This is a genomic window from Cohnella soli, from assembly GCF_042655525.1.
Lineage (GTDB): Bacteria > Bacillota > Bacilli > Paenibacillales > Paenibacillaceae > Cohnella > Cohnella soli.
In genome coordinates this window covers 624,994-665,969 of record NZ_JBHSMI010000025.1, presented here as the reverse complement: position 1 = coordinate 665,969, position 40,976 = coordinate 624,994, and the positions used below count along the sequence as shown (strand labels likewise).

Sequence of the window (40,976 nt, the reverse complement as noted above, 5' to 3'; positions counted from 1 at the left end):
GGAACCACTCGATTCTTGGATAAGAACCGCAACGTTATTGGACAAAATTAGCAATTCCCCAGTAGAAATATGGACTCAATTGGGGGGGGGGGGGGGGTAAACGAGGACATTTATATAAACGCCTCGATGAAACATACTACATATATTGGGCCGACTTAACTTAGGCACGTTCGGTTTAATATGCAATAAAAGTATTTTATTATTTTAGAGGTGGAAAATGATTGAACTAAAAAATATAGTTAGAAAAAGTATTGCAGATAAAATTGGTGATTCCGATATCATTGATCTACCTATTATTGCATCTGGGATGCTAAATAGAATTTATGGGATAAAACTTTCTACGGGACAAATTCCTTTTGTTTTGCGAGAGCGTATCTTTGAGGATGACGAGTACGGTCAAGAATTCGCTGCAGAACGTTTAGCCTACAAGCTATTCGATAAAGCTAATGTCAAAGCACCGAAGTTAATATCTTACGAGCCGGATGTTTATAGAAATAAATTTGCCGTATTTGAATATATAAAAGGACAAACTTTTGATGTATATCTAAAGCAGAAAATTACTGTTGAATCTACAGTGATTGAATGTATAAAGAATCTTGCTGAGCAGGTTGCAAATATACATAAATATCACTCAAAGGGATTTGGTACTCTAGATAGAATTACGCACTCTAGCTACGATGCATCTGCATTTTGGGAATCAATATTTGAAAAAGAAGTCATAGCGATCAATAAGTATTTTCCTGAGTCAAGTATAAACCTTAGGAAGAGTATTAAATCTTGGATCAGTATAATAAATAATTCTCCGAAAGAGCTTACTAGATCATGTCTTGTACATGGAGATTTACACTTTAAAAATATCGTAATTCGTGATGAAATTCCGTATTTAATTGACTGGGAATGCTCAAGGTTTCGCAGCTCTTCATATGACCTAGCTCAAATTGTGCAAAACAATCTAGGTAGAAACCCAGTACTTTTGAAACATTTTCTTGAATTCTACATTAAATCAAGAAATTTAGAAGATAGTTATATGCCATATTTGAAGCGTCTTACATCCTTATATGGATATTATTGGAATATAAGGATGGCTAATTTTATATTGAGTTCAAATCTTCCGGTATATGACTACTTTGGAAGTAGACAGTATTATATTAATTTTATAAAAAATTCAGAATTTATGGCGAGTTTAAGCCAGAGCAATACTACCTAAACTTTAACAATATTAAAGTTATAAAGTGTACTATAATTTTGAATTTCAAAGACAAAACGGTACGTTTTATGTTTTACTACTGGATATTAATTACTTATTCCCAGTGCGTCGTTAAAACTCCATAAAAATTAATTTGAAGGGGACAGGTATGATAAACGATTTCTTATATGATAACCCAGAGTTTTATGAATTAGTATTTCCACCTAGAGGAAAAAGTGAGCTTTGTATTAGTATTTTTGAGAAATACTTAGTAGAGACACCATCTTCCATTTTGGATATCGGTTGTGGTACGGGAAGAGACTTGGCTGACTTCTCTAAACGTTATCCGGATTGTGTAGGGTTTGACGCTACTCAGAGCATGGTGGCATACGCAAAGAGAAAAAATCCCAAGTTGAATGTATTTACTGGTGATATGCGGACATTCCGTCTTTCCCGTACTTTTGATGTTATCTGTGCTTTGGGTGGTTGCATGAATTTTGCGCTATCAAATGAAGACCTTGATGCAACATTTAAGACATATCAAAGTCATGCTCACAAAGGCTCGCTACTATTATTACAGCCATTAAATCCGTCAGATTATTTTGGTGAATTTAAAGTTCCAGATAAATTTTTTATGCCTTACAAAGATTCAACGGCAGTTGGAGAAATGAGCTACAACCTTTTAAAGTTACAACAAGTTGTAGAAAGAACACGAACCTGGACAGTGGAAGGTCAAAATGAAACATTTTGCGATTCTATGAGTTATCGAATTATATTTCCAGCAGAAATATCCTATTTTCTTAATCAAAATGGATTTGATGTTTTGGATATCTTTGAGGCTGATGGAAGTGCATCCTATGCCAATAAATCTATGTATGTTGTTGCGAGGTATAAAGGATGCTAACATCGGAGTCTGTAATAACATTTAGGAATGAGCCTTATTGGGAGAAAGCATGTCGTTTCTTCTCACTATCTGGCTTCACGAATTCAAAGGGAAGCTACTTTATTCACAACAAAAATAAAAAGCAAGTGCATATCGGTATTAAATCTCAAAATACCTTAATAGTAGACGAAAAAATTGGAATATATTGTAAAGAATTAAGACAAAATGATCCTGAGAATATTAATAAAAATTCAATATTTAAATACGTAGAGGAAAATACGGATACGACTGCACCTTGCTTTTATTTATTAAGTCCCGATCTTGAGCGAAAACATAACGACCCAAGAATCCCTAATATTATTTTGGTACAGCCTGAAATCGAATTTATTTTTTCCCCTGAACACGTTGGTGGTAATCTTAGCTATGCTAAAAACAATATTTCAAAAAATAAAGGTGAGGAGATGTTGAACACCTTCCATGAAAAGAAATCACATGACTGTAACAACGTTGTACCCGGTCAAATTGAATCATTTGAAGACATAAGTTCTAAGTGGTTAAGCAATGATGATGATGAAACGTTCTTAGGTCGCATTGAATGGGCCGTAAAATTACTTTCAAGTTTTTCTGATAGTAAAATGTGCCTTACACGATCTTATCAATATAAATTAACTCAAAAACGTAATGCTTTTGAGTTATACGAACACTATGTGAGATTTCTTGGTGATTATGCGGGTAGTCATTTTATTTGTATTCAGCCGAACTTTTTCTCATTGGGCTGTACACCAGAAAATGTATTTGAAATAAATGATGGAATTCTTTCGGCAGATATTGTGGCTGGTACTTGTAAGGCTAGCCTAGATAATGAATTTATCGAAAAGGAGTTGGTAAAAAACGCAAAACAGATAAAAGAGCATAGTACATCTCTGAATAGACGTCCTGGACGGTATAAACAGTATTGCGTTGATGGTTCTCTTAGTATAGCCAGCCAGTTCAATATTAAAAGGCTTCGTAATGTATTCCATTTTCATTCAGTAATTCTCGGAAAGTTAAGACCGAAAATCACCATTTTTAAAATTTTTGAAGATATTTTCCCTTTATTATCATGTAATCCAAAAGAGCTATTGTCGTTCTATGATGAAATGGAGAGAGAGCCCCACAGATTTTATGGTGGTATCGTGGGGCGCTCGATGAGCGATTCAAGTGGGTGCTTTTTGAATTTACGAAATGCACTAATATTAGATGATGTTATTTACACGAAAGTTGGTGTCGGTGTTCTTCCAGAATCCCATGCGCAGAGTGAATTATTAGAAACGAGAAATAAAATATCCGCATTAATGGAATCAGTATTTATATGGGATCAATAGCTGCAATCGAATCCATTCTCAGATTGACGATAAAGTCTGGCAAGCGGGCATTTGTGGAATTGAGAATACATTTCATTGAACTTTAAGGAAGAGTATGGTTCACCATATTATGAACATTGTTAGAAAATTAATAGTGAAATATATTAAAACAAATAAGGAGCGATAATAAATATGATAAAAGTAAAGATCTGTGGAATAACAAGTCAAGAAGATGCTTTAAATGCGGTTAAGGCTGGCGCTGATGCTATAGGCCTGCAGTTTGTGGAAGATTCCGCGCGAGCAGTGAGTGTTGAAACAGCCATACACATAAGAAAAGTGATTCCGCCGTTTGTTTCAGTAGTTGGTGTATTTAAAAATGAACATGAAGTTAACATTTTGAATGTAGTTGAACGAGTTGGGTTGGACTATGTTCAACTACATGGTTCTGAATCACCAGAATTTGTGAATAACCTTCCTGTGAAAACGATTAAAACAATTGGGGTTAATAGGAAAGCAGATCTAGAAGGGTTAGACAAATATGCATCGAGTGCTATACTGCTTGATTCAAAGATTGGTGATCAATGTGGTGGTACGGGTAAAACGTTCAATTGGTTTTTGCTCAATGAATTTGAGAAAACTATTCCAATCATACTTGCAGGCGGGTTGTGCGAAACGAATATTGTTGAAGCTATTAAAACCGTTAAACCCGATGTTGTCGATCTATGCACGGGTGTAGAAATAACTCCTGGGATAAAAAGCTATAAAAAAATGCTAGACTTTGTTCGCATAGTTCGTTGCACCGATTGGAATACTTAACTTTGAAAAGCGATGGAGGCGGTTTATGAAAGTATCCCTAAAAAAACATAATTACCCGGGTTTTTTAATTGTTGCATGTGGTGTAGATGGTGCCGGAAAGTCGTCCGCGCTGGATAAGTTTGTAGATAGTATTATTTCGGAAGGTCATAAAGAAACAAATATTGTTCGCCTAAGGCAGCCTTCAGACTGGTGGCGCACAGATAGACATGTTAGAAGCACTTTTCTTAAAAAAGGTGATGGAGAAAAATTCGATGAATTTGCGTTAGGTGTTTTCGGGGCAGCAGATAGGTTAAATCAACAAGCGTTGCTTATTGAGCCAGCTCTCCGAGTCGGTAAAACAGTGGTTATTGATCGATACGTTTTTTGCTTATTTGCTCATTATATGGCAAAGAGTGAAGGGAATATTCCTTACTTAACTAGGTTATGCGAGTTATTGTTTTGGCCAGATATTACGTTTATCTTAGATTGTCCCCCCGAAATTGCAATAAATCGTGTATCAAAGCGGGATGGATCTAATGAAGCGATGGCTGACCAGCAAATTGGACCGACCACAAAGTTCAGGAACGCTTATATCGCGCTTGCCCACAAAAATAACTTTAAAATAATTTCTTCGATTGAAAATCCAGAGAAGGTATCGCAGGAAATGATGAGGATATATAGAAGCGAAATGTTTCAATCAAAATTAAAAATATAATATTTTAATTATGTTCTAATTTTCCACCGATTCTTTAAGTAACGATCTCAGAAAATTGAGGAAGGGAACAATGGTGTGAATTGGCATTTACTTATTATTCTTAAAATGGTTGTTAGTAATAGGGGTGAATTAATTGGGGATTAGTGGGTATCGACCAATCTATCTTGATTATCAAGCAACAACGCCCGTTGATAACCGTATCGGAAAACAAATTCAGCATTATTTGAGTGAATCCTTTGGTAACCCAAGCAGTATAGAGCATATTTATGGAACTGAAGCACAATTAGCAGTTTCTGAAGCTAAGATTTTAATTTCACAATTAGTTCACTGCTCCGTAAACGAAATTATATTCACTTCGGGTGCGACCGAAAGCATTAATTTAGCAATTCAAGGAATAATCTATGGTGTTAATCGGCGGGCTTGTGCTAAAAGAAGTGTAATCGCAGTATCACCGACAGAACATAAGGCTGTTTTAGAAACGTGCTATTATTTGCAAGGACAAGGTTTAACCAATGTCACAATGCTAAATGTAGACTCATACGGTCGTATTGATTTTGAGCATCTTAGTAGAGTTTGTTCCACCCAGCCAGATCTTCTCTGTGTAATGGCGGCCAATAACGAAATTGGGACAATAAATGATATAAAATTGATAAGTTCCATTGCCAAAAAATATGGTGTCCCTTTCCTTTGTGATGCTAGTCAAGCCGTCGGTAGAATTCATATTGACTTTGAGGAATTTGGAATTACTTTTTTAGCATTTACTTCACATAAAATATATGGACCGAAAGGTATAGGAGCATTAGTAATAAGGAATGGTACGGAAGTGGAACCACTTTTTTTTGGTGGAGGGCAACAAAGAAACATTCGTCCAGGGACACTTAATGTGCCTGGCATAGTTGGTCTGGGTGAAGCTTGTAGACTAAGAAGTCTAGAAATGATTGAAGACGAATATCAAATTATGCTTAGAAGAGATAAGTTACAAAGCCTATTGCTCTCTTTAATACCGGAATTGCAAATTAATGGTGATGTACAAAATCGTCTGTCTGGTAATCTACATATATCGATTCCAGGCATTAGTAATGCAGACATCATAACGCTCTTGAGGTCTAGGATCGCAATTTCTAGTGGATCGGCATGTTCTTCGAGCTCGTCATTGCCATCGCACGTTCTTAAGGCGATAGGATTACCAGATGAGCAAATTAGATCATCATTACGAATAGGGTTAGGGAAATTTTCAACAAACGACGAAGTGGAACAGGCTGCCAATATCATAGCCGAATCAGTAAAAAAACTTCGTGGATCAACGGACAGAGTGACTTATTCAACTTAATCATATGAAATGAGGTGAATAGATTGTTGACCAAGGAACAATGTGGAAGATTCAACAGGCAAGTAATTATACCTCAAATTGGTGTTGAAGGACAAAAAAGATTACTCGATTCACGAGTGTTAGTAATTGGTGCTGGTGGACTCGGGGCACCTGTGCTAGCCTATTTGGCATCTGCGGGTGTAGGTACCATAGGCATCGTCGATGGGGATGCTGTGGAAATGAGTAATTTGCAAAGGCAGATTATTCATACTGAGTACAGTGTTGGGAAATTGAAAACAAGTTCTGCAGTAGGTTTTTTAGCGCAATTAAATTCGGAGATTTGTATTAATGAGTACCCGTTTTTTTTATCCTCGAAGAATGCGGAAATCATTATCAGTGAATATGATCTTGTAATTAATGGAACGGATAACTTTCCAACAAGATATTTAGTTAATGATTGCTGCGTACTTTTAAAAAAACCATTTATAGATGCTTCTGTTTCAAAATTCGATGGACAAGCTACTGTCTTTTTACCGGGAGAAGGCTGTTATCGTTGTCTCTATCCATCCATTCCATATAGAACAATAATAAAAAATTGTTCTGAAATTGGTGTGATTGGACCGTTAGTGGGAATGATGGGTTCTTTGCAGGCAGTTGAAGCGCTTAAGGTGTTATTAAAAATCGGCACTCCATTAACAGGGAAGTTAATCATGTTTGATTCGTTTAATGGGAGATTTAGCTCGATTAAATGGAAAAGAAACCATAAATGCCCGGTATGTGGGGACGATCCATCGATTACCGACTTGAGTTATGATTACGGAATAAGCTGTGAGATTAAACAAATTGATTACTCAGATGAGTGGGATTTAGATTGGGAGAAGTTAAATAACATGAGACCTTTCCCTAACATCATCGATCTGCGCGATAATGTTGATGGTCATGGCATATTACCTTTACATAACTCTAAGACCATATCGTTTGAAGAGGTATTGATACAATTTGAATCATGGGACCGAGAAAGGTTGATCGTATTTATTTGCGATATTGGCATTCGGAGCAGTGCATTAACTGAGATGTTGCGATTAAAAGGATTTAAATCAGTGTATCATTTAAGAGGCGGAATTTCCCATTGGCTATGAGATATTCACACTTAAATGCGATGCAGGTATATGACAGTAACGAGATGAATTGTAACGTCGGATTTCATTATTTTTATACATGGGAGAGAGTAATAATGAAAATAAACACATATTATTATGCAACATTTCAGGAAAAAACGAAAAAAACGGATGAGGTAATAGAGACTAGTGCTAATAACATCCGTGAATTATATGAGGAACTAACTGAAAAGTATAAGTTTGAATTAACTTTAGATGAAATAATAGTTTCAGTAAATGATGAGAATCAGTACAATTTGGATTATGTTGTTAAAGACAATGACACTATAGTATTTTTACACCCAATGTCTGGAGGATAATATCTTCATTTTTTAATACTAAAGGAGTAAGTTCAAGGCAGGGGGGGAGAAAGATGTGTAAGCTGATTTTTAAGAATAGAGATCATGCTGGATTACTACTGTTAGAAACTATGAAGAATATTGTTCATGAAAATATGCTGTTTGCAGCGATACCAAACGGGGGAATTGCTGTAGCCAAATCAATTACTAATACTATCAAAGTACCACTCCATGTTGTATTATCAAAAAAAATTCCATTACATGGGATCCCATACGTTGGATTGGGTTCCGTATCAGAACATTATGAATTGTTTAATGAAGAGAGGATTAGTAATTTAAAATTGTCTCCCCGAATGATTGAACAATTCAAGAAAATACCTTTAGAAAATTTAAATAAAAAGCGAAAGTCATTCTCACGATATATTCCAAATCCCTCTGAGTATACGGACAAGACGGTAGTTATTATAGACGATGGCATCGCTTCAGGTTTTACTATGATGTCGGCAATAAAAGAAATAGAACAATCGAATCCGAGAAGTTTAATTGTCGCTACACCGGTGATCTTTTCTCATACGAAAAAAGTTCTAGAAGATACTGGTGCAAGTGTACACTACTATTATATGTCCGAAAAAACTAGATTTGTAGTAGATGAGTTCTATGAAAGTTTCGAAGAAATAACTGACTTTCAAGCGCTAAGTCTATTAGATTAATATTAGATATTATCAAGAAAAAGCATCTAAATAAGTTAGTCTTTACGTTCTCAGTAGAGCTATAGTGGAGATGCCTAGCGAATCACGGGCATTCGCAAGTTTATCGAGTTCAGTCATCATACGAACGCCGCCTCACGTTGACGAAAGTGGGCTAGCACTTCTTAGCTCGGCTCAACGCTCTCGATGTGCAAGAGATCGACCGTCTGCTCTGAGGCGCGGGGCATTCTTAGACGAATTGCCTCCGTTGCGCTTGATTTGCTGGCTCTCCTCGGCAATGACCGTTCGCACGGTTGAAGCCTTCCACGATGGTGACTTATCAAAGGTTTCTGCAGATGCTGTGCTTCCTTGTGGCTGCAGCCAAGGGATCAGTCAACAACATCGCTACCAGTTGCGCTGGCTCACGAGATACCGATGCCAAAGTTGTTCAACGTGCAGCGGAACACGAATAACCTGTCCGCTTGAAAACGAAATTGTTTTAGCTGAGTTATTATATCCGAAAGTTGATGGTGTTTGTTGTCCAAGATTTGACGACAAATCTATCCAAAGTAGAAAACAGTCAAGGCCGCGAAGCGTTTATATAGCCTTGGCTGTTTTCCGCCATCCTCCGAAGCTATTGACCTGCCCAGCAATCCCTTGCTGGGCTTGCCAAACGGCGAGCGATGGGGTGCAGGGGACGAGTTCCCTGCGTTTCACCCGATGGGGGACGGAAGGGGGATGGTGTCACTTGAATTGGATCATTTTCCCTGTTAAAGACGGTCGTCAATGTCCGACGGCACAGCGAATCGGACAATCTAGGTCCGTCAATGCATTGAATAAGCGGAGGAATCGTTTTATCGGACATTCTGAACCCGTCAATGTTGTCGTATACTTTCGCATCAATACAGCATTTGGACATAGTTTTCGTCAAATTGAGGACGATTTACACCTTCAATCTATGGACTGGATAGCTTAGCAGTAACACGAAATGACAGACGGAGAACTGCAAAATAAATCTTTGCTGATGTAGTGACCACTGCTCCGTCCAGCAGATATCCCGACTGCGAGTCCTGCCGGTTTAGTCATGAGATTTCTCTTATGTCTCATCTTCCGCGGATGGACCGAAAAAATTGGAAACCAACCAAAACGGTTTGCTGAAAGGACGACCCGCTCAATACGGCCGCTCCAATTTGTCCATTTCTTTAAAGTTTAAACATGGAATCGCCAGTACATACTGACTGTCTCCGCCTCTTACGAGTTCGAAACCGATTCAGTGTAGATGCCGATACGATCCCCTCGGGCGGCATTCCGGAATTAATCCATATTCTTATTCCCAGCGCATAGAATGATGCCTGAATGAGGGTAACAGATGGCTCAGCTGCGGTTTAGAAAGTTGCGGTTTCAATGCAAAAATGAACTTGACGATCGGCAAGTAGAGGGATATTATGAGTGTGGCATCTCCTTTTATTGGAAATTGTGGTGCCGTAACCGACAATTTCTCCATTCAAGGGCAATGTCCTTTCTATGCTTACCCATTCGATCAAGCTTCTTCTTTACCGAACTTATCCGGTTCTATTCGACGGCGTTATTTTCGCAACATTCAAGAAAATCAAAAGTGGCTCGACAAGTAATTAAGCTGGCTAACCGCATAAAGCAAGCAAACTCTAAACCTTCATTGTGCACTTTGCTAGAGGCTACACGTCGCTATCGATAAAAATTATTTCTTTCCAAAAGAACAAAGAGACTTTTGTTCCTTCGAAGCCAGCTTCTAGAATCTTTCAATGAAGATTCGATCTAATTTTTTGATAGATGTGTTAGATTTCACCTGAAAGGTGCACATTTTTTTAGATGATGTTCTTGCGATACACAGTATTCTCCTAAATTTTCAGGTAGCCTTTTTGCTTTTTCAGAACTCTGTACTTTCGAAATCTAAAATTATCATTGAGGAGTTTAGCAATGAGGAAAATTATTCTACCCATTAACAATCCTCCAATACTTGCCTACCAATATCTTGCATTTCCACTTTCAATTCTATCAACCCAAGAACAATACCTACCATGGTTCTACAGTAATTATATACAGTTAATTTGCAAAAAGAATATTACCTTATCCAACACTGTTTTTTTAGATTTTTATTCCCATGTATTTGAAGAAAATTTCAATGAGACTGTTTTTTTTACATGTCACCCTTTTCTTGAAATCAAGAACTTAGTTTTACCTTCTAATGTATTATCTGCTGATCTCTTTTTTTCGATGTTAATCGAAAAATATTACGTTTATCTTAAACTTAATGAATTCTTTTTACCAAATAGAAGTGCATTTCAAAGGGATCACTATTTCCATGATAACTTGTTGCATGGGGTTGATGAAAAAAACAAAGAAGCATTCTTTTTCGGTTTTAATAAGAATAAAAACTATTCAAGCGATTCGCTAAGTTTCGAAAAATTTGAATTAGCATTAGAAAGCACAGTAAAGAACTTTCGTATTGAAAAAGAAACATCATTATTCTCATGTACATTATTTAGAGCTAGATTAAATGGACAATATAGTTTTGATTTGAAACTAGTACTTGAAAGTCTTCAAGACTATATCATTCCCAGAAATTCTTCCATTAATTTTGCCAATATCAAAAACATACAAAATACAGATGCCTACGCTTTTGGGATAGAAATTTATAGCACTTTAAACGAATACCTGGGATTATTATCTGAAAAAAAAGTTAACTTCGATATTCGCCCCTTTCAACTTCTTTGGGAACACAAAAAATGCATGGTCAGTAGAGTGAGCTTCATCAAAACATTGTATAAAGATTTTGATCCAAATGCAGAACTATCGCGTATGTTTAAGGAAATTGAGCAGCAGTCACTTCTTTTGCGTAATCTTATGCTCCTTGCTCTTAATAAATCGGATCCAGCAGCATCGGAAAAAATGCAAGTTAGACTGACCAATATATTAAAATTAGAACGCATCAGCATCGTGTTATTAATAGAACAATTGATAAAAATTATGGAGAACTATGACTTGAGTTAAATTACCGACCGAGTTCAAATTGGTAAGATTAATCTACGAGATGCGTCATGACCATACGCCCGCGTCAATGCCTTTTTTAAAACCAGAAACGAAAACTAAGGCGGGCGCCCCTCGCACCATGCTGACGCAACGGACTACAAATTTGAAGCCGCTGCTCACTCTTCTTTTTCTTACGGATAACATACTCAAACGAGCCATAGAGAAGCATCACATATGTGAACGTCACGACCGACGTGGCGAATGCAAAAATACTGGAGACGAAATCCTGACTTTTCGGAAACCGAAATCGCTCTCCTACCTCGTCCTGCTACTTGTAAAGCTGCAACACTTGTATGTCAGGCATCACTGATCATTTCGAAACAGTCATCAGCACGAACTCCGCCTCCCAGTGACGAAAGTGGACCAGAGCTTCTTTGCTCGGCTCAACGCTCTCGATGTGCAAACGATCGACCGTCTGCTCCGAGACGCCGGGACTTCCTTTGATGGACTGCCTCAGGCGCTTGCTCTCATCGGCAATGACCATTGCATCCTATGAAGCCCCCTCGAAGGTTTCCGCAGTGTGCAGTTCATCCTTGTGCTGGACATGGATAGCGCGGCTCGGTCGCTCAAGAAGGTCATTTTCATGACCCCAGCCAAATTTTGAGGCTGCAGCCAAGGGATCAGTTAGCGCAACATCACTACCAACTGGTACGAGTCCTGCCGGTTTAGTCATGAGATTTCTCTTATGTACTGTATTTTATCAAGCTTAATTACCCCAAAAAACCATGTCAGGTTACCCATAAAAATCGTCTCTAGCTTGAAATGACGAAACGGTTGACATGGAGCCTCTACGGGCATGATTCACTGCGAAAGGGCGAAGCCATGGGTTTTGCAGAGGCAAGCTAGCATATCATGTCCGCCCCTCCATGTAAACCATGTCTACTGTGCTGGAAATTTTCCACGTCAAAACAACGCGATTATTGTGGGGTAATTTCAAATGATTAAACACATTTATGCTCGCAGTATGGCCAGATTGTTTTAGGGAAAACAACATAATTCTTCAAGTTGGATTCTATTCACAACTGATCAACACCTACATGTTCATCAATGAACATCTTAATCATGTTATGCACTTTCTCCTCGTCAGAGCCATAGAACAGAACGAATAGCCGATAACGTGTTTTCGACTGCTCTGGCAAGGTGCCGCGCACAAAAGTATATACCATGAAGCCGTTCCGCGTATCTGGTGACAGTCGTTTGTGAAGTTTTTCATATAAATTTGAGAAAGCCTGTGGACTACGTGTTTCAAACCGAATATAGCGAGAGAAGATAAAGGAATATGTGTTGATTAGCTTAGCAACGACAGGCAATAGGTATGTCACTTGGGTGAATCGAGCATTTATTTCAATTATCGGGTATAAAATGCCGTTTGTATCTACGATGGAGTCAACACCACAAACACCGAAATATCCTTTTTGTTGCAGAATTGAGCCAAGACGTAATACTTCGGTTCGATACTGTTCCATTAGTGAAGTGCTAAACTTAGGTGTGAAATGGGTCCCTTTGTAAACCCCGTTCTGATCAATCATTTGCTCAGTAACAGCTAACAGTTTCACTGATGTGGGATCGATCCACAACTGGGCATTAATGCATTGTTGCGTTGGGTGCCACCCTTCGAGCAATAAGTCGAATTGATGGCTTCGACGAGTAATGAACTTACAGACAGTTAAAAACTCTTGTTCATTTGTAATGATTTTTAATCCCTTCCCGGATGCTCCATAAGGAATCTTAAGAACGCATTTCTCGAATCCTGCGTTACGTAAAGATGTATATGCTTCCCGTAATTCTTGTTCGTCATTGCAAAAATAACCAACTGTTGTTCGAAATTCATGATTAATGGCCATCTGGCGTGTAAAAAACTTATTATTGAGTTTCTTCACTAGATCGTATGGTGCACCTATTGCTGAACGTTCGGGAGTATTTCGAGTCCAAAGATCAACCTCTTCCGTAATTAAATAAGGAACGAGACTAATTTGGCGATGTTCTCTATCCTCAGGTAGAGTTTTATTATTCACAATTTGAATGTTGGGTAATTCGAAGCCATGTTTGGCAAGATAGCTTAAAAATTGTTTGTCGGGATTATGTCGAAGCAGAATGGTGTCTGTTGATTTTGCACTAAGTAACAGCTGTTGCTCCTGTTGTTCAATTAAATCCAATTCTTGACGATCCGTTACAGAAGGAAACACATTGGACGTGTTCCACAAGTGTTCTTGATTAATGTTTAACCACCAAACTAGATTCTTATTTACATTCTGCAACAGTGGGGTCGGATCGATAATCGGATTTTTCGGATAAGGGGTTACGATGGTGCCACCAGCTTTCCCTGGATGCGGTCAACAATCAACTGAATTGTGGAGAAATTTTCAAACAATAACTCATCGTCATAAAATATGATACCAAAAGTTTCTTCAAGCTCGACAATTAATTCCACTACTTTGATAGAATCGAGACCCCAGGCGAACAATTCTTCTTTCTTAGGAAAATCTCCTGTTGCCACATTAAGAACTTTATCAAGCGTTAACCTCACTTTCTGTTCCACAGAAGCAATGCCCATGCGATTCCCTCCCAATCTAATAGTCTATCTCTTTCAGTAGCTTTATGCGTCGATACTTCGTTGGTGTTTGCCCGTAGTATCTTTTGAATAAGTCAGCGAATTGAGCAGAGGAAACATATCCAAGTCGGTTCGCAATATTGCTGATCTCCCAGTTCGTATGCAACAACCAATCTTGCGCTTGCGACATCTTCAAGTGCTGCAAGTGTTTGATTGGAGAAATCCGAAATACTCTCGAATAGGTGTTGCATAAATATACAGGGTTACATTGGATAAGATCAGCTAACATCTGTAAGGTTAACGGTAACACGAAATGCTTGCGAATGTAGCGATTGACTGTAATTAGTCTGGGATCAATACTTCCTACCGGGGCTTTGGCGACCACTGTTGGGATCGTCTTTTTTGTATAAAGTTCATTAAAAAACTGCCCACAGCGCTGTCCAATCTCTGTTATCGTATTTTGCGAGTAATTATTTTCGGAGAACAAAGGAGAAATAACAGTGGCTATTTTAACCGTTAAAGTGTCTTTTTCACGTAAAATAAACGGTTCTTGTAGCCGGTCCGGTTCAGAAGCAGACCATTCAAACCTAAAACCGCGTATAGATTCAAGATACAGACCGTTATTCAAGAGGCTGATTTTTTTTCCTATAACTATATCCCCTGGCCGTAAATGATCCTTTTTCCCGTGCCACTCAATATCTAAAAAGCCAATTGCCTCCACAAATAAAAAACAAGTTGAAGCTTCATGCCATTGTATTGCGCGTCCAGGTACAATAATCTCACGTGGTTTGATTGAGCAAATTTGGATCATAGTTTTCACCCGAATGCAGCAGAATAAGAAACAACAAGAATGAGAAGTCGAAGCGATCCCATAGAGTCCTACATTTAAAAAGTTGGTCCTCGAATAAATATTGTAGCTATGTTATATCAAGTTATGATACAAATCAATCATTTATTTCCACCAAAATACGACATGCATCGACACAAATCGACTTGTTGGAGTATGAGTTGGCCTATCCAGTAAAGCGCAGACTGTACAACAATGCCCAGCTTGCTACCATGAAGCAGTCGAATTTGTTGATGAGACCGATGCATTCTGTCATTTTTGTGATGAGCAGATTGATATTTTCACTTCGCGGTATATTGATAATTTTGTTGATACTTCCAGTTATATTAAAGATGGCGGAGAAAGCCCATTTATGGAGTGTCCTGAATGCGATCAGGAAACATTTATAAATCTTGATGAAGATCAATATATCTGTATAACTTGCGGGATCAATCTATCGCAAGATGACATTACATCATGTGACGGACCAAGACGTAATGGGAAGCTGGTATACAGGAAATACGAAGACAGCGCAAATTTTTGTAATATTTGTATGGACTATTTTCTACCATGCTTAGTCGCTTGAATTATTAGAGGGGGAGTGTGGAAGAATAAATTCTTGATCTTTTTGAAGGCGCATTGCTTAAAACTGGAATAACTAAGAGAACGACTCTTCAAATTCGAGGGTGTTCTCTTTTTATATATACTCTTCAAGGAAACCGATTGTCTGAACTTAAATGTTCAGTGTAGTCGGTTTCTTTGCGAGGAGACTTATTGATGACCAAGGTGAAATCAGAAAGACGGCGTGGGAAAGACGACGACGACGGCAGTGAATCTGGAATCAGGTTGGCTACTGAGAGGAATAAAGTTTTGCTAATCGATACGGATGCTCGAGGTAACCTGAGGACTCGGGTTCCATGAGCCAGATCGTTTGTCTATTTCGCTCGCTATGGTCCTTGCTAAAGTGATAGGGGTGACCTATACCGGTATATGAGTATTACTTAGACAGTAAGTACTTTGATTACGAACATACGTTTGGTATAATGAGTGCAAACGAACGTTCGGGGGAGGCGAATTGCTAAAAAGGAAACCTTTACTCTCATTCTATTTTCACAAAGACACAAGGCGTACGAAGTCACGACGCGGCGACTTCTGCTATTAGAGTGTAACAGCCCGCTCAACTTCAGATAAACTCTCTGTGACTTCATCCTCAGTATTCCAACCTTGGTGATTTCACGAAAATTAGCTTTATCTACTCAAATTCATACAATTTGAGAGGATGTTTTTGGAAAATGTCGAATTAGTAAATAGGTTAACTATTTATCTAGGGAGACTACGACATGCTTGATATTAGTCCTTTTTCTAAAAAGATGTTAGAAGTATTGAAACATAGTAAAACATACAAAATTAACAACCAACAAAATAATTTAGAACTATTTATTTGCACTATCAATGCGAATCAATTCGATTATGCCCGCATGGTAGAAAGTCTAATTGAATCTGTCGCTGACTTTTCTATATCAAGAAAGACGAAGGAAAAGTATCACAACTCTCCAATGACATTATCTCAAAAAGCTCGGGAGAAATTCCGGAATTATAAAGAAAATAAAGGGGAGCTAGGTGAATTCCTCCTATTTTGTTTTTTAGAAGGTCACTTAAATGCACCCAAGATTTTGTCGAAATTAGAACTTAAATCATCAACAAACATGTATGTGAATGGATCAGATGGTATACATTTTTTAAAGTTACCGAATGGGAATTATCAATTGATTTTCGGAGAGTCAAAGTTATATGACGACATAACAACTGGATTGCGTGATGCATTTCAATCTATAAATGATTTTGTAAAGGAAGAAAACAAAAAAGGAGAAGGAAAAAGCGGGATTACTTATGAAAAGTCCCTTCTATCTGCTAGTGTGTTTAAAGAAACATGGTCCACTGAAGATGAAGAATTTATTGAACAGCTTATCTATCCTACAAATGATAGTTCCTTTGAGGTTGATGATGCCTTTGGAATTTTCATAGGATTTGAGGTTATGCTCAATGCCGATCAACGAAAATTACCAAATGACAAATTTAGAACTGCGATAGAGGATCACATTAACGAGGTCGTAACAAAAAAAATCTCCAATATTGAAAACTACATAGAAGAACATGGTCTTTTTGGCTACAATTTTTATGTGTACACAATGCCCTTTTTAGATATTGAACTATCGAGAATAAAAATACTGGAGAGTTTAATAAAATGACATTCCTAAATAAATTAGTAAATAGGGCGCTAAAAGATCCTTATGTGTCAACCTTATTAAAGAAACTTGAAATGCAATATGCTATCCATTTTATGGGTAGTAATACTACGTTACAAAGTCTTACAGAGAAAGAATATTTGGATTTGCTCAGGTTTGCTGATATTCTTTGTCGCTCTGAGAAATATGAAGCAAGAAACAAAGCTTATAAAATAATCAGCTTACTTTATGTGTTCTATAGCGACGATCAAATGTTTAAGTTACAAGCTTACAATGTGTTGGTGAAACTAGGGAATTTTCCCTCAATAAAAATTGTACTTGGTGAAACAGAGGTCAAAGCTGATGAAATTATTATAGATCATATTGTAAAAGAGACATATCAAGCTGCCCCAGGCTCGTCTAAGATTTTTACAGACACTCAATATAAATTATTTGAAAAGATGAAGGATAGTAACCACTTTAGTTTTTCTGGTCCGACATCGTTTGGAAAGTCTTTTATTTTCGAATCGTTCATTAAATATTTGATTGAAAAGAGGAATGGAGCAGATAATATTGCTCTTTTAGTTCCTACAAGAGCATTGATAAATCAAGTATCTACGAAGTTGAAAACTGTAGTCAATAATGAAAAATACAAAATTCTAACCAAGCCAATTGTACCTTTGCTGTATAAACAAGGAGAGACCAGATTTATTTTCGTATTCACTCCTGAGAGACTTATATCATATTTATCAGAAAATAACCCAGTAATAAATTATTTGCTTGTAGATGAAGCCCATAAATTACTTTCTGACACAGACACACGTGCTCCATTATTCTATCACGCATTAATGATCGCGAAACGTAAAAGTATTAATCTTTATTTCTCGTCTCCGAATGTACCAAACACGGAGGTTTTTCTACAGTTAGTAGGGAATAGTGTAGAAGAAACTCTAGCAATAAAAGAAAACTCAGTTGCCCAAAATCGCTTTTTCATTGATTGTATCGAAAAACAAGCGCTCTACTTTTCAGAATATAGTGAGGAGTTTGCGTTGGAATATAGTGGATATGCTTCTGATCCCCATATAAATCTAAAAAATGCCATCGATATTTTAGGAAGGAATAATCCTAATATCATTTACTGCAATACTAAAGACGACACTATTCTGTACGCTTTAGAATATGCTAGGACTTTGCCTCTCAGAAATAATTATGAACTTGAACAACTAACAAATCTTGTTCAAGAAACTATGCATGAAGAATATTACCTCGTGGATTGTTTGAAAAAAGGTGTTGCTTATCATTTTGGCGGACTGCCTCAGCGAGTCAGAGAAAAGATTGAATTGCTTTTTCAGAAAAGAATAATAAAAAATATTTTTTGCACCTCCACTCTTTTAGAGGGCGTAAATCTTCCAGCAAAAAATATTTTTATTTTGAGTAATGCTATTGGTTTGACTAAATTATCGAAAATAGATTTTTGGAATTTAGCTGGTAGAGCAGGGAGGTTAACAGAAGATTTAAGCGGCAACATCATCTGTTTACGTATTGTTAATAAAAGAAATCGGTGGGAGGATCCGAGCAAGGATCTTCAAATTGTTAAAGATAAGTCAGTTGAAAAAGTATCTTCTGTTCTTATGACAAATCAAGGGAAGTTTTATACTAATATAGGGCGTTCAATCAAGAATGAGCCATTTACAAGAAAAACTGTAACAGATAACGAAAAAAGAATGTTAGATTCTTACGGCAACATTTTAGCGTATCATGCTCTGAGTAAAACTGATTCGATCCTTCGAAGTAAGTTCATTGATGGAAATACTCATGCAAAAGAGATAATCACATATTTAGAAAAACTCAATAAAGTTCCTGAAAAAATTCTTTCTCAAAGCTCTACAATTAAATTGCTTTATCAAAATAAGGTTCTATCATCTTCTATTAAACCTATGGACATTCCTAAAGAGACTGGATATGGAGATTGTTTGAGTTTACTAAATAAACTTTACGATTTATACGACTGGCAAAGAGAAGAATCGGGAGGAAGAAATCCATTAGCTAGAAATAGGAATGTTTTGGAATATTACGCCGTCTTAATGAGTTCATGGATTAATTCTCAGCCAGTAAATTTAATTATTAAAAGGACCATCAATTACTTTGACGAAAATAATAAAGAAATTTCTATTAGTAACGGAGAATTTGTTACGTTCCAGAAAGAGAATCGGGCTCATATTAATCACATAGTAAACAACGTCATATCTGATATTGAAAATGTTCTACGTTTTAAAATAAAAATTTATGTTAAAAATTATGTTGACTTGTTAAAGATAAAATATCAAATCAATGAAGAAGAAATTGTTGTTATTCCAAACTGGGATAATTTTTTGGAGTATGGAACTACAGATAATATTATTATAGAATTACAAAACCTTGGATTCCAAAGGCATATTGCTACCTTTTTGAAAAACAAATATCTTGAATTATTTGTTTTAGAGAAAGGAGTAATTATTGATTTCCAGGAAAATGAACTAAAAGAAAAACTTCAAAGATCGAACTTCACCCAAGAATATGAGGAAATTTCAAACACATTAGGATGGGGGTGAAAAGAGCATCTAAGCCTAGACCCCATTACTTAAAGAATGTTATTAAGGACTTTCATTTCCGATTGGAAGCCCTTCTTTCTTTAACTTTTTTGCTCCGCTAAAATTTGCCGATGGTAGTGGAGCAGGGCTGATTTGAGTGTCGTTCTCTCCGAGTTCTCTCAAACGTGCAATTTTGGTCACTTTTTGATGAATTCCCGAGATACCTTGTGGCACTAAGGAAAGGCGGGTTGGAACGCCGAAACTCCTTGATTTTATAGGCTTTTAGCGGTTTTTTAGTTCCCCTAAAGGGACATGATTTCCGCTTGGTTCCCTTTAACGTGCGCGATTCAGGTTCCAGTGGTAGCAATACCGTGGAGGTTCGAGTCCTCTCGACCGCACCATCCTAAGAATGAACGAGCTCTTGAATCGGTCCTTGTGACGGTTCAGGAGCCTTTTGTTTGATTGGCATTTGCAACGTGTTACTCATGACTTGCGCCGACGAGACCTTGGAGCTGTAATCCAAATGAGCATAAATGAATCAGGCAAGAGCGTTACTGCCAAGCGGGAGATCGTCAAGCTTACTTGCTACGATATTCTCGACTTGGGAAAGGAACTCCTCCCGATTGGCATGCTGGTCGTACGCGATAGTATTTTAAATCGGAATATGCAAAACCGAGCGAAGTGGAAAAATACGTTTATCTTCATCGATGAAATCTACTTGCTGTTCCAGCATGAATATAGCGCCAACTTTCTGTATGCCCTTTGGAAGCGGGTCAGAAAGTATAGCGCTTTTTATAACAGCCGTGGAGGTTCGAGTCCTCTCGACCGCATCCCTCTAATGATTAAGATCTTGAATTCGTCTATGAGACGAGGTTCAGGGTCTTTTTTGCGTGCGGGTCTGTTCCACGCAAAGGCTGCTGTCTCGATTGTCTCGCCTACCGCCAATTTCAGGATTGAGGAACATGGGAATATGATATATGATCAGAGCCATCCGACAATATGGACGTTATAACAGAGGGGGCACAGGATGTGCAAGTTAATGGTTGGCGGTTAAGGCACTGGCCAATAGCTTATAAGCTAGTGATTGCATTCTCCATGCTGCTTACGGTAATCGTGGTTGTCGTAGGATCGATGTCGTACAGCAAGTCCCGAGGTGCGCTGGAGAAGCAGACCAAAAATTATGTTCCGCAAGTGCTGGACCAGGTCAATGTCAGGCTGGAGGACTATGTGAACGATGTCAAGACGCTCTCGCAGACCGCGCTGGTCGAGCCATACAGCCGACTCATCGAGGAGGCGCTCGACGGTTTCCAGGATGCCGGAGGCGAACGACGGCTTGAAGATACGATCAAGCTTCATGAAGCATTGTCATTTATTACGAATAATTCAAGCCATCCCTATGTGGGCGTATTGTTCTATACCGGCTCGGGTGTCTACGTCAGGCAATCGGTTAGCGGCATATGGCTGGACGCGTCCTTTGAGGATCAGCCCTGGTTCGAAGATGTAGATCGGGACCAATTTACTCCGACCGTGCTCGGGACTATCCAATTCAAGCTGTTTGCGGACAATCCGTTTATTGGCGATTTTTATGCCTTCTCTGTCGTTCAGCCAGTTGTCCGCAGAAACTCGAAGGAACTGAGCGGCATCGTGCAAATCATCGCCACGCTTGAGCCGATCCGCGATATTATGAGAGACATCGATTTTGGCGATGGCTCCAAGCTGTACGTAGTCGACAACCGCAACCGGATCGTGTTCGCCTCTGACCGCAGTCTGCTCGGAACCGAATGGGAGAGCGCTTACGGACTGGGCTGGTCGGAGGAGCGGGATGCTTCTAGCTCGATTATAAAAGAGGTGGAGGGGGAGGATATGCTGATCAGCTATAACCGCTCTGCCGTAAGCGGTTGGAAGGTCGTCGGCGTCATCCCGCTCGAAAACGTCAGCAAAGAGGTCAGCCAAGTTAAAATATGGATTGTGGTATCGGTCGCTATTGGCATTCTCGGCGTCGTGCTGCTCTCGGCCATGCTGTCGATCGGCATGACCAATCCGCTCCGGAAGCTGACTCGCATGACCCGAATGCAGGTCGATTTGTCCGCGCCGCCGGTCCATATCGGACAAGTCAGCAACGATGAAATCGGGCAACTCGATCAATCGTTCCGGCAGATGATGAAGCGAATCCAACTGCTCTCCAGCGAGGTGCTGCAAGGGAAGCTGCTTCATCAGGAGGCGGAAATTCGCGCGTTGCAAAGCCAGATCAATCCTCATTTCCTGCAAAACACGCTGGAAACGATCCGGATGACGATCCGCAAGGGCAATCTTGAAAAAGGCGAGCAAGGGCTCGTCGAGCTGGGGCGGCTGCTCCGCTATCATGCGGCAAGCGTCAATGAAATGGTGTCCGTGAAAACGGAAATGGACTTCATCCTTAACTATTTAAGCATTCAACAGCTTCGGTTTGGCGACAGGCTAAACATCAAGACGGAGGTCGATGAAGAGTTATCGGATGTCCTTATCCCCAGCCTGCTGTTGCAGCCGCTCGTCGAGAATGCGATTATCCATGGCCCATCCCCCTTTGATCAGCGGATTCGGATTACGGTCCGCATAAAGCGGCAGGGAGACTATATGGTCTGCGCCGTCATGGATGAAGGCAAGGGCATCCCCTCCGACGAACTGGACGTTCTCCTGGAGTCGCTCCAGCAGAACGAGAGGCAGCAAGCCAGACGCATCGGCCTGGAGAATGTCTACCAACGCATCCAGCTGACCTATGCAGGCCAGGCTGATTTCGATATAGAGAGCATGGAGGATGCAGGCACAATCGTATCGATATATATCCCGCTTGCAGGGCGAACAGCTATAGACTACGAGGAGGAACGCAGATGAAGGTATTGATCGTCGACGACGAGCAGGAGATTAGGGAAGGCTTGCGGCACATGCTGGACGGGATGACGATTGGCGATATTCGGATCGAAGCGGCGGGAGCCGTGCCCGATGCAATGGCTGCTCTGGATTTCCTCCATGTCTCCGAAGTCGATATCGTCATGACGGATATTCGGATGCCGGGCATGGATGGACTGGGCATGGCTGAGACGATCCGCTGCCGATATCCATATACTCAGATCATCGTGCTTAGCGGACATGGAGATTTCGCCTATATGCAAAAAGCGATGCGGGTGGGCACGGTCGACTATTTGCTGAAGCCGGTCAACGAACCGGAGCTGCAAGGCGCTCTGCTGCGAGCGGCCCATCAGAGCAACCATAACTTGCGAAGAAACAAAAACATGACCAAGGCGGCCTTTGCTCAGTTGCCGGCGTCCTGCAAGCTCGTCATGGCCGTGGACATCGATGATAGGGAAGTGGCAAGAATTCGGGAGCTGGGGGGCAGACAGGCGATTTCGTGGCTCATGGTCAAGGTATTCGAGGAGATTGCGGACGAGTTAGGCCACCTATGTTATGTGGCTGATGCCATCCGACTCGATCCTATGAATCTTGTCATTGGCGTGTTCGCCGACTCGCAGGAAGCGACGCAGCGGATCGCGGACGAATTTTCCAGGCAATTCACAGCCTTCTGGGAGAGCAGTGTCAAGCTGGCTGTCAGCATCGGGCGATCGGCGTTGTTTGCCGCGGGGGGAGCAGAAGCTGCGCCTTATTTTCAAGCCTCCGTGGCCTTGATTGGCCGTTTATATGGGGGCACGGGGGTCCGCCAGTACGAGGAGGGGAACGAAAAGGCAAGCGACCGCTATGCGAAGCCAGACTTGAACGCGCTGCGCGCAGCGCTGGAGACGGCGAATGCGACGGCGATCGCGAGCGAGGCCCGAAAACGGGTCGATGTCTGGTTGCAGCACGAGGACGCCGAAGCGCTGTTGCGAGGCTTGGAAGCGATGTTTCTGATGATGTATGAGCGTCTGGAGGAGCGGTACGCGGCATCCTTAACGTTGCGCGCCCAGCAAACGGCAGATCTGATCCTGAAGCTGATCTGGTCAAGAAACAAAGCGGAGCTGAAACAAGGCGTGCTTGACCAGGTCAACCGAATTGTCGAGACCATCTCCCCCGAGAAGCTGGAGGGACATGTGCTGGTGGCGGCCAAGGCTTACATACGCAGTCATATGACGGCTTCGCTGTCGCTAACGGATGTGGCAGGCGCGGTATATGTGAGTCCTCATTATTTGAGCCACCTGTTCCGCGAACGAGCGGGCATGACCTTCCTCGAGTATGTCACTGCGCTGCGTATAGAGGAGGCCAAGCGACGACTGATGGAGCCGGGCGTCAAAATCTACGAGGTCGCCGAGCAGATCGGTTACAAGAGCTGGAAGCACTTTAGTCGCGTGTTCAAGGAATTTACCGGCATCGGACCCGCCGAATATCGCCGAGATGTAACCTAGCGCTACCGCTCCGCAACACCAAATCCGCAACACCAAATCCACAAGATCCGTTCCTTTTTCGCAATCCCCTGTCATTTAGCGCCCCTCTCTTCCTCTATATAATGGAACCAATACAAAGAGAGGAGGTGCTACATTTGCCAAGCGGAGCTGACACCTGGCGACCAACGACGAAGAAGGCGAGGCTGGGCGCCATCAAGCGTTTTGGCTTCATTTATTTGTTACTCGCTCCCGCTGTGCTGTACTACATTGTCTTCCGGTACTATCCGATGGCGATGCAGGCGATGCTGGCGTTCAAGGATTTTTCGTTATTGGGCGGCGTTTGGGGCAGTCCCTGGGTGGGGCTGGATCAATTTCATGCGCTGTTCGCCAAGCCGGATTTCGGACAAGTCGTAAGGAATACGATTTGGATCAGCTTACTCAGAATCGGCTTCGGTTTTTTTCCTCCGATTATACTCGCGATTTTTTTGTTTGACCTGAGATTTCGGCTGCTCCGCACTTTCAGCCAGATGATTTTGTACATTCCGCATTTCTTCTCGTGGGTAATTGTGTATGCCATCATCTACGCCGTGTTTACGAACAATGGCCTTGCCAATCATGCTATCGAATGGCTGGGAGGCGCACCGCAGGATTTCCTGATGGCTCCCGAGTGGTTCCGAACGTTGCTCGTCGGCTCAGCGATCTGGAAAGAGATCGGCTGGGGCACGATTATCTATCTGGCCGGGTTGACGACGCTCGATTCGTCCCTGTTCGATGCGGCCAAGATGGATGGGGCGGGCCCCTGGAGAAGAATATGGCATATTACGCTGCCAGGCATTCGTCCGGTGATCGTCTTTTTGTTCACCCTTTCGCTTGGCCATATCTTGTATGCGGGGGGAGAGCAGGTTCTGCTCTTTTATAATCCGGCAACGATGGAGGTCGGCGATATTATCGATACCTGGGTCTATCGGCAAGGCTTGACGCAGTTGCAATACAGTCTGGCTTCTGCCATGTCGCTATTCCAATCGGTGTTCGGGCTCTGCCTTGTCGTTGTAGCCAATGCGCTAGCTCGCAAATATTCGGGAGCCGGGATATGGTAGGTGCAATATGAAACACGCAACAAGCGAAAATGTTTATCAAATGCTGGCTTTCATCGTTATCGTCACGTTATCTGTACTGTCGCTTTTCCCGCTGCTGTACGTCGTCTCGATGTCGCTCGTCCATGAGCAGGAGTGGATTGCCAAGAACGGCTTCATATTATGGCCGGACCAGCCGTCCCTGATCGCTTACAAGCGGTTGTTCGCAGGGGAGGTTATCATGCGGGCCCTTGGGATCAGCGTGCTCCGAACGTTGATCGGAACGTTGACGGTACTGGCGATGACGACGATCACGGCCTATGCCGTCTCGCGGGAAGGGCTGCCGGGAAAACGGCTGTTGCTGTTTGCGGTGCTGGCGACGATATTGTTCAACAGCGGCCTTATTCCTACGTATTTGGTCGTAAGAGATTTGCATCTCATCGATTCGTTCTGGGCGATGATCGTCCCTGGGTTGATTGACAGTTGGAGTGTGCTCGTCCTGAAGCAGTTTTTTGAGAATGTGCCCCGGGAGATCGAGGAATCCGCCCGAGTCGACGGAGCAGGGGAAGGGAAGATCATGCTCGGCATCATGCTGCCGATGGCGGCTCCCGCGCTCGCTGCGATCGGTATGTTTACGGCAGTTGGACACTGGAACGCCTGGTTTGACGCGCTCATTTATTTGAATGATGCAACAATGCAACCGCTGCAGTTGATCTTGCGCAATATGTTTGTCAATCCTCAGCTAGGCTTCGAATTCAACCCCGCGCTGGTGACGAATTCGACGCATCGCGTCTCTGCCGAATCGCTTAAGATGGCGGTTGCCGTAATCGGAACTTTGCCGATTCTATGCATTTATCCTTTCCTGCAAAAATATTTTACGAAGGGCATGTATATGGGAGCGGTCAAAGGATAATGGATAGGCACTCAAATTATACGACACAGAGGGGTTAACAGATGAAAAAGAAGCTAGGGTCTTCCGCGTTCGCCGGAGCGTTATTATTAACCGTCATCGCTGCGGGTTGCTCGGCTCCCAATGAGCCGGCCGCAATGAAGGACGCGACGCCTGACTCGCCGTCTGCGGCAACAAACGCTGCGAAAGACGCCACAAAAACGATCAAGCTGGAAATGGTGGAGAATGGGTGGTTCAACACGCCGACGGATGCAGGGAACCCGTGGCAGCAATGGATCAAGGACACATTTAATATCGAGCTGACGATGAATGCCATGCCGATGGCCGATATGGAAACCAAACTGCTCGTGCGATTTGCCTCCACAGAGCAGCCGGATCTGATCTTCAGCTGGGATCGCAACTTGATCAAGAAATTGCATAAGCAGGGCGTGTTGCTCGATGACTGGACGCCTTATCTGTCGAAGCTTCCGAATGTAACGAAGACGTGGAATGATCAGATGAAGGCCTTCGCCACTGTCGAGGACAAGCTAATCGCCTTGCCCAAGCTGGCGGATGCCTTCACATGGACGCTAATGCTGCGCAAGGACTGGCTCGACGCGCTTCAGTTGTCCGTGCCGACGACCGATGCAGAGCTGCTGGAGGTGCTGCGCAAATTTACCCATGAAGATCCTGACCAAAACGGCAAAGACGATACCTGGGGCATTAGCTCTGCCGGCTCGGGAAGTGATGTCGGCGAGATCAATGTGCTCGAGTCGATGTATGGACAATCCGGCTTCCATGTCGGCGCTGATGGCAAGATGCAGCATTCCATCGTCAACGGCACGCATCTGAAGTTCTTGAAGTTCATGCGGACGGTGGTCGAGGAGAAGCTGATCGATCCCGACTGGTATACGCAAGGCTGGGAGCAGCGGAAGCCCAAGCTGTTCGGCGGCAAGGTGGGCACCGTTCACTATCCGGGGGTAATCGTCCAGGAAAGCGAGAAAGCCAACGGCGCGACGGGCAGCGCGGTCGATTGGTGGGAGGCGATCCAGATCCCGAAAGGCGCGGAGCACGGCGGCAAACGTCCGCCTGCGCCGATCGCCGGCGGCATGCTCGCCGTATCTGCGCAAGCGGCCAAGGACCCGGAGAAAATGGAACGTATCCTGAACTTTATCGATTCGACGGTGTATCCGACGGAAGGCTATTGGTCGATTCGTTGGGGAGTTGGCGTGAACGGACAGAAAGTCATCGATCTCGATGACGGAGCCAAATTCATCAGCTTGAAGGACGATCCCTACCGCAAGGATATGATGGGTCTGTATGACTGGGGGACCTGGGTGGCGACGAGCCAGGATCGAGTGCTCGAAGGTCAGAGCGACAGCCCCGGAGCAGCAGATAAGAAGCAACTGGAGCTGGATGGCAAGGCAATGGCGATGGCTAGCTACACCAATTATCACGAGCTGCTGAACCTCGACCCGCAAATCACATCGGATCTCAAAAAGCTCACGCAGGAGTTTGACATCAAATTTATTTTGGGCAAGGAAACGGATTACGAGGCGTTTAAGCAGAAATGGCTGAAAGCTGGCGGCCAACAGCTGATGGACGAAGCGGCCCGACAGCTCAAAGATATCGGCATGCTCAACTAATCGAAGGGGGAGAGGCTCGTGATCGTCAAAAAAATTGCATTGTTATCCGTTGCCCTGATCAGCCTAGCGGGAGGAGCGCCTGTACAGGCGTCAAGCGCGAGCGTAGATCCGTTCCCGATCGGGATATTCTGGTCGCCGAGTCCGGCAGAGACGACGAGCGCCAAATATCAGGAGATCAAAGATATGAACGCCACCTTCGTGTTTCTCTCGAACGACGTCTATAACTATGCTCAGAATGATGCTGCGCTCGTACAATGTGCAGCGAAAGGCTTGAAATGCGTCGTTCAGGATGATCGACTGGGATCGTATAAATTCACGTTGGGCCAGACGGCCGGCAATGATGGTCAATTTGTGTCGAGCAGTCAGAGCTTGGGGCAGACGTTTACGACTTCCGCCGAGCCCGATGTCGCAATCGATACGATACAGCTGTATATCGACAAATCTCAATGGACGGCAGGCACGACGCTCACCTTGAGCCTCTACACCTCGCCAGGCAAAGAGGAATTGCTCGGCTCTTCCTCGATTACGGGGCCTGTCGCTGACGATTACCCGACCTTTGGGTTATACAAATGGCTGGTTCCAAACACGACGTATTATTTCGAACTGACGAGTGACAGCGCCTCCAACATCGGTTGGGTCGTCGGTCATACGTCGGATGTATACGCTGGAGGGACGGCCTACCGGCAAGGCACGGAGCTTGCCGATTACGATTTTTGGTTCAAGCTGAATTATGGACAAAAAATGTATAGCGGCAACAAGCAGCCGACGACGGAGGCGATTAATGACATCGCGTCCCATTACGCCGCCAATCCCGGGCTGCTGGGCTATAATCTGATGGACGAGCCTGGCGCGGCGGCGTTGACAGGACTGCAAGCGACGATGGAAAAGTTCAGGACGGCCGACCCCCATCATATCAGTTATGTCAATCTGCTGCCCAACTATGCAGGCAATCTCGGCTTTGGCGCTCAGACGGGCGAATTTGTAACCCCCGGCCAAACGCTGGGGCAAACCTTCAAGACGAATGGAAAAACAAGCCACATCTCGACCGTGCAGCTGTACATCGACAAGAGCCAATGGGGGAGCAATGAACCGTTGACGCTGAAGCTTTGGGATTCGCCGTCCAAAACATCGCTGCTTGCTCAAAGCAGCCTGGCTGGCTCAACGACGAACTTTCCATTATTCAATCTTAATGCGGCAGTCAGTCCTAACACCGTTTATTATTGGGAACTGACACATGGCGGAGGCGGCGACAATTCCGTCGGCTGGGTGATCCGTTCGACAGGCGGCGTGAAGCTGGAGAAGGATGGAACCGCTTATGCATCCGGATCGCCGGTGAATGGAGACTTCTGGTTTACACTGAATCAGAACCTGGTTCCGTTCTCCTATGAGGACTATGTGTACCGCTGGGCAAGCAAACAGCCTGATTTTCTGATGTTCGATCATTATCCGTTTCCAACCGGCGGCGGCTTCAGCAACGAATATTACGCCAATCTGGAGATTATCCGGCGACAAGCGCTGGCAGCCTCGCTCGACTTTTGGACCTATATCCAATCGGTAGGCATTACCGGTGCATTGCGTTCGCCATCGGACAGCGAGCTGAGATACAATGTATACAGCAGCCTTGCTTACGGCGCGAAGGGGTTGAACTACTTCACGTACGAAACGCCTAGCGTTCAAGGAGAGTCGTTCCATGACGGGATTATCCTTCCTGGCGGCGCCCAAGGTCCGTTGTACGCATCCGCGCAGTCCGTCAACGGCGAGGTGCTCAAGATCGGGCCGACGCTACGAACGCTGACCTCCCAAGCCGTATATCATACGGGCACGTTGCCTCCCATGACAACGGCGCTGCCAGCCGGTTTTTTCTGGCAGCCTGTCGACGCGACGCAGCCTTTCGTTATCGGCTACTTCAAAAACGACAGCGGCAGGGATTATGTGATGGTCGTCAATAAAGATACGGTTAACGCAAAAACGGCATCATTTGCGATATCGACAAAACCGGCCAAAGTGACTGAGGTTTCCAAATCGACCGGCTTGGAGATGGCAACCGACTATCATGCCTCCAGCGGCATCTTGACTGCCTCGCTCGCTCCTGGGGAAGGCCGGCTCTACGCCCTGCCAGATAAAGTCAAACCTCACAAGCACCGAATCAAATAATAAAAGTATTGAGACAATTCGCTCACATAGTCTGCTTTTCAAGTTCCAGTGGACTAATACTCCGTGGAGGTTCGAGTCTTCTCGACCACACCATCTAATCAACCAAACCCTTCCTTGCAGAAGGGTTTTTCTTCTTTTATCCTCGTATCGATTTGCAACCTTCTCTGCGTTGGCCTCGTTCTATGTGCGTAACGGAATTCGAACCTAACACCAAGGAGAGGTTACACCATGAACTTTACCCTTCGCCACATCGCGCGCAACGTCGCGCTTGTCGCCGTCGCCGCCTTCGGCCTGACTTACGCTTCCGGAGAGCTCATGTATGCGAGCGCATCGCCGGCCGTCGTCCAAACCAAAGCGCAATCGGCGCAGGAGCATGCGTTGGAAACGCTAATGAGCTTCTATAAACCTGCACTGTTAGGTCAATTCCCCGGTGAGGTCAAAGGGCTGACGGTCGGTAAGAGCACGCGAAGTGACGTCGACAAGCTCATCGGCAAAGCCGACGTGCCGGGCAAAGACGCGGATGCTTTCGACGTGTACCACGCGGAGATGGGCCATCCCGGCTACGCGATCAGCTACAAGCTGAACAAAGTTCGCGAAATGCGCTATTTCGGCACGAACGTCGAACGCGAGACGAACATCGGGGGCATTACGCTGAAAATGCTCAAGCAGCATTGGGGCAAGCCAACCGCGACGACGACGATCAAGAACGGAAAGCTCGTGCAACAGAAAGTCGTCTACAACCGCGGCAGCTACGCGCTAACGTTTATTTTCAACGATGCGACGCATCTCGATCATATCAATCTGACGAAGAGATAAACCGGTCGTGGCGGAATTGGCAGACGCGCTGGATTCAGGTTCCAGTAGACTAATACTCTGTGGAGGTTCGGGTCCTCTCGACCGCACCACCCTAAGAATGAATCAGCTCTTGAATCTGTCCTTGTGACGGTTCAGGGGCTTTTTGTTTGATTGGGATTTGCAACATGTTGCTCATGACTTGCGCCGACGAAATCTTGGAACTGTAGTCCAGATGAGCATAAATGTTAGCCGTCGTAGAGTAATGGCTATGTCCGAGCCATTCTTGAATCTCCTTCATACTTACACCATTCGCCAGCAATAGGCTGGCGCAACTATGCCGAAGATCGTGAAATCGAATTCTGCGCATTTCATGCTTCCCCAGTACAATCGGAAAATGTTGCAGCGTCAAGAATCAGATCCACCGCTGGGTCGACATTGTGTTTCCGGAGCTGCGACAGGCTACAAACATACCGAGTCTTGCCCGACGGAAACTCTTGAAGATACATCTTTTCTTGCTTTGAAATCCTCGCGAAGCGCTGTTCCGAGACCTGGAGTGGTTGGAAATTCGACATGTCCGTTGCTGATAGTCAAAATGTTTGTGACACACTCGCTATAATAACCTCCATCATAATAGGCGCGTTCTGTTTCCATCATCATCGCATTGGAGGCATTCGCGCAAATATGCAAGCCGGAGAAAATGGTTACAGGCCCAGTGCCGTCATGGGGAGCAACCGACAAATGGTAGGTATCGGCCAAAGTGGCTATTTTCTTGGCTTCCGTTATTCCTCCAGTCCATACGACATCCATCATCACTACATGTGCCGCTTTAGCTTCGAGAATTTGCCTGAATCCATATCGGGTAAACAGACGTTCACTGATAGACAGCGGTACGCGGATGCTATCCGACAATCTGGCAAGATCACTTGGACTTTCCGGCTGCATAATATCCTCCAGCCAGAAAATTTCGTAAGGCTCCAACGCCCTGCCAATTTTGATCGCGCAATTTAAGTCCCAGCGGGAGTGTCCTTCAATGAGAATCTCCATACGGTCGCCGACTTTTTTGCGAATATCTTCAACAACCCATAATCCTTTTTTCAAATCCTCAAGGCTTAAATAGCTTCCTGCAGGTCCCATAGCCGCCCAGCCGGCAGGTCCGGTCAACGCTTTGCTTTGAATTTGCGGTGCAAAACGATCCCATGGCCAAATTTTCATTGCGGTAATGCCCTGATCCAATAAATTTTGAGCCAGCTCTCCAGGGCGCTCGAAGGAATCGTCCATGTCTTTGTATTTATATGCGTTGATACATGTATTATAGATGCGTATGCGATCGCGGCACTTACCGCCTAACAGTTGGTAAATCGGCATGCCTGTCGCCTGTCCGAGGATATCCCAAAGAGCGATGTCAATCGCGGAAAACGCCCGCATCTCGGCACCGGCATAACCGTAGAAGTTAGCGCAGCAAAACAACGTATTCCAATGATTTTCTATATCGAATGCGTTTTTATCCAGCAGTAATGGAGCAGCCATGTCATGGATAACGGATTCCACAGCACCGGGAATATAAAAGGTTTCACCAAGGCCGACAAGACCGTTTTCCGTAGTGATTTCTACCCAGAGAATGTTGCTTTGCTCTTCCCAGCGGTAAGTTTCAATTTTTACGATGCGATCAATAGCGGTCTCTGACTTATAACTTGTCATAAAATATGACTCCTTCTAGAGAAAATTCAGTTAACAGTCACCGGATAACTGTTGGTATAAGAACAAGACTAAGCAAAACAACTAACATTGTCAATACAAATGTACTGCCGTTGCAGTCTCAAGAAAGGCGCGAACAATTGCAGCTTGACAAATCAGATAGTGAATTCGATACTGTCTATAGGTAACTGATAACTGGTTAACCAAACTGAACCTAGAGATAACAAAAGGAGGATCCCAGTTGAGCAGCAAGCAAATCAAGTTTTATTCGAGCGACGAGAGGCCGACAGCCCGTTACGTGACCGGCACTACCGTGTTCGAGGAATGTTTGCAGAACGGCAGATGGATTCAGTTGTACCGGTCTTCGTCGGGCCAGGTGCAGCGGGAAAATGTAATCCGTCAGCTTCCGATGAAGGATATGGTGTTCGAGTTGAAACCTTACGACCCGCAGGTGTATCCGCTGGACGCCTTCCGGCTGGTCGTCGACGGGCAATCCTTACACAATGAATGGACACTGGCTGACTGTTTCCAACGTCCGGGCGCGCGCAAGGGAACGGAAGAGGCCGTCGTCAAGCTGACCCATCGTATCCGGCCGGTTACCGTTCAGGTCGTGACGACGCTGGACGGCACTCCCGTAGTGGCGAGGCATCTGGAGATTACCAATACAGGAGAGGCGCCCGCCGCATTATCCGGCATTTCCGTTATGGCGGGCATGCTTTGGCACAACCGTTATTACTTCGATATTCCGTTCGACGACACCCGCCGGTCTACGTACAGTCTCGGTTATTTCCGCTCCCGGATTCAGGGGGAAGAAGGGAATTTCACTTGGGAGCCGCTGACGAGCGAGATTTTTAGGGTAGAGAAAAGCCGGGGGGGAATGTTTTACAACCCATATTTTATTGTAAAGAATGAGGCAAACGGAGAATACTGCTTTATCTCGTTGGCCTGGTCTGAGAATTACAGCGCGGAATTCGCCCTGGATCGGGTAAACCGGGCCCTGTCCTTCCAGATCGGACCGGACGGGCCGGGTCCGCTTCGTGTGATCGCTCCTGGGGAAACAGTCATTTCGCCGAAAGTTCATTTCGGTCCCATGCGCGGCAACATGGATACAGCGGTGGAGCTGTGGCACGCGCATGTACGAGACTCAGTCCTCCCGCCTAGGCCGGCCGACAAGAAGATGTATACGGTTACAGGCAGAGTGGTGGAAGAGCCCGGGGACTGGATTCTAAGAGAGATTGACATCGCTGCCGAGATGGGGACGGAGGCGTTCATGGTCGATGCCGGCTGGTACGGCAAGGAATTCGGGTCGTGGGGTAGGTTGCGTGGCGACTGGACCGAGGGAGATTTCCTGCCCGAAGGCGGAATCGCTTTTATTCGCGATTATGTGCATAGCAAAGGCATGCTATTCGGAATGTGGCTGGAGCCCGAATGTTTAATGGAGCAATCAGAGACATTCGCCCGACATCCCGAATGGAAGCTAAAGACGGATCTGAGCGGCGGCTCCGATCATTATCAGTTGATCGATCTGTCTAATCCGGAAGCAGCTGCGCACGTCGAAGCGGTTATTCGGAGAGTGATTGGCGAGTACAAGCTTGATTTCTACAAAACCGACTACAACCAGCGGGTGCCTGAAGGCGGGTTGAGCTTGAGAGACGGATACGCGGAAAATGAAGCATGGAGGCATTACGAGGTAATCTACGGCATATACGACCGCGTGTTAAAGGACTATCCCGGCACCGTCCTGGAGAGTTGCGCGGCGGGCGGCGGCCGGCTGGACCTGGGCATTATGGCCCGATTCCATTACGGATGCCAGTCCGATTTCAGTTATTTTCCGCGCAGCATCCGCTCGATCAACGGATTAACACTGTTCCTGCCGCCGGAATCGCTGTGTTATTATCATAATCATTTTACCTTCGCCCACGAAATGACCGATCTGGACACCCACTTGCGGGTTACGCTGTTCGCGGCGCCGGTGTATGTCGGATTCGGCGCACAGAATGCGGAGCGCACAGGCGTCTACTACGACAAGACGCGCCGGTACATCGCCTTGGCCAAGGGGTTTTGCCGTTCCGTGATGGAAGGGCGGCCTTCGGTCTATCACCATACTCCGTTCATCGGGGTGGATGTTCCGGCCGAATGGTGCGTATTGGAATACGCGGCCAGGGATAGTTCGAAGGGTTACATCGGCCTGTTCCGGCTCGGATCCGCTCCGGAGGAGAGAGAATTTGCGGTTCGTCCTCGCGGTATCGATAGATCGCGAACCTACAAGGTCACAATGGATAACGATGATAGGACATATCTCGTTGCCGGAGCCGATCTGGCCAACCGGGGCATCGTAGTGCAACTGGAAAATCCGCATTCGTCAGAGCTGGTCTTCTATTCGGTCGAGGAGGATTAAGAAAATAGCAAGAAAGGGGGATGTTCCCAGGTCACACGACCTTAAGGGACATCCCTTTACTCATGTACCTAGCGCTGAGCATTACGTTTGCCCGCATTGCAATAAGCTGCTGTAAACCAGCTTAGATTATGTTGTTTTCTGATGGAAAGATGACACCGAATCGTTCGGCAATGAGGCTTTTAGGGAGTAAAAAGTTGTTGTCAATCTTCCGAAGTAAACTGTCTAAATCCCTTTTCTCAATATATTCCACATATTGTTTGTGATTCGCGGCAACCAGGTGATAGTCTTTAAACAGGCTGTTGGTAAATGTAAGCATGTCTGATATAACAGGACTCAATGTGAGCCATGCTTGGAGAAGCGCCCAGTTGTCAGCCAATTTCATAAATTCATGATGAAACTGCATATCCAGATCATGCAGTCGTTCGATAGAAGGCTCTTTCTCCATATCTTCGGTAATTGAACGTAGTGTACTTGTATCCAAACTTGGCCGGCTCATCATCAGCTGAGCAGAGAATTGCTCCATCTGCTGTCTGACAGTAAACAAATCCATGGCATGTTTTTGGGAGAAGCCGACGACTTCAGCACCGCCGTTTGGAAGGGAGCGGACAAGTCCCTGCTGCTCGAGAGCATGGATCGCACTGCGAACCGGTCCGCGGCTTACGCCATATTCTTCGGCAAGCTGGCTTTCCACTAGCCGTTGGTTCGCCTTTAACTCGCCGCTAATAATGCCTAGACGCAGTTGTTGTAAAATATCTCTGGCGAATAAGCTGCGGGAAAATCTGTCCGTTGTTCTCTTCAACATCGTTGAATCCCCTTTAAATAACTCATTATTTTAATCCTATTAGCTATTAATTAAATTATAGTGAAAGTGCCGTTTCTTGTAAATAGTTCACTGTTAACCACTGACAAAATTATATTTGGTTAACCCAGTATAATTTTGCATAGTAACCGGATAGATTGTTCAGTACCTCTATAGCACCAAACCTGATTCACATCCTTTATATTATTTCCATCTACAGCGGGGTTTAAAATGGGAGTATGAATTTCCAATTCTCCGAACTGGCCAAGTGTTCCATCGTCGTTATAGCACTGGACACAGTGACCCGGATCATTCAATTTGGTTGCCCACACGTCCTCATATCGAGCGGAAGGATTCACATTGAAATTGCGGATCAGCAAGCAAGCATCATTCGGAGCGGATGACTGAATATATCCTACCCTGCCGGTGATGTAAGGGGCTTTAATTGAAATTTTGCTGCTTGTCGCCATATTCAATGTAAATTTCACCATTCCGTTGCTGACTGCAGGATTGCCTGCCATCTCAGGTCCGAAGAAGCGATCGACCTCGGCAGTTCCATAAGTGGGAATGATGACTTCCCCGCCCTTTGGAATCTGAAACAGATGCCAGAGCGAAAGCGGGGGAATTGCTTCCGTTGGGCTTTCGAGGGTAAGCTCTGTTTTCAACTCATAGCCGGTGAAGGAATACTTTAACGTATCCTTATCGACAATTCCTACATTCAACAGAGGGTCCTCACAGCTGCGAAATGTTTTATCCATTCGGAATTTGATCGTTTTATTAGATCGATGCGCTTGTATAGCGGTGTTTTGAGACAAGGCAATTGTATCGGCATGACGGTCCTTAAATGCGTAATAGCCCGGATCAAGTGCACGTTGTACGGCATAGGTGTTCCAAAGATCGTCCAGATCGCCGATGAAATACTCGATTTCCGGACTGAGCCAGGTGCGATCTCCGCCTATGTTCCAGTCTTCTCCATCCACATAATGATCGGATGCATAATGCGGATCTGTTAAATTGTGGTGAACCCAAAGCGCATTTTCTGAATCTTCGTCGGTGAACAAGCCGATAACCCTCGCGCCTCTTTCCAGTATGACAACTTTACCTGAACCGGCTGCGGTAATTATGTCGTAACGCAGTTTCAAACCTTCCAACAAATCTATTAATTGTTGAGACTTCATCCTGATATTCACCCTTATGTTTTACTATTCAGAGTCAACTAAGACCGGTTTTTCCCATAGAAAGAAGCGCGCACTGGATCCACCGTCCACGGTAATGACCTGGCCCGTAATAAAATCGGCGTTATCCGAAGCGAGGAAAGCTACGAGCGGAGCCACGTCTTTCGGTGTTCCCACTCTGCCCAAGGGAATTTTTTTGCCGTTCATTGCCGCATCATACCATTCAAAATCGTTATATTTTTCCACTTCAATAACTCCCGGTGCAACTGCATTCACATTAATGTGATGCTTGGCTAAATCAAGTGACAGTTGTCTGGTTAATGCATTAATACCGCCTTTCGTTGAAGCGTAAGCCGCATAATTAGGCATTGTCACTTGTCCGTGAACGGAACTGATGTTGATGACCTTGCCGCCGCCTACTTTGATCATTTCCTGAGCGCATGCTTGTGTACAGAAGAAGGTCCCCTTCAAGTTCGTGTCGATGACACGATCCCAAAAACTTTCTGTCACGTTGAAAAAGTTTTCTACCGGGTCAACTGCGGAATTATTCACTAAAATATCGATGCGGCCAAAGGCTGCGGCGACTTTATCGACCATTGCCGTAATTTGACTGCAATCGGAAACGTCGGCCATAACCGTCATCGCCCGCCCGCCATGACTTAAGATTTCGTTAGCGACAGCTTCCGCTTCCGATTTACTATTCAAGTAATTAATTGCTACATGCGCACCCTGTCGCGCTAATTCTAAAGCGATCCCTTTGCCTATCCCCCTGCCGGATCCAGTTACAATGGCCGCTTTTCCCTCGAGCTTCTTCATTTCTGTAAACCTCCATGACTTGTGTCTACTGTAATAATACGAGTATAGCTTATTGAACTTTTTCGGTAAATAGTAAACGGTTAACGAGTGATAAAAAATCGAAGTATTCCCATTTGTTCAACGAGAACGAGGAGTGGCCAGACCGCCCCGCGACCTGGCTTCCTTTTTCAAAAATGGGTTGACAAGAAGAAAACATATTTTTATTATAAAATCAGATAACTGTTAACCGAATTTTGTTAACCGATAAATGACTTATTGAATCAAGTTATGCCCGAATTAATTCAGCTTAAGACTTTAGGAGGTAACAGGATGAGCTTTAAAGGTAAGGTAGTTGTCGTAACTGGTGCTGGTGGTGGCATGGGTAGAGCGGTAGCGCTTGCATTTGAGAAGGAAGGGGCGAAGTTAGCGTTAACGGATGCTTCGGCCGTCGGATTAGAGGAAACAGTCTCTTTACTTCAAGACAAAGATGTGATTACCGGTGTAGTAGATATACGTAATGTAGCTGCGATTCGTGAATGGATGACTAAAGTGAAAACCGTGTCGGGACCCGTTCAGGCTATTGCCAACTGTGCCGGAGTGTGGCGTGATGCGCCTTTTCAAGAAGTTTCGGAGGATCTGTGGGATTTCACGTTGGATATTAATTTGAAGGGCAACTTCTTCTTCTGTCAAGCAGCGATGGAACAAATGATTGAAGCTGGCGGAGGATCCGTCGTTAATATCGCCTCCACTGCCGGGGAATATGGAAGTATTCGTGCCGCTGCCCACTATGCCGCTTCCAAAGGCGGTATTATCGCGTTGAGCAAATCGTTGGCACGTGAAGGAGCGCCTTCGATTCGTGTAAATGTGGTCTCCCCTGGACCAACGGACACTCCTATGCTTGCGGCAACGGAAGACGAGAAGCGCGAGGTGGCTAAACGACCGATGGTTGGCCGGCTCGGGACTGCGGAGGATATGGCGGCAGCCGTGCTCTATTTGAGCGATCCGAAGAAGGCTGGTTACATTACTGGAGAAGTACTGCGCGTCAACGGGGGAAGCTTGATCTAATTTATAGGTTCATAAGATAGATTATTGGAGGACAGCTATGTTGAAATATGACGAAGTCAGGCCGGGTGGCGTAGCCGCCGATATGCCATTGGATGAATTGGTGTTGGATATGAAGCGTTCCGTTATTCGTATGACGGAAGCTGCGGGTGGAGGTTATATTTCTCAAGGGTTTTGCTCGGCAGAAGTGATGGCAGTAATCTTCTATCGATTACTTCGTTTGGATCCCGCCAACCCGGAGTGGAAACAGCGGGACCGTTTTTTGCTTTCGGTTGGCCATTATGCTATAGCCGTCTATGCCGCTATGGAAAAACTAGGTTTTTTCGACGAAGAAATGTTGGATACTTATAGCGCCGACGGAAGTGCTATTGAGATGATCGGGAGTGAGATCACTCCGGGCTTCGAGATTACCGGTGGTTCGCTCGCACAAGGGCTGTCGCAGGGGGTTGGTTTGGCGATAGCAGCAAAGCTGCGAAATCATCCATGGCGTACGATCGTATATATGAGCGACGGCGAATTGGAGGAAGGGCAAACCTGGGAGGCGGTAATGGTAGCCAAGCATCACAAGCTAGACAACCTGCTTGCCATCGTCGATGTGAATGGAGTTCAGGCTGACGGCAGAATAGAAGATGTGACCGGCATCCTACCGATCGCTGAAAAATGGCACGCTTTTGGATGGAATGTTCTTGAAATCGACGGGAACAATCTGGATACTGTCATGAGCACGTTGCAAGACTGCTTTATTCCTAATGGCAAACCAACCATTATTGTGGCAAATACGATTATGGGCAACGGAATAACTCAACTCCACGGTAAACTGGATGTGCATTATGTGAAATGGTCCAAAGAAAACTCCATCCAAGCCTTAGCGGAGTTAGCTCGTGAAGGAGTGGATAATTCATGATTGATGCTACAAGTGCGGTTATATATAGCGGCAAAGATAAAGCGGAAACAAAGATGAAGGCATATGGCCATAAATTGGCTGAGGTTGGGAAAATAAATAACAATATCCTTTGTCTTAGCGCGGATTTGACCTCGCAAACGGAAGCAGATATTTTCCGCAGTGCTCATCCGGAAAGATTCCTCAGTATGGGTATGGCTGAGCAAAATATGATTGGCGTTTCTGCGGGGTTAGCGCGGGCGGGGGAAATTCCATTCGCTCATAGTTTCGCGTGTTTTATAACAAGAAGGTGTTTTGACCAAATTGCCATGTCCGTTGCTTACCCCCGTTTGAATGTAAAGCTTGTTGCTATGATGCCGGGCATATCGAGTCCAGGCGGCGCGTCTCATCAGGCGATCGACGATCTGGCCATGATGCGCGCAACTCCAAATATGAATATTATCGACCTGGGAGAAGCAACGGAAGTGGAGCAAGCTGTATCATTGGCAGTCGAAACTGACGGCCCCGTCTATTTAAGACTTCGTCGCGGACTACTGCCGGTATTATTCGATAAAACAAAATTTCGTTTGGAGCTTAAGCAAAGTTACCTGCTTCGCCGTGGGAACGATGTCGGTATCATTACTTCCGGACTGATGACGGAACGTGCACTGCAAGCGGCGGCCATACTTGAAGAGAACGGGATCAGCACCAGCGTGTTGCATATTCCAAGCATCAAGCCATTGGACGATGAGGGCATTCTCCATTTGGCATCGGAATGCAAGCTGCTTCTTACGTTGGATAATCACAGTATTATCGGCGGATTAGGCAGTGCTGTAGCGGAAGTTGTTTCAGAAAGCAGGATTAAGGTGCCGTTTCACCGGATTGGACTAAGAGATGTTTATGGGAAAGCAGCCTCGAATGCCTATTTATATCGATATTTCGAATTTGATCCGGATCAAATTGCTTCGGTAGCCGCACAACGACTTGAAGGTGATAGGGTCGTGGAATTTAAGACTGGCTGGGATGTAAATCAGGCAGGGGATAAGGAAACCGGTTGGGGAGAAGATTGGAAGGATAAATAAGGGAAGGGGATATCAAGCAGACACTTCATACCAAATTGCAAATTACAAATTATGCGAGGGTGAGGTCATCGTTTGTTTCTTGGGACAGGCAGGTCCTTATCAAGCGATTGTAATTAGGCTTTTTACACCAGAAAGGAAATTAATTTTTTGCTCCGCTAAAATCTGTCGATGGTAGTGGAGCAGGGCAGATTTGAGTGTCGTTCTCTCCGAGTTCTCTCAAACGTGCAAACCTTCGCCACATCGCGCGCAACGTCGCGCTTGTCGCCGTTGCCGCCGTCGGCCTGACTTACGCTTCCGGAGAGCTCATGCATGCGAGCGCCTCGCCGGCCGTCGTCCAAACCAAAGCGCAATCGGCGCAAGAGCATGCGTTGGAAACGATAATGAGCTTCTATAAACCTGCACTGTTAGGTCAATTCCCCGGTGCGGTCAAAGGGCTGACGGTCGGTAAGAGCACGCGAAGCGACGTCGACAAGCTCATCGGCAAAGCCGACGCTCCGGGCAAAGACGCGGACGCTATCGACGTGTACCACGCGGAGATGGGCCATCCCGGCTACGCGATCAGCTACAAGT

At 44.4% G+C, this 40,976-nt stretch carries 33 protein-coding genes and 1 pseudogene; 25 read left to right on the top strand and 9 right to left on the bottom strand.

Annotated elements, in window-relative coordinates; translation table 11 throughout:
* The first annotated feature begins 217 nt into the window (after nucleotides 1-217).
* From ACFPOF_RS15905 to ACFPOF_RS15860, 10 genes are all read left to right on the top strand, one after another.
* Nucleotides 218-1,207, top strand: a complete 990-nt coding sequence (locus ACFPOF_RS15905; protein WP_378134297.1) for an aminoglycoside phosphotransferase family protein — start codon at nucleotides 218-220, stop codon at nucleotides 1,205-1,207.
* 148 nt (nucleotides 1,208-1,355) lie between these two features.
* On the top strand, nucleotides 1,356-2,090 hold the full coding sequence (locus tag ACFPOF_RS15900) for a class I SAM-dependent methyltransferase (RefSeq protein WP_378134295.1): 735 nt from the start codon (nucleotides 1,356-1,358) through the stop codon (nucleotides 2,088-2,090).
* Nucleotides 2,084-3,433 (top strand): chorismate-binding protein, encoded by a 1,350-nt coding sequence (locus tag ACFPOF_RS15895; RefSeq protein ID WP_378134293.1) that lies wholly within the window; start codon nucleotides 2,084-2,086, stop codon nucleotides 3,431-3,433. The genes ACFPOF_RS15900 and ACFPOF_RS15895 overlap by 7 nt, the downstream gene beginning before the upstream one ends.
* Before the next feature lie 171 nt (nucleotides 3,434-3,604).
* Complete coding sequence (locus ACFPOF_RS15890; RefSeq protein ID WP_378134291.1) at nucleotides 3,605-4,228, top strand: phosphoribosylanthranilate isomerase; 624 nt, start codon at nucleotides 3,605-3,607, stop codon at nucleotides 4,226-4,228.
* Between the two features lie 25 nt (nucleotides 4,229-4,253).
* On the top strand, nucleotides 4,254-4,922 hold the full coding sequence (locus ACFPOF_RS15885) for a dTMP kinase (RefSeq protein ID WP_378134289.1): 669 nt from the start codon (nucleotides 4,254-4,256) through the stop codon (nucleotides 4,920-4,922).
* A gap of 133 nt (nucleotides 4,923-5,055) precedes the next feature.
* Nucleotides 5,056-6,252, top strand: coding sequence for a cysteine desulfurase family protein (locus ACFPOF_RS15880; RefSeq protein WP_378134287.1), 1,197 nt, complete (start codon nucleotides 5,056-5,058; stop codon nucleotides 6,250-6,252).
* Between the two features lie 26 nt (nucleotides 6,253-6,278).
* Nucleotides 6,279-7,370, top strand: coding sequence for a molybdopterin-synthase adenylyltransferase MoeB (gene moeB / locus ACFPOF_RS15875; protein ID WP_378134285.1), 1,092 nt, complete (start codon nucleotides 6,279-6,281; stop codon nucleotides 7,368-7,370).
* A gap of 95 nt (nucleotides 7,371-7,465) precedes the next feature.
* A complete protein-coding gene (locus ACFPOF_RS15870; RefSeq protein ID WP_378134283.1) occupies nucleotides 7,466-7,708 on the top strand; it encodes a MoaD/ThiS family protein in 243 nt (80 codons plus the stop codon).
* A gap of 53 nt (nucleotides 7,709-7,761) precedes the next feature.
* Nucleotides 7,762-8,397, top strand: coding sequence for a phosphoribosyltransferase family protein (locus ACFPOF_RS15865; protein WP_378134281.1), 636 nt, complete (start codon nucleotides 7,762-7,764; stop codon nucleotides 8,395-8,397).
* Nucleotides 8,398-10,329: 1,932 nt separating this feature from the next.
* Complete coding sequence (locus ACFPOF_RS15860; protein WP_378134279.1) at nucleotides 10,330-11,403, top strand: hypothetical protein; 1,074 nt, start codon at nucleotides 10,330-10,332, stop codon at nucleotides 11,401-11,403.
* Between the two features lie 349 nt (nucleotides 11,404-11,752).
* Here the strand turns inward: ACFPOF_RS15860 and ACFPOF_RS15855 are convergent, their stop codons facing one another.
* The 4 genes from ACFPOF_RS15855 to ACFPOF_RS15840 all read right to left on the bottom strand — a co-directional run bounded on the left by ACFPOF_RS15855 (nucleotide 11,753) and on the right by ACFPOF_RS15840 (nucleotide 14,804).
* Nucleotides 11,753-11,926 (bottom strand): hypothetical protein, encoded by a 174-nt coding sequence (locus ACFPOF_RS15855; RefSeq protein WP_378134277.1) that lies wholly within the window; start codon nucleotides 11,924-11,926, stop codon nucleotides 11,753-11,755.
* 532 nt (nucleotides 11,927-12,458) lie between these two features.
* A complete protein-coding gene (locus tag ACFPOF_RS15850) occupies nucleotides 12,459-13,598 on the bottom strand; it encodes an ATP-grasp domain-containing protein (RefSeq protein ID WP_378134275.1) in 1,140 nt (379 codons plus the stop codon).
* A 143-nt stretch (nucleotides 13,599-13,741) separates the two neighbouring features.
* Nucleotides 13,742-13,996 carry an acyl carrier protein gene (locus tag ACFPOF_RS15845; protein WP_378134273.1) on the bottom strand — a complete coding sequence of 85 codons (255 nt, stop codon included), beginning with the start codon at nucleotides 13,994-13,996 and terminating at the stop codon, nucleotides 13,742-13,744.
* Nucleotides 13,997-14,012: 16 nt separating this feature from the next.
* Entirely contained in the window at nucleotides 14,013-14,804 is a 792-nt protein-coding gene (locus tag ACFPOF_RS15840) for a helix-turn-helix transcriptional regulator (protein ID WP_378134271.1), read from the bottom strand.
* Between the two features lie 1,355 nt (nucleotides 14,805-16,159).
* Between ACFPOF_RS15840 and ACFPOF_RS15835 the strand changes: the two genes are divergently transcribed.
* The 10 genes from ACFPOF_RS15835 to ACFPOF_RS15790 all read left to right on the top strand — a co-directional run bounded on the left by ACFPOF_RS15835 (nucleotide 16,160) and on the right by ACFPOF_RS15790 (nucleotide 30,541).
* Nucleotides 16,160-17,068 (top strand): HamA C-terminal domain-containing protein, encoded by a 909-nt coding sequence (locus ACFPOF_RS15835; protein ID WP_378134269.1) that lies wholly within the window; start codon nucleotides 16,160-16,162, stop codon nucleotides 17,066-17,068.
* The gene (locus ACFPOF_RS15830; RefSeq protein WP_378134267.1) at nucleotides 17,065-19,635 is read left to right on the top strand and encodes a DEAD/DEAH box helicase; all 2,571 of its coding nucleotides are present in this window, start codon (nucleotides 17,065-17,067) and stop codon (nucleotides 19,633-19,635) included. The genes ACFPOF_RS15835 and ACFPOF_RS15830 overlap by 4 nt, the downstream gene beginning before the upstream one ends.
* Nucleotides 19,636-20,137: 502 nt before the next feature.
* The gene (locus tag ACFPOF_RS33565) at nucleotides 20,138-20,626 is read left to right on the top strand and encodes a hypothetical protein (protein ID WP_465251470.1); all 489 of its coding nucleotides are present in this window, start codon (nucleotides 20,138-20,140) and stop codon (nucleotides 20,624-20,626) included.
* 17 nt (nucleotides 20,627-20,643) lie between these two features.
* Nucleotides 20,644-22,485, top strand: coding sequence for a sensor histidine kinase (locus tag ACFPOF_RS15820; RefSeq protein ID WP_378134265.1), 1,842 nt, complete (start codon nucleotides 20,644-20,646; stop codon nucleotides 22,483-22,485).
* Nucleotides 22,482-23,984, top strand: coding sequence for a response regulator transcription factor (locus tag ACFPOF_RS15815; RefSeq protein WP_378134263.1), 1,503 nt, complete (start codon nucleotides 22,482-22,484; stop codon nucleotides 23,982-23,984). Before ACFPOF_RS15820 ends, ACFPOF_RS15815 begins: the two co-directional genes overlap by 4 nt.
* 134 nt (nucleotides 23,985-24,118) lie before the next feature.
* Nucleotides 24,119-25,060 (top strand): ABC transporter permease, encoded by a 942-nt coding sequence (locus ACFPOF_RS15810; RefSeq protein ID WP_378134261.1) that lies wholly within the window; start codon nucleotides 24,119-24,121, stop codon nucleotides 25,058-25,060.
* Between the two features lie 7 nt (nucleotides 25,061-25,067).
* Nucleotides 25,068-25,949 (top strand): carbohydrate ABC transporter permease, encoded by an 882-nt coding sequence (locus ACFPOF_RS15805; RefSeq protein ID WP_378134259.1) that lies wholly within the window; start codon nucleotides 25,068-25,070, stop codon nucleotides 25,947-25,949.
* 41 nt (nucleotides 25,950-25,990) lie between these two features.
* Nucleotides 25,991-27,571, top strand: coding sequence for an extracellular solute-binding protein (locus tag ACFPOF_RS15800; RefSeq protein WP_378134257.1), 1,581 nt, complete (start codon nucleotides 25,991-25,993; stop codon nucleotides 27,569-27,571).
* 18 nt (nucleotides 27,572-27,589) lie between these two features.
* Nucleotides 27,590-29,725, top strand: coding sequence for a beta-galactosidase (locus tag ACFPOF_RS15795; protein WP_378134255.1), 2,136 nt, complete (start codon nucleotides 27,590-27,592; stop codon nucleotides 29,723-29,725).
* Nucleotides 29,726-29,953: 228 nt separating this feature from the next.
* A complete protein-coding gene (locus tag ACFPOF_RS15790) occupies nucleotides 29,954-30,541 on the top strand; it encodes a YjgB family protein (protein WP_378134253.1) in 588 nt (195 codons plus the stop codon).
* A gap of 91 nt (nucleotides 30,542-30,632) precedes the next feature.
* Here ACFPOF_RS15790 and ACFPOF_RS15785 read toward each other — a convergent pair whose 3' ends face one another.
* Nucleotides 30,633-30,887 carry a tyrosine-type recombinase/integrase gene (locus ACFPOF_RS15785; protein WP_378134251.1) on the bottom strand — a complete coding sequence of 85 codons (255 nt, stop codon included), beginning with the start codon at nucleotides 30,885-30,887 and terminating at the stop codon, nucleotides 30,633-30,635.
* 92 nt (nucleotides 30,888-30,979) lie between these two features.
* Nucleotides 30,980-32,218, bottom strand: a complete 1,239-nt coding sequence (locus tag ACFPOF_RS15780) for a mandelate racemase/muconate lactonizing enzyme family protein (protein ID WP_378134249.1) — start codon at nucleotides 32,216-32,218, stop codon at nucleotides 30,980-30,982.
* Nucleotides 32,219-32,456: 238 nt separating this feature from the next.
* On the opposite strand from ACFPOF_RS15780, the gene ACFPOF_RS15775 reads away from it, so the two are divergent.
* Nucleotides 32,457-34,613 (top strand): glycoside hydrolase family 36 protein, encoded by a 2,157-nt coding sequence (locus ACFPOF_RS15775; RefSeq protein WP_378134247.1) that lies wholly within the window; start codon nucleotides 32,457-32,459, stop codon nucleotides 34,611-34,613.
* A gap of 121 nt (nucleotides 34,614-34,734) precedes the next feature.
* On the opposite strand, the gene ACFPOF_RS15770 is transcribed toward ACFPOF_RS15775, so the two are convergent.
* The 3 genes from ACFPOF_RS15770 to ACFPOF_RS15760 form a co-directional block, all read right to left on the bottom strand.
* Nucleotides 34,735-35,415 (bottom strand): GntR family transcriptional regulator, encoded by a 681-nt coding sequence (locus tag ACFPOF_RS15770; protein WP_378134244.1) that lies wholly within the window; start codon nucleotides 35,413-35,415, stop codon nucleotides 34,735-34,737.
* Nucleotides 35,416-35,534: 119 nt separating this feature from the next.
* Nucleotides 35,535-36,590, bottom strand: coding sequence for a DUF6786 family protein (locus ACFPOF_RS15765; protein WP_378134242.1), 1,056 nt, complete (start codon nucleotides 36,588-36,590; stop codon nucleotides 35,535-35,537).
* Between the two features lie 24 nt (nucleotides 36,591-36,614).
* Nucleotides 36,615-37,403, bottom strand: a complete 789-nt coding sequence (locus tag ACFPOF_RS15760) for an SDR family NAD(P)-dependent oxidoreductase (RefSeq protein WP_378134241.1) — start codon at nucleotides 37,401-37,403, stop codon at nucleotides 36,615-36,617.
* Between the two features lie 309 nt (nucleotides 37,404-37,712).
* On the opposite strand from ACFPOF_RS15760, the gene ACFPOF_RS15755 reads away from it, so the two are divergent.
* From ACFPOF_RS15755 to ACFPOF_RS15740, 4 genes and pseudogenes are all read left to right on the top strand, one after another.
* Nucleotides 37,713-38,447 (top strand): SDR family NAD(P)-dependent oxidoreductase, encoded by a 735-nt coding sequence (locus ACFPOF_RS15755; protein ID WP_378134239.1) that lies wholly within the window; start codon nucleotides 37,713-37,715, stop codon nucleotides 38,445-38,447.
* Nucleotides 38,448-38,484: 37 nt separating this feature from the next.
* Nucleotides 38,485-39,348, top strand: a complete 864-nt coding sequence (locus ACFPOF_RS15750; RefSeq protein ID WP_378134237.1) for a transketolase — start codon at nucleotides 38,485-38,487, stop codon at nucleotides 39,346-39,348.
* Nucleotides 39,345-40,406 carry a transketolase family protein gene (locus ACFPOF_RS15745; protein WP_378134235.1) on the top strand — a complete coding sequence of 354 codons (1,062 nt, stop codon included), beginning with the start codon at nucleotides 39,345-39,347 and terminating at the stop codon, nucleotides 40,404-40,406. Before ACFPOF_RS15750 ends, ACFPOF_RS15745 begins: the two co-directional genes overlap by 4 nt.
* Nucleotides 40,407-40,600: 194 nt before the next feature.
* Nucleotides 40,601-40,976, top strand: a pseudogene (locus tag ACFPOF_RS15740) (YjgB family protein); the annotation flags it as partial.

Bases quoted from the DNA above. Each gene is read 5' to 3' on its own strand.
- ACFPOF_RS15905 (WP_378134297.1), top strand. From the start codon at position 218: ATGATTGAACTAAAAAATATAGTTAGAAAAAGTATTGCAGATAAAATT.
- ACFPOF_RS15900 (WP_378134295.1), top strand. From the start codon at position 1,356: ATGATAAACGATTTCTTATATGATAACCCAGAGTTTTATGAATTAGTA.
- ACFPOF_RS15895 (WP_378134293.1), top strand. From the start codon at position 2,084: ATGCTAACATCGGAGTCTGTAATAACATTTAGGAATGAGCCTTATTGG.
- ACFPOF_RS15890 (WP_378134291.1), top strand. From the start codon at position 3,605: ATGATAAAAGTAAAGATCTGTGGAATAACAAGTCAAGAAGATGCTTTA.
- ACFPOF_RS15885 (WP_378134289.1), top strand. From the start codon at position 4,254: ATGAAAGTATCCCTAAAAAAACATAATTACCCGGGTTTTTTAATTGTT.
- ACFPOF_RS15870 (WP_378134283.1), top strand. From the start codon at position 7,466: ATGAAAATAAACACATATTATTATGCAACATTTCAGGAAAAAACGAAA.
- ACFPOF_RS15865 (WP_378134281.1), top strand. From the start codon at position 7,762: ATGTGTAAGCTGATTTTTAAGAATAGAGATCATGCTGGATTACTACTG.
- ACFPOF_RS15860 (WP_378134279.1), top strand. From the start codon at position 10,330: ATGAGGAAAATTATTCTACCCATTAACAATCCTCCAATACTTGCCTAC.
- ACFPOF_RS15855 (WP_378134277.1), bottom strand. From the start codon at position 11,926: ATGGTCATTGCCGATGAGAGCAAGCGCCTGAGGCAGTCCATCAAAGGA.
- ACFPOF_RS15845 (WP_378134273.1), bottom strand. From the start codon at position 13,996: ATGGGCATTGCTTCTGTGGAACAGAAAGTGAGGTTAACGCTTGATAAA.
- ACFPOF_RS15840 (WP_378134271.1), bottom strand. From the start codon at position 14,804: ATGATCCAAATTTGCTCAATCAAACCACGTGAGATTATTGTACCTGGA.
- ACFPOF_RS15835 (WP_378134269.1), top strand. From the start codon at position 16,160: ATGCTTGATATTAGTCCTTTTTCTAAAAAGATGTTAGAAGTATTGAAA.
- ACFPOF_RS15830 (WP_378134267.1), top strand. From the start codon at position 17,065: ATGACATTCCTAAATAAATTAGTAAATAGGGCGCTAAAAGATCCTTAT.
- ACFPOF_RS33565 (WP_465251470.1), top strand. From the start codon at position 20,138: ATGAGCATAAATGAATCAGGCAAGAGCGTTACTGCCAAGCGGGAGATC.
- ACFPOF_RS15815 (WP_378134263.1), top strand. From the start codon at position 22,482: ATGAAGGTATTGATCGTCGACGACGAGCAGGAGATTAGGGAAGGCTTG.
- ACFPOF_RS15805 (WP_378134259.1), top strand. From the start codon at position 25,068: ATGAAACACGCAACAAGCGAAAATGTTTATCAAATGCTGGCTTTCATC.
- ACFPOF_RS15800 (WP_378134257.1), top strand. From the start codon at position 25,991: ATGAAAAAGAAGCTAGGGTCTTCCGCGTTCGCCGGAGCGTTATTATTA.
- ACFPOF_RS15790 (WP_378134253.1), top strand. From the start codon at position 29,954: ATGAACTTTACCCTTCGCCACATCGCGCGCAACGTCGCGCTTGTCGCC.
- ACFPOF_RS15785 (WP_378134251.1), bottom strand. From the start codon at position 30,887: ATGCGCAGAATTCGATTTCACGATCTTCGGCATAGTTGCGCCAGCCTA.
- ACFPOF_RS15780 (WP_378134249.1), bottom strand. From the start codon at position 32,218: ATGACAAGTTATAAGTCAGAGACCGCTATTGATCGCATCGTAAAAATT.
- ACFPOF_RS15770 (WP_378134244.1), bottom strand. From the start codon at position 35,415: ATGTTGAAGAGAACAACGGACAGATTTTCCCGCAGCTTATTCGCCAGA.
- ACFPOF_RS15765 (WP_378134242.1), bottom strand. From the start codon at position 36,590: ATGAAGTCTCAACAATTAATAGATTTGTTGGAAGGTTTGAAACTGCGT.
- ACFPOF_RS15760 (WP_378134241.1), bottom strand. From the start codon at position 37,403: ATGAAGAAGCTCGAGGGAAAAGCGGCCATTGTAACTGGATCCGGCAGG.
- ACFPOF_RS15755 (WP_378134239.1), top strand. From the start codon at position 37,713: ATGAGCTTTAAAGGTAAGGTAGTTGTCGTAACTGGTGCTGGTGGTGGC.
- ACFPOF_RS15750 (WP_378134237.1), top strand. From the start codon at position 38,485: ATGTTGAAATATGACGAAGTCAGGCCGGGTGGCGTAGCCGCCGATATG.
- ACFPOF_RS15745 (WP_378134235.1), top strand. From the start codon at position 39,345: ATGATTGATGCTACAAGTGCGGTTATATATAGCGGCAAAGATAAAGCG.